This window comes from Streptomyces sp. NPDC000878, from assembly GCF_053599695.1.
On the sequence record NZ_JBSFMT010000036.1, the window covers coordinates 57,672 to 102,321 of the forward strand.

Consider the following 44,650-nt stretch of genomic DNA (forward strand, 5'->3'; position numbering starts at 1 on the left):
CGCCTGAGCGACGGCACCGAGCACCGGCAAGTCCCCTCATTCGTATCCGCGTACGACGTCCATGACGCGTACGCGTTCCCCAGGGAGATCACCAGCATGAGCAAGCGGAACAGCCAAGACGCCAAGAACGCGGCCCGTGAGCGGCTGCGCCAGGAGCGCGAGCGGCAGGCCAAGCGCGACAAGGTCAGGCGGCAGGTCATCGTGGCCGGCGCGGTCGTCGGCGTCCTCGCGATAGCCGGCGGCATCGGCTACGCGGTCGTCCAGAACAACAAGCCGGGTTACTGGGACGAGGCGAAGGACGCGAAGGTCGTCGCGCCGGCCAACACCACGGGCACGAACGGCACGACGGTGGTCCTCGGCAAGAGCACCGCCAAGAAGACCCTCAAGCTGTACGAGGACCCTCGCTGCCCGATCTGCGCCCAGTTCGAGCAGACGGTCGGCACGACCCTCAAGGCGGACTTCGACGCGGGCAAGTTCAAGATCCAGTACATCGGCGGCACGTTCCTCGACGGTGACACCGACAGCAACGGAAAGATCGAGATCGGCTCCCGCGGCGAGGGCTCCAAGAACGCGATGAGCGCCATGGGCGCCGCGCTGAACGTGAGCCCGGAGGCGTTCCTGGAGTACAAGACCGCGCTCTACTCGGCGAAGTACCACCCCGACGAGAGCGACGACAAGTTCAAGAGCGACGACTATCTGATCAAGGTGGCGAACACGGTCGCCGCGCTGAAGAACAACACGACGTTCCAGTCCGCCGTCAAGGACGGTAAGTACGACGCCTGGGCGCTGGCGATGTCCGAGACGTTCAACACCAACAAGGACGGCGTCAACGGCACCCCGAGCCTGGTGATGGACGGCAAGAAGCTCACGGCCCCGAACAGCCAGAACGCGCCCATGACGGTCGCCGACTTCAACACGGCGATCGAGGCGGCTCTGAAGGCCTGAACAGCGGGTTCCGGGCCGGCCGGAGCACCTGCCGTACGGTCCGCCGCCCGGCCCCGGTGGACGATCAGCCGAAGAGCGGGCGAACTTTAGTGATTTCGCCCGCTCTATTGGCCTACTGATCAGTAATCTCAGCGCCCGTGACGAGTCGAAGCAGTTCCTCCGAGTCCACGGGCGCCCGGGTCAACTCCCTCGCCCCGCGCCGCCGTACGGTCGTCAAGGCCGCGGCGGCCACCGCCGTGCTGGCCGGTCCGCTGGCCGCCGCGCCGCTCGCCCGTGCCGCCGAGGCGCCGGCCTTCCTGCACGGGGTCGCCTCCGGCGATCCGCTGCCGGACGGTGTCCTGCTCTGGACGCGGGTGACGCCCACCGCCGAGGCGATACCCGGCTCCGGGCTCGGCCCGGACACGGAGGTGAGCTGGACCGTCGCCCTCGACAAGGCGTTCACGAACATCGTCTCCAAGGGTTCGCTCACCGCGACGGCCGCCTCCGACCACACGGTCAAGGCGGACATCCGGGGCCTCGCGCCCGCCACGGACTACTGGTTCCGCTTCTCGGCCGACGGCACGGACTCCCCGGCCGCTCGCACCCGCACCGCGCCCGCAGCGGACGCCGCCGTGTCCAACCTCCGCTTCGGCGTGGTCTCCTGCGCCAACTGGGAGGCCGGCCACTTCTCCTCGTACCGCCATCTCGCGACCCGCGGCGACCTGGACGCCTGGCTGCATCTCGGCGACTACATCTACGAGTACGGCACCGGCGAGTACGGCACCCGCGACACCGTCGTACGCCCGCACGCCCCCACGCACGAGATCCTCACCCTGGCCGACTACCGCGTACGGCACGGGCGTTACAAGACCGACACCGACCTCCAGGCCCTGCACGCGGCAGCTCCCGTCGTCGCGATCTGGGACGACCACGAGTTCGCCAACGACGCCTGGGCGGGCGGCGCCGAGAACCACTCCGAGGGCACGGAGGGCGCCTGGGCGACCCGGCAGTCCGTCGCGAAACAGGCGTACTTCGAGTGGATGCCGGTCCGCCCGGCGATCGCGGGCACCACCTACCGCCGCCTCCGCTTCGGCAAGCTCGCCGACCTCTCCCTCCTCGATCTGCGCTCCTTCCGCTCCCAGCAGGTGGCCGTGGGCAACGGCTCGGTCGACGACCCGGAGCGTACGATCACCGGCCGGGCCCAACTGGACTGGCTGAAGGCAGGGCTGAAGGCCTCGGACACCACCTGGCGGCTGGTCGGGAACTCGGTGATGATCTCGCCGTTCGCCATCGGCTCCCTCACCGCCGACCTCCTGAAGCCGCTCGCCGAACTGCTCGGCCTGCCCAAGGAGGGCCTCGCCCTCAACACCGACCAGTGGGACGGCTACACGGACGACCGCCGTGAACTCCTCGCCCACCTGCGCTCCAACGCCATCCGCAACACCGTCTTCCTGACCGGCGACATCCACATGGCCTGGGCCAACGACGTGCCCGTGGACGCCGGCACCTACCCGCTGTCCCCGTCGGCCGCCACGGAGTTCGTCGTCACGTCGGTCACCTCCGACAACCTCGACGACCTCCTCAAGGTCCCCGAGGGCACCGTCACCGCGCTCGCCGCGCCGATCATCCGCGCGGCCAACCGGCACGTCCACTGGGTCGACACCGACCGCCACGGCTACGGCGTCCTGGACATCACGGCCGACCGCGCGCAGATGGACTACTACGTGCTCTCCGACCGTACGAAGACGAACGCGACCTCGACATGGTGGCGCTCGTACCGCACGCCCAGCGGCACCCAGAAGATGGAACGGACGTACGACCCGGTGTAGCCAGCCGGGGATCAGTGACCGTCGGCCCTACAGGCTGCCGAGGAAGCCGAGCGCCACCCGCCAGGTGGCCTCGGCCGCCTCCTCGTCGTAGTCCGGCAGATCGGGGTCGGTGTAGAGGTGACCGGCCCCGGCGTACCGGTAGATCTCCACGTCGGCGCCCGCCTTGCCCATCTGGAGATACCAGGAGCCCAGCCAGTCGTCGGTCTCGAAGGCGTCCGGCTCGGCCACGTGCAACTGGACCGGCAGCTCGTCCACCGACGCGGTCTCGGCGATGTCCGACGTGCCGTGCAGCAGCAACAGCCCGCGTGCCTTCTCGTCGCCGAGCGCCAGCGTCTGCGCGGTCGCGGCGCCGAAGGAGAACCCGGCGTACACCAGACCCCGCCCGGAATAGGGCGCGGCGGCCAGGATCGCCCGCTTGAGCAGCTCGTCCTTGCCTATGGCGTCCTTGCAGGCCCTGCCCTCCTCGACGCTCTCGAAGGTGCGCCCGTCGAAGAGGTCAGGGGTCCACACCTCGTGTCCGGCCGCCCGCAGCCGGTCGGCGGCGGCGCGCACGGCGGGACGGAGCCCATAGGTCGAGTGAAAGAGCATGACGTTCATGAGGACATCGTGCCAGCCACCACTGACAACAGCCCCAGCAGCCGAACCTCGCAGTGTGCGTGAGGACACCCGAAGTCACATGTTCATGACCCCCCATCTCCGGTTACGTTCTCCGGCATGGAGAACGTACTGCGCCCGCTGATCGTCGTCGGTGGCTCGGTCGTGCTCACGCTGCTCATCGGCTGGGTCACGGACCGCTTGCTACGGAAGGCGGACGGACGGCAGACCGAGACACCCTTGTGGGGACTGCTGCGCCAGGCCCGCGTGCCCTACCAGCTCGTCCTGTGCGCGGCACTGCTCCGAGGGTCGTACAACCAGGCCGACCTGCTCCAGGAGCACCATGAAGCCGTCGGCCAGGCCCTGACGCTGGTGCTGATCGGCGCGACGGCCTGGCTGATCGTGCGCATCGCGATGGCGATCGTGGACACCTCGTACTCGCGGTACGCGCGTGTCCACCGCGATCCGGCCCGGGTCCGCCGGGTCCGTACCCAGGTGTCGCTGATCCAGCGGGTGGTCGCCGCGATCGTGGGCGTCGTGGCGGTGGCGGCGATGCTGCTGACGTTCCCGGCGATGCGCGCGGCCGGCGCCTCACTGCTGGCGTCGGCCGGCATCCTGGGCATCGTCGCCGGTGTGGCGGCCCAGTCGACGCTGGCCAACATGTTCGCGGGGTTCCAGATCGCCTTCGGCGACATGGTCCGCCTGGGCGACACGGTCGTGGTGGACGGCGAGTGGGGCACGGTCGACGAGATCACGCTGACGTTCCTGAGCGTGCGCACCTGGGACGAGCGCCGCATCACGATGCCGGTGTCCTACTTCACGTCGAAGCCCTTCGAGAACTGGTCGCGGGGCGGCGCCCAGATGACCGGCATCGTCTACTGGCACCTCGACCACACCGCGCCCATGGAGGCGATGCGCGAGAAGCTCCGCGACCTCCTGCGCGAGTGCCCGGCCTGGGACGGCCGCGCCTGCGACCTGTGCGTCACGGACGCCACCCCGAGCACCATCGAGGTACGCGCGCTGGTGACCGCCAAGGACGCGGACGACGTCTGGAAGGTCCGGGTCCACGTCCGCGAGGGCATGATCCGCTGGCTGACCGAACACCACGCGTACGCCCTCCCCCGGGTCAACACGGCGGACGCGACGCTGCCCCCGGGCACGGAGGCCACCCGCCGGTCCCAGGACGGAGCACCTCGCAGGGCACACGAACCGCCGAGGACAGTCGGCCGGGGCTGAACCCACGGGCGGGTACGCAGGGGGTCGAGGGGACGAGAGAACTCAGAGAGAGCGGCGCATCGCACGATGTGCGATACCGGCCTCGAAGAACTCGTCCCCGTACCCCGCATACCCGAGCCGCTCATAGAACCCCGACGCCGAGGTCTGCGCATGCAGATCCACAGCACCGAGCCCCAGCCCCCGGGCGGCCTCCTCGATCTCCCGCACGAGCGCGACCCCGACGCCCAGCCCCCGCGCGTCCTTCCGCACCGCGAGCCGCCCCAGCGACCCCACGGACAGGTCGCCCCCGGTCCGCCCGACCGCCGCCTCCCCGTACAGCAACCGCCCCGTACCGAGCGCCACCCCGTCCTCCCGGACGGCCAGCACATGCAGCGCACCGGGGTCGAACTCGTCGTACTCCAGATCCTCCGGCACCCCCTGCTCGGCGACGAAGACCTCCTTGCGCACCGCGAAGCAGGCCTCTCGGTCGGCGGGATCCTCGACGACGCGCACCACGTACGCCGTCGGCAGGCTCATGCGTACGTCTCCTCGCGCACCCGCTCCAGAGCGTTGGCAAGGTCGTCCGGATAGACACTCTCGAACTCGGCCCATGTCCCGTCCCCGGGGTGCTCGAACCCGAGCCGGACGGCGTGCAGCCACTGCCGGGTCAGGCCGAGCCGCTTGGCGAGCGTCGGGTCCGCCCCGTACGTCAGGTCGCCGACGCAGGGGTGCCGGTGGGCGGCCATGTGGACGCGGATCTGGTGGGTGCGGCCGGTCTCCAGCTTCACGTCGAGCAGGGAGGCCGCGCGGAACGCCTCGATGAGGTCGTAGTGCGTGACGGACGGCTTGCCCTCGGCCGTGACCGCCCACTTGTAGTCGTGGTTCGGGTGCCGGCCGATGGGCGCGTCGATCGTGCCGCTCATCGGATCGGGGTGGCCCTGGACCAGCGTGTGGTAGCGCTTGTCGACCGTGCGCTCCTTGAACTGGCGCTTCAGCGACGTGTACGCGCGCTCCGACTTGGCCACCACCATCAGGCCCGAGGTGCCGACGTCGAGCCGGTGCACGATGCCCTGGCGCTCGGCGGCACCGGAGGTGGAGATGCGGTAGCCGGCGGCGGCGAGCCCGCCGATGACGGTCGTCCCGGTCCAGCCGGGCGAGGGGTGCGCGGCCACGCCGACGGGCTTGACGATCACGACGATGTCGTCGTCGTCGTGCACGATCTCCATGCCCTCGACCGGCTCGGCCACGACCTGGACGGGCGCGGGCGCCTGCGGCATCTCGACCTCGAGCCAGGCCCCGCCGTGGACCCGCTCGGACTTCCCGACCACCGATCCGTCGACCATGACCTTCCCCGCGGCGGCGAGTTCGGCCGCCTTGGTACGGGAGAAGCCGAACATGCGGGAGATGGCGGCGTCGACGCGCTCGCCCTCCAGGCCGTCGGGCACGGGCAGGTTACGGATCTCGGGAACGGTGCTCACCCGTCGAGTATGCCGGACGGGCCCGGCACCCCCGACCGGCCTGTGGACAAACCGGCGCCCGGGCCGTCAGTCCTTGTGGACGGTCCCGTCCGGGTCGAGCCCCTTGAAGGACAGCAGAACGATCAGGACGCCGCCGCAGACGATCGCCGAGTCGGCCAGGTTGAAGACCGCGAAGTGCTTGGGCGCGATGAAGTCGACGACCGCGCCCTCGAAGACGCCCGGCGAACGGAAGATCCGGTCGGTCAGATTGCCCAGCGCACCGCCGAGCAGCAGCCCGAGCGCGATCGCCCAGGGCAGGCTGTAGAGCTTGCGGGCCAGCCGGGCGATCACGACGATCACGGACGCCGCGATGACCGTGAAGATCACGGTGAAGGCCTCACCCATGCCGAAGGCGGCGCCCGCGTTGCGGATCGCCTCGAACTTCAGCCAGTCCCCGATGATCTCGATCGGCGCGTGGTGCTCCAGCTTGGCGACCACGATCATCTTGCTGACGAGATCCAGCGCGTACGCCAGCGCGGCGATCGTGAACAGCACGAAGATCCGGCGCTTGCCCCGGGGCCGCTCGTCCGGGCGCTGCGTCCCGGCGTCGTCGGAACCGGGCTGCTCCGGCTCGGCCCCCGCCGCGTCTGGGATGTCCGGCGTACCGATGATGCGCTCCGCCTCTGCCACGTGAGTCCCTCAACCTAGGTTCCTGACTGAGGACGAGGGTACGACACGCCTCCTGGGCCACAGCAGAGCACCGGGCGTTCCGCTGCCGGTCAGCAGCGCGGTCAGTAGCGCCGCTCCTGCTTCTGCTTGCACTCGACGCACAGCGTCGCGCGCGGGAAGGCCTGCATACGCGCCTTGCCGATCGGGTTGCCGCAGTTCTCGCACAGGCCGTAGGTGCCCGCGTCCAGCCGCTCCAGGGCCCGCTCGTCCTGGACGAGCATCTCGCGCGCGTTGGCCGCCAGCGCCATCTCCCCCTCCCGCGTGATGTTCTTCGTACCGGTGTCCGCCTGGTCGTCGCCGGCGCCGTCCCCCGAGTCCCGCATGAGACCCACGAGCGACTGCTCGGACCTCGTGATCTCGGAGCGCAGCCGCAGCACCTCGGACTGCAGCTCGGTGCGCGCCTCCGCCACCTCCTCCGGGGTCCATGGATCCTCACCGGGGCGTACGGCGAGTTCGCCGGGCTCCGCCGCCGCGGCGAGCCGTGCCTTCGGTACCGCGCTGGGCTTCTTCGCCGCCGTGGCCGTGCCAGGAGTCTTCTTCGCAACCACCGTCGTGGCTCCCGTCGTCTTCGCGGCCTCGGCCGCGCCCGCCTTGTTGGCCGTGCTCTTCGTGGAGGTGCGTTTGCCTGCGGCGCTTCTGGAGGCAACGGCTTTCGTTCCGACGGCCTTCTTGGCGACGCCCTTCTTGGCCGCCGCCTTCTTCGCCACCGCCTTGGTGGCAACCGTCTTCGTACCCGCCGTTTCCGTGGCCGCCCTCTTCTTGGCGGCCGTTTCCGAAGCCGCCGTCTTCTCGACCGACGTCTTCTTCGCGGCACTCCTCTTCACCGCGCTCTTCTTCGGAGCGGCCTCCTTGGGGACGGTCTCCTTGGGGACGGCTTCCTTCGCCCTGGCCCGCTTCGCCCCCGCGGCCGAGCCCCTCGCAACCCCTTCCGCCGCCCCTCCCCGGACGCTCTTCTTCGCGTTCACCCCCTTGCCGTTGCCGGAGGCTTCCGCGGTCGCGGATCCGGTGGATCTGCTGGACGCCGACTGCTGTACGGCGGTCTTTTTCGCCACCATGGCCGCGGCCCCTTCACATATTGTGATCTTGCTCGCGAATCGTGCTGGGACGATAAATCGACTTGAGTCCCGCGGCAACGGGGCACGCCGCCCGATTCGCCCACCCCGCCCGTCCCGCGGGGCAAGCCTGCAAGCGTTGTGCCCAGCTCCCCGCCGGGTAATCCGCCGAGCCGGGCGTCCCGGAATGCGGACACCCGACCCTCGCCATTCGGGTGACTCGGAAAACCGGTCGGCCGCTGTCCGTGGGTCGCCGTACACTGGGCGCAGCGAGAAGCGTGGATGGGGACGAGTAGCGGCGTACGCAGCCCAGAGCGACCCGGGGACGGTGGAAGCCCGGGGGCGAGCGCGACGCGAAGATCACCCCGGAGCCGCCGGAAGAAAGCCGCAGCAAGGCGAGCAGGACAGCCAAGGCCAGTAGACCCGGTTTCGCGACCCCAATGAGGGGGCTCATCGGTGGGCACGACGCACCGGGGAGCCAAGGAGGGTGGTACCGCGGGAGTACGCCGTACACGGCGTCCGGAGAATTCCGGCTCTCGTCCCTCCGACGGAAGGCAGAAAGTTCCGCCGGAGGAAGCTCGCTGATGACAACGCCGACGTACCGCCAGGTGCCCGCCCAGGTCGACCTGCCCGCCCTTGAGCACGCCGTGCTCGACTTCTGGCGCGAGCAGAAGATCTTCGCCAAGAGCCTTGAGCAGTCCGAGGGCCGCCCCGAATGGGTGTTCTACGAGGGCCCGCCCACCGCGAACGGCATGCCGGGCGCCCACCACATCGAGGCCCGCGTCTTCAAGGACGTGTTCCCGCGCTTCCGCACGATGCGCGGCTACCACGTGGCCCGCAAGGCCGGCTGGGACTGCCACGGCCTCCCGGTGGAGCTGGCGGTCGAGAAGGAGCTGGGCTTCTCCGGCAAGCAGGACATCGAGGCGTACGGGATCGCCGAGTTCAACGCCAAGTGCCGCGAGTCGGTGACCCGGCACACGGACGCCTTCGAGGCGCTCACGACCCGCATGGGGTACTGGACGGACCTCCAGGACCCCTACCGCACGATGGACCCCGAGTACATCGAGTCGGTCTGGTGGTCCCTGAAGGAGATCTTCAACAAGGGCCTGCTCACCCAGGACCACCGCGTCGCCCCCTGGTGCCCGCGCTGCGGCACGGGCCTGTCGGACCACGAGCTGGCGCAGGGCTACGAGACGGTCGTCGACCCCTCCGTGTACGTCCGTTTCCCGCTCACCTCCGGTCCGCTGGCCGGCGAGGCCGCACTCGTCGTCTGGACGACGACGCCCTGGACGCTGGTCTCCAACACGGCGGTCGCCGCGCACCCGGACGTCACCTACGTGGTGGCGACGAACGGTGAGGAGAAGCTGGTCGTCGCCGAGCCGCTGCTCACCAAGGCGCTCGGCGAGGAGTGGCAGCCCACCGGCCAGACCTTCACCGGTGCCGAGATGGAGCGCTGGTCCTATCAACGACCGTTCGAGCTGGTCGAGTTCCCGGCGGACGTGCCCACCCACTACGTGGTGAACGCGGAGTACGTGACGACCGAGGACGGTACGGGTCTGGTCCACCAGTCCCCCGCTTTCGGTGAGGAAGACCTCAAGGTCTGCCGCGCGTACGGCCTGCCGGTCGTGAACCCCGTCCGCCCGGACGGCACCTTCGAGGCGGACGTCCCCCTCGTAGGCGGTGTCTTCTTCAAGAAGGCGGACGAAAAGCTCACCGAGGACCTCCACGCGCGCGGGCTGCTCTTCAAGCACATCCCGTACGAGCACAGCTACCCGCACTGCTGGCGCTGCCACACCGCGCTCCTCTACTACGCGCAGCCGTCCTGGTACATCCGCACCACCGCCGTCAAGGACCGTCTCCTCCAGGAGAACGAGAAGACCAACTGGTACCCGGACACGGTCAAGCACGGCCGGTACGGCGACTGGCTGAACAACAACATCGACTGGGCGCTCTCCCGCAACCGCTACTGGGGCACCCCGCTCCCGATCTGGCGCTGCGAGGACGACCACCTCACGGTCGTCGGCTCCCGCGCGGAGCTGACGCAGCTCACGGGCACCGACCAGTCGGACCTGGACCCGCACCGCCCGTTCATCGACGAGGTCACGTTCACGTGCCCCCAGGACGGCTGCGGCACGACGGCGACCCGCGTCCCGGAGGTCATCGACGCCTGGTACGACTCGGGTTCGATGCCGTTCGCGCAGTGGGGATACCCGTACCGGAACAAGGAGCTGTTCGAGTCCCGCTACCCGGCGCAGTTCATCAGCGAGGCCATCGACCAGACCCGCGGCTGGTTCTACACACTGATGGCGGTCGGCACCCTGGTCTTCGACAAGTCGTCGTACGAGAACGTGGTCTGCCTCGGCCACATCCTCGCCGAGGACGGCCGCAAGATGTCCAAGCACCTGGGCAACACCCTGGAGCCGATCCCGCTGATGGACCGGCACGGCGCCGACGCCGTCCGCTGGTTCATGGCGGCCGGCGGCTCCCCCTGGGCGGCCCGCCGCGTCGGCCACGGCACCATCCAGGAGGTCGTCCGCAAGACGCTCCTCACCTACTGGAACACGGTCGCCTTCCAGGCCCTGTACGCCCGTACGTCCAACTGGGCGCCCAGCGCGGCGGACCCGGCCCCGGCCGACCGCCCGGTCCTCGACCGCTGGCTGCTGTCCGAACTCCATGCCCTCACCGACCAGGTGACCCAGTCCCTGGAGGCGTACGACACCCAGCGCGCCGGCAAGCTCCTGTCGGCGTTCGTCGACGACCTGTCCAACTGGTACGTACGCCGGTCCCGGCGCCGCTTCTGGCAGGGCGACAAGGCCGCGCTGCGCACCCTGCACGAGGTCGTCGAGACGGTCACGAAGCTGATGGCCCCGCTGACCCCGTTCATCACCGAGCGGGTCTGGCAGGACCTGGTGGTGCCGGTGACCCCGGGCACCCCCGAGTCCGTACACCTGACCTCCTGGCCTGAGGCGGACCTGTCCGCGATCGACCCGGAGCTGTCGCGGCAGATGGTGCTCGTACGGCGGCTGGTGGAGCTGGGCCGGGCCACGCGCGCGGAGTCGGGCGTGAAGACGCGTCAACCGCTGTCCCGCGCGTTGGTCGCGGCGACCGGCTTCGACACCCTGGACCGCGAACTGCACGCGCAGATCACGGAGGAGCTGAACGTGAGTTCCCTCGCGTCCCTCTCCGAGGTGGGCGGCAGCCTGGTCGACACGACCGCCAAGGCCAACTTCCGTGCCCTGGGCAAGCGGTTCGGCAAGCGCGTCCAGGACGTGGCGAAGGCCGTGGCGAACGCGGACGCGGCGGCGCTGTCCCTGGCCCTGCGCGAGGGCACGGCGTCGGTGGAGGTCGACGGCGAGACGGTCACCCTCGCCCCGGACGAGGTCATCATCACGGAGACCCCGCGCGAGGGCTGGTCGGTGGCGTCCGACTCGGGTGCGACGGTCGCCCTCGACCTGGAGATCACGGAGGAGCTGCGTCAGGCGGGCCTCGCCCGTGACGCGATCCGCCTGATCCAGGAGGCCCGCAAGAACAGCGGCCTCGACGTGGCCGACCGCATCGCGCTGCGCTGGACCTCCACGGACCCGGCGGTGACGGCGGCCCTGACCGAGCACTCGGCCCTGATCGCCGACGAGGTCCTCGCCACGGACTTCGCCGGAGGCGAGGCGGACGCCACGTACGGCGCCCCGTTCACGGACGAGGGCCTGTCCCTGACGTTCCGCCTGCGCAAGGCGTAACAGCACACAAGAAGGCCCGGTCCCGCCAGCAGCTTGGCGGGACCGGGCCTTCGGCGTATTAAATCCCCTGCAGTACAGCGCCCCGTAAGGGGCGCGGGGAACTGCGCGACCAGCCCCCACCGGCCCGCAGCAAACGAACCGCGGCAGAGCCACAATCGCGCGGAACGTTACCGTATCGCGATCAGATGACCACTTCGACGCCCTCGCCGGGTGCTTTACCTGACACCCGTTCGGATTCCAGGGCCTGTTGCAGGATGATCACGGCTGCGGCCTGGTCAATGACCGATCTGCCCTTTTTCGATTTCACACCCGAGGCACGCAGTCCCTGACTGGCCGTCACCGTCGTCATCCGCTCGTCCACCAGACGCACCGGGACGGGTGTGATCAGCCGGGCGAACTCCTGGGCGAAGCCACGGACCTTCACCGCGGCGGGGCCCTCGCTCCCCTTGAGGGAGCGAGGGAGGCCGACGACGACCTCGATGGGTTCGTACTCGTCGACGAGTTGCTTCAGCCTGCGGTGAGCTGCGGGAACGTCCCTACCCGGGACCGTCTCCACCGGGGTGGCGAGGATCCCGTCGGGGTCGCACGAGGCGACCCCGATCCGGGCGTCCCCGACATCGATCGCGAGTCGACGGCCGCGGCGCAGGGTGCTTCCGTCGTCGCTCACTTGGCCGTTTCCGCCACAAGGCGCTCGACGGCGTCGACGGCCTCGCCGATGGCGGCCGGGTTCTGGCCACCGCCCTGGGCGACGTCCGGCTTGCCGCCACCGCCACCGCCGAGGGTCTTGGCGGCCGTACGGACCAGGTCGCCGGCCTTGAGACCGCGCTCGCGGGCGGCCTCGTTGGTGGCGATGACCGTCAGCGGCTTGCCGTTCGCCGTGGTGAAGAGGGCGACGACGGCGGCCCGGCCGCCCTGGATACGACCACGCACGTCGAGGACCAGCTTGCGCAGGTCGTCGGCGCTCGTTCCGTCCGGCACCTGACCGGTGACCAGGGCGACACCCTTGACGTCCTTGGCGCCCTGGGCCAGCCCGGCGGCGGCCTGGAGGACCTTCTCGGCGCGGAACTTCTCGATCTCCTTCTCGGCGTCCTTCAGCTTGCCGAGCATGGCGGAGATCTTCTCCGGAAGCTCCTCCGCACGGCCCTTGACCAGCTCCTGGAGCTGGGCGACGACCGTGTGCTCCCGGGCGAGGAAGTTGTAGGCGTCCACGCCGACGAGGGCCTCGATGCGGCGCACGCCCGAGCCGATGGACGACTCGCCGAGCAGCTTGACCAGGCCGAGCTGGGAGGTGTTGTGGACGTGCGTGCCGCCGCACAGCTCCTTGGAGAAGTCGCCGATGGTCACGACGCGAACCCGCTCGCCGTACTTCTCGCCGAACTCGGCGATGGCGCCCTGCTTCTTGGCCTCGTCGAGGCTGAGGATCTCGGCGTGCACGTCCAGGTCGCGGGCGAGCACCTCGTTGATCTGCTGCTCGACGTCGGTCATCACGGCCGTCGGTACGGCGGACGGGGAGCCGAAGTCGAAACGGAACCGGCCGGGCTGGTTCTCGGAACCGGCCTGGGCGGCCGTCGGGCCGAGGGCGTCGCGCAGGGCCTGGTGGGTGAGGTGGGTGGCCGAGTGGGCGCGGGCGATGGCCGTACGGCGGCGCACGTCGATGGCGGCCTGGGCCTTGGCACCGACGGTCACCTCGCCGACCTGGACGACGCCCTTGTGGACGTACACGCCGGGAACGGGCTTCTGGCAGTCGCGGATCTCGATGACGGCACCGGTGTCGATCCTGATGCGCCCGGTGTCGCCGATCTGGCCGCCGCCCTCGGCGTAGAACGGGGTGCGGTCGAGGACGATCTCGACCTCGTCGCCCTCGGTGGCGGCGGGCGACGAGACACCGTCGACGAGGATGCCGACGACCGTCGACTCGCCCTCGGTGCGGTCGTACCCGACGAACTCGGTCTCCCCGGCGGCGTCGGCGATCTCGCGGTAGGCGCCCATGTCGGCGTGGCCGGTCTTCTTGGACTTGGCGTCGGCCTTGGCGCGCTCCCGCTGCTCCTTCATCAGGCGCCGGAAGCCGTCCTCATCCACGGAAAGGCCCTGTTCGGCGGCCATTTCGAGGGTGAGGTCGATCGGGAAGCCCCAGGTGTCGTGGAGCAGGAAGGCCTTGTCGCCGGACAGGACCTTGCCGCCGACGGCCTTGGTCTCCGTGACGGCGGTGTCGAGGATGTTGGTGCCGCCCTTGAGAGCCTTGAGGAAGGCGGCCTCTTCGGCCAGGGCCACGGTCTCGATGCGCTTGCGGTCGCTGACCAGCTCCGGGTACTGCTGGCCCATCATCGCGATCACGACGTCGATGAGGTCCTGCACAACCGGGCCGGTGGCGCCCAGCAGACGCATGTTGCGGATGGCGCGGCGCATGATGCGGCGCAGCACATAGCCGCGGCCCTCGTTGCCGGGCGAGACACCGTCGCCGATGAGCATCACGGACGTACGCATGTGGTCGGTGACCACGCGCAGGGAGACGTCGGAGCCGTGGGCGGCGCCGTACTCGACGCCCGTCAGCTCGGTGGCCTTCCTGATGACGGCCATGGAGGTGTCGATCTCGTACATGTTCTGCACGCCCTGCAGAATCATGGCGAGCCGCTCCATGCCGAGGCCCGTGTCGATGTTCTGGCTCGGCAGGTCGCCGAGGATCTCGAAGTCCTCCTTCGAGGTGCCCTCGCCCCGCTCGTACTGCATGAAGACGAGGTTCCAGATCTCCACGTACCGCTCGTCGTTGACGGCCGGGCCACCCTCGACGCCGAACTCGGGCCCGCGGTCGTAGTTGATCTCGGAACACGGACCGCACGGCCCGGGCACGCCCATGGACCAGTAGTTGTCCTTCTTGCCGAGACGCTGGATGCGCTCCTTCGGGACGCCGACGACCTCGTGCCAGATGCGCTCGGCCTCGTCGTCCTCCAGGTACACGGTGATCCAGAGCTTCTCCGGCTCCAGGCCGTAACCACCCTTGTCCTGGGGGCTGGTGAGCAGCTCCCAGGCGTACTTGATGGCGCCTTCCTTGAAGTAGTCGCCGAAGGAGAAGTTGCCGCACATCTGGAAGAACGTGCCGTGCCGCGTGGTCTTGCCGACCTCTTCGATGTCGGGTGTGCGCACGCACTTCTGCACACTCGTGGCGCGGGCGAACGGCGGCTTGACCTCGCCGAGGAAGTAGGGCTTGAAGGGCACCATGCCGGCGGGGACCAGGAGGAGAGTCGGGTCGTCCGCGATGAGCGACGCCGAAGGGACGACGGTGTGCCCGCGCTCCTCGAAGAAGCTCAGCCAGCGGCGACGAATTTCAGCCGACTCCATCAGTGGTCCTCATTCCGGTTGTACGAGTGCTTCTTGTCCAGCATCCCGTAGTGCTTCTCATCGTGCTTCAGGTTTTCCGGCCCGCGGTCGAGGGCGGCGAGCCGCCGCTGCGCGGGCAGGCCGTGGCCCGGGGGTTCGGCGATCCCGAGGGCCTCGCCCAGCTCGGCCTCGCGCTGGAGCATCCCGGCCCGTACGTCGAGGGCGAAGTCCTTGACCCGGTGTCCGGCCTCGATCGCCTTGTTGGCGGCCTGCGCGGCGAGGTGCTCGGGGGTCAGCTGCCGGAGCTTGCGGTTGACCTTGGTGGTGGCCCACACACCGGCCGCGGCACCCGCGGTGAACCAGAACGTACGGCGGAACATCGCGGGGTTCAGCCCTTCTGCCTGCGTCGCTTGGAGCCCTTCGGGGCCGGGACGGTACGGCCGACGACGACCGTGCGCCGGACCCGCTCGGGCGCGGGCGCCTCGTCGGTCCTGGTGCGGCTCATCGCCCGGCGTACGCCGTATCCGAACGCGGCGACCTTGACGAGCGGGCCGCCGAAGGTCGAGGCGACGGTGGTGGACAGCGCCGACGCGTTGGAGGTGACCTCCTGGACGTCGGTGGCGATGGCGTCGACACGGTCGATCTGCGTCTGCGCGGAGCGCACGGCCTGGGAGGCGTCGGCCAGCAGCGGCACGGCCTGTTCCGTCACCTCCGCCACCAGCTTGGTGGTCGCCCTGAGCGTCTGGGCCAGCCTCACCAGCGCCACGGCGAGGAAGGAGACCAGGATCGCCCAGAAGACGGCCACCAGGATCCCGGCAACCTCTCCACCGGTCACACCGCACCGCTCTCTGCGCTCGTAGATCGACTGTGTTCTGGGGTACGTCACATACGTTCCGGACACTTCGAAAGTCGCTCCGACCCTATCGCGCCGGAGGCGGCCCTCCGTACCCGGATGGGGCCTGTCGGGACGGGGGTTGTGCGCACTCTCGTACCACGGTTGTACGCGCGATCTCCGACCACGGTTGTACGCGAAGGCCCGCCGCTCCCCCGCCGGCGAGGGCGGGGAAACGACGGGCCGAAGGCGCGAAGCCGGTGCTGCCTGGTGCTACAGCCGCTGGATCAGCGGGCGTAGTACTCGACGACGAGCTGCTCGTCGCAGATCACCGGGATCTCCTTGCGGTTCGGCTCGCGGTCCAGGCGGAACGCCAGGGCGCCGAGGTTCACCTGGAGGTAGCGCGGGGTCTCACCGTCGGGGGCGAAGCCACCGGCGCGGGAGACCTCGAACAGCGTCTTGCTGCGGCTGCGCTCGCGGACCATCACGACGTCGTCGGGACGGACACGGAACGAGGGCTTGTCGACCTTCTGGCCGTTGACCTCGATGTGGCCGTGGACGACCATCTGGCGGGCCTGGTAGATCGTGCGGGCGATGCCCGAACGCAGGACCAGCGCGTCGAGGCGACGCTCCAGCTCGATGATCAGGGCCTCACCGGTCTTGCCCTGGACCTTGGAGGCACGCTCGTAGGCGCGGACGAGCTGGCGCTCGGACACGTCGTACTGCGCGCGCAGACGCTGCTTCTCCAGCAGACGGACCTTGTAGTCCGAGTTCTGCTTGCGGCCACGACCGTGCTCACCCGGCGGGTAGGGACGGGCCTCGAAGTACTTGACGGCCTTCGGGGTCAGCGCGATGCCGAGGGCACGCGACTTCTTGACCTTGGGGCGGGACTGGTTCGCCACTTCTTTTCCTTTTCCTTTTCGGCTGCCTCAGGGTTACGGGAGGTCGCATCCGCAGCCGGGGATTCCCGTCTCGTCCACTCGTCGACGAGTGGAGTTGCCGGGCAGCCGTTCCCCTAGTTCTGGGCACATACGTGCAGCACACGAACGGCCCACCGACCGGTCCCGGAACCCCGGGTGGTGGTGGGCTGCCCGCGACACCTACGAAGGTGCGCGACGCTCCTGGATCAGAAGATCCGGCTGGTTGTCCCGCCTGAGGCGCCGACCGAAGCCGGACACGGGACTCAGCACTGCGCAGGATTCTACAGCGTGCTCAGGACCGCTTGCGACCGAGGTGTTTCCTCGTCCACTCGACGGCGTCCGCATACCGGGCCTCGGCTCCGTGCCGGGTCGGTTCGTAGTACCGCCGGTCCTTCAGTTCCTCCGGGGCGTACTGCTGCTCGGCGATGCCTTCCGGCAGGTCGTGCGGGTAGACGTACCCCTGGGCATGCCCCAGCTTGGCCGCGCCCTTGTAGTGCCCGTCGCGCAGATGCATCGGCACGGGTCCCGCATGGCCCTTGCGTACGTCCTCCATGGCGGCGCCGATCGCCATGGTCGCGGCGTTGGACTTGGGGGCCAGGGCGAGGGCGATGGTGGCGTGGCTCAGGGTGAGCGCGGCCTCCGGGAAGCCGATCATGGCGACGGCCTGTGCGGCGGCGACGGCTATCGGGAGGGCGTTGGGGTCGGCGAGGCCGATGTCCTCGCTGGCGGAGATCATCAGGCGGCGGGCGATGAAGCGGGGGTCCTCGCCGGCCTCGATCATGCGCGCGAGGTAGTGCAGGGCCGCGTCGACGTCCGAGCCCCGGATGGACTTGATGAGGGCGCTGGCCACGTCGTAGTGCTGGTCGCCGTCCCGGTCGTACTTCACGGCCGCGCGGTCGACGGTCTCCTCCAGGGTCTGGAGGGTGATCTCCGCGTCGCCCTTGTCCAGGGCAGCCCCGGCGGCGGCCTCCAGGGCGGTCAGCGCGCGGCGGGCGTCGCCACCGGCGATGCGCAGCAGGTGGTTCTCGGAGTCCTCAGGGAGCGTGACCGCGCCCTTGAGACCGCGCTCGTCGCTCAGCGCCCGGCGGAGCAGGCTGCGCAGGTCGTCGTCCGTGAGGGGTTCGAGGGTGAGGAGGAGGGAGCGGGAGAGGAGGGGGGAGATCACCGAGAAGTACGGATTCTCGGTGGTCGCCGCGATCAGGGTCACCCAGCGGTTCTCGACGGCGGGGAGCAGAGAGTCCTGCTGGGCCTTGCTGAAGCGGTGGATCTCGTCGAGGAAGAGGACGGTCTCCTTGCCGAAGCCACCGGTGGCCCGGCGGGCGCCGTCGATGACCGCGCGGACCTCCTTGACGCCCGCAGTGATCGCCGACAGTTCGACGAAGCGCTTGTTGGTGGCCTTCGAGACGACGTACGCGAGCGTCGTCTTTCCGGTGCCCGGCGGCCCCCAGAGGATCACGGACGAGGGCCCGGCCGGTCCGCCGTCGCTCTCACCGACGAGCCTGCGCAGCGGCGAGCCCGGCTTCAGCAGGTGCTGCTGGCCGACGACCTCGTCGAGGACGCGCGGGCGCATCCGCACGGCCAGGGGGCTGCTGGACGGGTCCTTCTCCTGGCGTGCTTCGGCTGCGGCGGTGAACAGATCGGGCTCCACGTCCAAAACCCTATGTCACGCCACTGACAGTGGGACCGGCACTGTCAGCTGGTCCAGAAGTCCCACCAGCGGGTCAGGACCAGCATCCCGATGATGCCGATGTGCAGGACCGGCACGACCCAGGTGAACTCGCCGAAGAAGCTCTTGAGGAACTTCGGCGCGGGAATGAAGCCGTTCCTGACGTTGAACGAGGTCACGTACCAGAACATGATGATCGTCGCGACCCAGGCCAGGGAGCACCACAGGCACAGCGCGTTGATCCGGTACAGGGACTGGAACTGCAGCCAGGTGCAGAACCCGACACCGAAGAGGGTGCCCGCGTTGAAGGTGAGCCAGTACCAGCGGGGGAAGCGGGCGCGACCGAGGAGGCTCATGCCTACGCAGATGACGATGCCGTAGGCGACAAGGCCGAGCATCGGATTCGGAAACCCGAAGGCGGCGGCCTGCTTGCTCTCCATCACGCTGCCGCAGGACACCACGGGGTTGAGGCTGCACCCGGGGGTGAACGTCTTGCCCTCGACCTTGGCTTCGAGCAGCTTGAACTTGTCGATCGTGATGACCCACGCCGCGAGCAGTCCGGCCGCGCCGGTGAGCAACAGCATCACGGCGAACGCGCGGCTGGCGCCCACCGAGCGCGAAGCCTCGGCAGGGGGCTCGGGCTGGTCGGTGGAGACGCCGTCCTTCATCATCGTCTTGGTCATCACGCCGTTCCGTTGCTTCGAGGGGGGCTGGCGGGCACGGTCATTGTGCCGCACGCGGGCGCGTGTCCACCGTTCAGTGGACATAAGGAGGCACCCTTGGTCGTCCCGGAGAGTTCGGGGACTGCGCAAGCGGTACGGGGGCGTGACCGCCGTCGACGGCATCGATCTCGGCATCCGCCAGAGCGAGGTGTTCGGCCTGCTGGGGCCCAATGGCGCGGGCAGGAGCACCACCGTGGAGATCCTCCAGGGCAACCGGTCCAGGGACGCGGGCGAGGCTCTGGTACTGGGCGCGGATCCGGCGAAGGGCACGCGCGCGTGGCGCTCACGTATCGGAATCGTCCGGCAGGACGAATCGGCACCCGCCGAGTTGACGGTCGGCGAAACCGTACGTTGTTTCGCCGGCTACTACCCGGCGCTGCGGGATCCCGACCAGGTGATCGGTCCGGTCGGACTGGAGCAGAAGGCGGGCAGCCGGATCAAGGAGCTGTCGGGCGGCCGGCGGAGCCGTCTCGACGTGGCGCTCGCTGTGATCGGCGGCCCGGAACTGTTGCTCCTGGACGAGCCGACGACGCAGGCTTTTCCTCGCCCCCGCCGCCCCTACCCGTCCCATCCTCGGGGGCTGCCGCCCCCGAACCCCCGCTACGGCCCTGAACGGGCCTTGTCCTCAAACGCCGGACGGGCTGGGGTGCCTGAGGTCGGCATTCGAGGACAAGCGCGCTCAGCCCACCACTTTTCCCCGCCCACCCGGCCTGCCACTTCCGCAGTACGGGCAGTGCCTCTTCAACGCCGGCCGTGGCATTTCAGCCCGTGCGGCGCTTGAGGACGAGCGCGTCCAGCGCGAGCTTTCCCCACCCACCCTCACCGCCACCCCCACCCAGCCCGTCCGGCGTTTGAGGACGAGCGCGTTTTAGCGCGAACGGGGGGTCTGGGGGCGCAGCCCCCAGGGATGGGAATGGGTAAGGGCGACGGGGGCGAAGGGAAACCGCCCTCAGCCCAGCCTCGACTCCAGTTCCGCCACGATCTCGTTCACGCCGATCGCCGTCTGATCCCCGGACTCCATGTCCTTCAGCTGGACCACCCCCTCCGCGAGGTCCCGCTCACCGGCAACGATCGTGTAACGCGCCCCACTCCGGTTCGCGTTCTTCATCGCCCCCTTAAGACCCTTCGCCCCGTACGAGAAGTCCGCCGCGACCCCCACCTTCCGCAGCTCCGTGACCTTCGCGAACAGCACCCGGCGAGCCTCCTCCCCCAACGGCACCGCGAACACACTCGTCGCGGACGGGAGTTCGAGCTCCACACCCTCCGCCTCCAGGGCAAGGACCGTACGGTCTACGCCCAGCGCCCAGCCCACCGACGGAAGAGCCGGACCGCCGATCATCTCGGACAGACCGTCGTACCGCCCCCCGCCGCCCACCGCGGACTGCGAGCCCAGTCCGTCGTGGACGAACTCGAAGGTCGTACGGGTGTAGTAGTCCAGGCCGCGAACCAGCTTGGCGTCGTCCTCGAAGGCGACGCCCGCCGCCGTGATCAGCTCCCGGACCTCCTCGTGGTACGCCTTGCACGCATCGCACAGATAGTCCCGCAGCAACGGCGCCCCCACCAACTGCTTCTGGACGTCGTCCCGCTTGTCGTCCAGCACCCGCAGCGGGTTGATGTCGGCCCGGCGCAGTGTCTCCTCGTCCAGGTCGAGGCCCCGGAGGAAGTCCTGGAGCGCCGCCCGGTATACGGGACGGCACTCCTTGTCGCCCAGGCTGTTCAGCAGGATGCGGAAGTTCCTCAGGCCCAGCGACCGGTACGCCTGGTCCGCCAGGATGATCAGCTCGGCGTCCAGCGCCGGGTCCTCCGCACCGATCGCCTCCGCGCCCACCTGCGAGAAGTGGCGGTAACGGCCCTTCTGGGGGCGCTCGTAGCGGTAGTACGAGCCCGAGTACCAGAGCTTGACCGGGAGGTTGCCCAGCTTGTGGAGGTTGGCCTCAAGGGCCGCGCGCAGGACCGACGCCGTGCCCTCGGGGCGTAGGGCGAGCATGTCGCCGCCCTTGGTCTCGAAGGCGTACATCTCCTTCGTCACGATGTCCGTCGATTCGCCGACGCCCCGGGCGAACAACTCGACGTTCTCGAAGCCCGGCGTCTCGATGTAGCCGTAGCCGGAGTTGCGCAGCGGCGCCGCGATCGCTTCCCGTACCGCCAGGTACTTCGCGCTCTCCGGCGGGATCAGGTCGTAGGTGCCCTTGGGGGCCTTGAAGGTGCTCACGGGAGGTCTCTCGTCACATTCCTCGTCGGTGAGGGGGGTTCGGGCCCTCGCCGCGATCTTGAAGGCCGGCCGCCACCTGCCGCAGATACGGGTTGGTGGCGCGTTCCTGGCCGATGGTCGTCTGGGCGCCGTGGCCGGACAGCACCACGGTCGAGTCGTCGAGCGGCAGGCACACGCGGGCCAGCGAGTCGAGCATCTCGGCCATGTCACCGCCGGGCAGGTCGGTGCGTCCGATGGAGCCGGCGAAGAGCAGGTCGCCCGAGAAGAACACGGACGGGATGTCCGTCGTCTCCGGCATCCTGAACGTCACCGACCCCTTGGTATGGCCCGGTGCGTGCGCCACGCTCAGCTCAAGTCCCGCCAGTTCCAGCCGCGCGCCGTCCGTCAGCTCCTTGACGTCGTCCGGTTCCCCGATGGTCAGTTCGCCCAGCAGCGGCATCCCGATGGAACGGCCGAGCGCCTTCTCCGGGTCGCTCATCATGTAACGGTCGTCGGGGTGGATCCACGCCGGGACACCGTGCGCACCGCACACCGGGACGACCGAGGCGACATGGTCGAGGTGGCCATGGGTGAGGACGACGGCGACGGGCTTGAGCCGATGCTTCTTCAGCGTCTCCTCGACTCCCTCGGCGGCCTGATGGCCCGGGTCGATGATCACGCACTCCTCACCGGCGGCGGGAGCGACGAGATAACAGTTCGTCCCCCAGGCGCCGGCCGGGAACCCGGCAATGAGCACGATCGTCCTTCGATATGTGGCGTACGTGGTCGTACGGGGTGGGTGGCAGTGCCCCAGAGCCTACCGGCGCTGCCGTTTCCTCAGCGAACCCATATACGGTACGGGGCACACGCAGGCGATCGGCACACAAGACGCACGCGTCCCAGTTGACGTACGAGACGCATGAGGAGAAAACCCGGTGGTCACCCAGGAACAGCGGCGGCGTCAGCTCGCCCGGGAGAAGTTCTTGCGGCAGCAGCAGCGGCGTACGGCCGCGCGACGCAAGGCGAACGTGCGCAACTCGGTGATCGCGTCGGTCCTCGGCGTGATCGTCGTGGGAAGCGTGTTGTCGTATGCGACCGGGGTCTTCAAGAACGACGACAGCAAGTCGAACGCGAGCGCGGAGGTCACCCCGAGCGCGACGCCCAGCAAGGCCGCGGACCCCTGTGAGAAGGCTGCCGAGGGGGCGGTGAAGTCGCTGAGCTGGAAGAAGGAGCCGGCGATGACCATCGACAAGTCGGCGAAGTACGAGATGACGCTCGCGACGACCTGTGGCGACATCGGTATCGCCCTGAAGACGTCGGCGGCCCCGCACACCGTCAACTCGTTCAACTTCCTGGCGAGCGAGGGCTACTTCGACCACACCAAGTGCCACCGGCTCACCACGAACGGCATCTACGTGCTGCAGTGCGGTGACCCGAAGGGCACCGGTATGGGCGGCCCCGGCTACACCATTCCGGACGAGAACCTGAAGGACAAAACCCTCAAGAACAACATCTACCCGGCGGGCACGATCGCCATGGCCAACACGGGTCAGGCGCACACCGGCGGCAGCCAGTTCTTCCTGGTCTACCAGGACAGTCAGCTCCCGCCCAGCTACACACCGTTCGGCACGGTTTCCGCGTCGGGCATGAAGGTCCTGAAGAAGATCGCCGCGGCCGGTGAGGCCACGGGACAGGGCGACGGCGCACCGAATGCGACCGTTGTGATCAACAAGGCGACCGTAACGAAATCCTGACCGCCAACTGCGAAACTTCGGTCGCGCGGGATGCGGACAGCATCCCTGCCGGTCGCCTATGTTGGCCGTGACGAAACTGTGGACGATGCCCGGGGGTGCAGAGCCCTCCGCAGGCATCATGTGGAGGAGGCGCTGTGAGCAGCGACCCGTGGGGCCGCGTCGACGAGACGGGGACCGTGTACGTGCGTACGGCCGACGGCGAGCAGGTCGTCGGTTCCTGGCAGGCCGGCTCCCCCGAGGAGGCGCTGGCCTACTTCGAGCGCAAGTACGAGGGCCTGGTTGTCGAGATCGGCCTCCTCGAAAAGCGAGTCAAGACCACCGACCTGTCCGCGAAGGACGCCCAGGTGGCCATCGACCACATCCGCGAGCAGGTGGACGCCCACCACGCGGTCGGCGATCTGGCCGCGCTGAAGGTCCGGCTGGACAAACTCGTCGAGACCGTCGAGACCCGGCGCGAGGAGCGCAAGCAGCAGCGCGCCAAGCAGTCCGACGAGGCGCGGCACGCCAAGGAGGCGCTGGTCGTCGAGGCGGAGGAGCTGGCGCAGTCCGACCAGTGGCGGTCGGCCGGTGAGCGGCTGCGCGCGCTGGTGGACACCTGGAAGGGGCTGCCGCGGCTCGACCGGAAGTCGGACGACGAGCTGTGGCACCGCTTCTCCCACGCCCGCTCGGCGTTCTCCAAGCGCCGCAAGGCGCACTTCGCGTCCCTTGACGCGCAGCGCGAGGACGCCCGCAAGGCCAAGGAGAAGCTGGTCGCGGAGGCCGAGGCGCTGTCCGCGTCGACCGACTGGGGTCCGACGGCGGCGCGCTACCGCGAGCTGATGACGGACTGGAAGGCCGCGGGCCGCGCCCAGCGCGAGCACGAGGACGACCTGTGGAACCGCTTCCGCGGTGCCCAGGACGTGTTCTTCGCGGCGCGCAGCTCGGTCTTCGCCGAGCGGGACGCGGAGCAGACCGAGAACCTCAAGCTCAAGGAGGGGCTGGCCGAGGAGGCCGAGAAGCTCCTGCCGATCACGGACCTGAAGGCGGCGCGGGCCGCCTTCCGTTCGATCAACGAGCGCTGGGAGGCCATCGGTCACGTGCCGCGCGACGCCCGCCCGAAGGTCGAGGGCCGGATGCACACGGTCGAGCGGGCTCTTCAGGAGTCCGAGGAGACCGAGTGGCGTCGGACGAACCCGGAGGCACGCGCGCGTGCCGAGGGTCTGACCGGTCAGCTCCAGGCGGCCGTGGACAAGCTCACCGGCCAGATCGAGACGGCCCACGCCCAGGGCAACAACGCCAGGGCCGACAAGCTCCAGAAGGAGCTCGAGGGCCGTCAGGCGCTGCTGGACCAGGCGCTCAAGGGGCTGCAGGAGTTCGGCGGCTAGTTCGCCGGTTCTTTCACGCTGCTACGCAGAGGGGCTCCCGTACGAGATGTACGGGAGCCCCTCTGCGTGTTCTCCGACTACCTGCGGGTCGAGGTCACCCGGTACACGTCGTAGACGCCCTCGACGCCCCTGACGGCCTTCAGGACGTGTCCCAGGTGCTTGGGGTCGCCCATCTCGAAGGTGAAGCGGGAGGTGGCCACCCGGTCCCTCGACGTCTGGACGGCCGCCGACAGGATGTTGACGTGCTGGTCGGACAGGATGCGGGTGACGTCCGAGAGGAGGCGGGAGCGGTCCAGGGCCTCGACCTGGATGGCGACCAGGAAGACCGAGGACTGGGTGGGCGCCCACTCGACCTCGAGGATGCGCTCTGGCTCGCGGGACAGTGACTCAATGTTCACGCAGTCATTGCGGTGAACCGATACGCCGCTACCGCGCGTGACGAATCCGATGATCGGATCGCCGGGTACGGGCGTACAGCAGCGGGCGAGCTTCACCCAGACGTCGTCGACGCCCTTGACCACGACACCCGGGTCGTTGTTGCTGCGCCGCTTGCGGCCCCGGCCGCGCGGGGACGGAACGGCCTCGTCGATCTCCTCGGTGGCCGCCTCCTCGCCACCGAGCGCCTGGACGAGCTTCTGCACGACGCTCTGCGCGGCCACATGACCCTCGCCGATCGCCGCGTACAGGGACGAGATGTCGGGGTAGCGCATCTCGTGCGCGAGGGTGACGAGGGAGTCGCCGGTGAGGATGCGCTGGATCGGCAGGTTCTGTTTACGCATCGCGCGGGCGATGGCGTCCTTGCCCTGTTCGATCGCCTCGTCACGCCGCTCCTTGGAGAACCAGGCGCGGATCTTGTTGCGGGCACGCGGCGACTTGACGAAGCCGAGCCAGTCGCGGGAAGGGCCGGCGCCGGGTGCCTTGGAGGTGAAGACCTCGACCAGGTCGCCGTTGTCCAGGGTGGATTCGAGCGGTACGAGGCGGCCGTTGACCCGTGCCCCTATGGTCCGGTGGCCGACCTCGGTGTGGACCGCGTACGAGAAGTCGACCGGGGTCGCGCCCGCCGGCAGCGCTATCACGTCGCCCTTGGGCGTGAAGACGAAGACCTCGTTGCGCGACAGGTCGAAGCGCAGGGACTCCAGGAACTCCCCGGGGTCCTCGGTCTCCTTCTGCCAGTCGAGGAGCTGGCGCAGCCACGCCATGTCGTTGAGGTGGTCGTCCTTGCCGGTGGTCCTCGGCTGGTCCGAGCGGACCTTGGAGGCGCCGGCGACGGCCTCCTGCTTGTACTTCCAGTGCGCGGCGATGCCGTACTCGGCACGGCGGTGCATGTCGAACGTACGGATCTGGAGTTCGACCGGCTTGCCGTTGGGTCCGATGACCGTCGTGTGCAGCGACTGGTACATGTTGAACTTGGGCATCGCGATGTAGTCCTTGAACCGGCCGGGGACCGGGTTCCAGCGCGCGTGCACGGTGCCGAGGGCGGCGTAACAGTCCCGGACCGTGTCGACAAGTACCCGAATACCCACGAGGTCGTAGATCTCCGCGAAGTCGCGGCCTCGTACGATCATCTTCTGGTAGACGCTGTAGTAGTGCTTCGGGCGCCCGGTGACGGTGGCCTTGATCCGGGCGGCGCGCAGATCGCTCTGCACCTCGTCGGTCACTATGGCCAGGTACTCGTCACGCTTCGGTGCCCTCTCGGCCACCAGCCGGACGATCTCGTCGTACATCTTGGGGTAGAGGATCGCGAAGGCGAGGTCCTCCAGTTCCCACTTGATGGTGTTCATGCCCAGGCGATGGGCGAGCGGCGCGTAGATCTCCAGCGTCTCGCGCGCCTTCTTCTCCTGCTTCTCGCGCTTGAGGTAGCGCATGGTGCGCATGTTGTGCAGCCGGTCGGCGAGCTTGATGACCAGGACGCGCGGGTCCTTGGCCATGGCCACGACCATCTTGCGCACGGTCTCGGCCTGCGCGGCCTCGCCGAACTTGACCTTGTCCAGCTTGGTGACGCCGTCGACGAGGAGCGCGACGGAGTCGCCGAAGTCGCGGCGCAGCTGGTCCAGGCCGTACTCGGTGTCCTCGACCGTGTCGTGCAGCAGGCCCGCCATCAGGGTCGCCGGGTCCATGCCAAGCTCAGCGAGGATCGTGGTGACGGCCAGCGGGTGGGTGATGTACGGGTCGCCGCTCTTGCGCTTCTGGCCACGGTGCCAGCGCTCGGCGACCTGGTAGGCCTTCTCGATCTGGCGAAGGGTCGCCGTCTCGATCTTCGGATCGTTGCCGCGCACCGCCCGGAGCAGCGGCTCAAGGACCGGGTTGTACGGATTGGAGCGCTGTACGCCGAGCCGGGCCAGCCGGGCGCGTACGCGGTTGGGGGAGGCAGAGCGGGCAGGCTGGCCGGAGGCCGGGCGGACAGCGGGCGCGGGGGCCGGGGTGGGAGCGGGCTCGGGCGTGGCCGGCTTGGGGCGCGAAGGCTCGGCCGCACGTTCGACGGGTGCGGACTGGGCGTGCTCGACCGGCCCGTGCGCGTCGTTGTTCGCGGTCCGCGCGGGCGTGGCCGCGGGCTCCGAGACGGGCTCGGGCTTGGCGGCGGTCAGGGGCTGGGCCTCGTCTGCCAAGAGGACTCCTCGTGCGCGATCCGGGTCCCCAGGTCAGGCTCCGGAGACCCCATGGTAGCGATCCCGGGCCCCGGCATCGCCTCCAGGCCGCTGAGACGGCCTTCTACAGGAGAAACACGAGAGGCGGGCACCGGATTCCTCGGGTGCCCGCCTCTCCGTCGCTCCATGTGTCCGCAGGCCCGCTTCGGCCGGACCTGGCGGCATCAGGGCCGATGTCCCGCTCGCGGCGGCGGGCACAGAACCGGCGGTGCCGCCGATCCGGCCCCGGCTCCGCAGCCGGCCCTGGTGAGCTGCCTCAGACTATGATCAACGCCTCCAGCAGCGCTCCCGACAGCACGGGTTCGAGCCGCTGTCTGCCGCCGAGGAACCCCAGCTCCATGAGGATCGCCAGACCGGCGACCTCCGCGCCCGCCCGCCGGATCAGCTGGAGCGAGGCCTCGGCGGTGCCGCCCGTGGCCAGGACGTCGTCGACGACCAGGACACGGTCGCCCGCGCTCAGGTCCTCGGCGTGCACCTCGATCTCGGCGGAGCCGTACTCCAGGTCGTACGCCTGGCTGAGGGTGGCTCCGGGGAGCTTGCCCGCCTTGCGTACGGGGATGAAGCCCAGGCCCGCCCGGACCGCGACCGGGGCGCCCAGGATGAAGCCGCGGGCCTCCAGACCGACGATCTTCGTGGCGCCGCTGCGCACGGCGATGTCCGCCAGAGCGTCGGTGAGCGCCGCGAAGGCCGTGGGGTCCGCCAGGAGCGGGGTGATGTCCTTGAACATCACGCCCGGCTCCGGGTAGTCCGCCACATCGCGGATACGGCTGAGCAGCAGCTCCTTGACCTCGGTCATCGGCGCTTGCCCGAGGGCCGGCCGCGACCGCGGTTGCGGGACGCGGGCTGGTTGCGCGGGCCGACGACCGCCGGAGCGGCGTCGTCGTCCTCGTCGTACGGCTGCTCGTCGCTGACCTGGGCCGCCGCCGGGGTCTCGCCCTGGGCGCGCTTGGCGAGGACGCGCTTCCTCAGGGCCTTCATCTGCGGCTCGCGCTCCTTGAGGTCGGCGACGAGCGGCGTGGCGATGAAGATCGACGAGTACGCACCGGCCGCGAGGCCGACGAACAGCGACAGCGAGATGTCGTTGAGCATGCCCGCGCCGAGCACACCGCCACCGATGAACAGCAGGCCGGCGACCGGGAGGAGCGCGACCACCGTGGTGTTGATGGAACGCACCAGGGTGCCGTTGATCGACCGGTCGGCGATCTCGCTGTACGTCCAGCGGGTCTGCTTGGTGATGTCCTTCGTCTGCTCCTTGAGGCTGTCGAAGACGACGACCGTGTCGTAGAGCGAGTAACCGAGGATCGTGAGCAGGCCGATCACCGTGCCCGGCGTGACCTCGAAGCCGACGAGGGCATAGATGCCGACCGTGATGGTGATGTCGTGGATCAGCGCCACGAGTGCCGCCGCGGCCATGCGCCACTCGAAGGCGATCGCCAGATAGATCACGACGAGGACCATGAAGATCGCCAGGCCCTGCCAGGCCTTGTTGGCGACCTGGTCACCCCAGCTGGGGCCCACCAGGTCGGCGTTGATCTTCTCGGAGTCGACCTTCAGGTCCTTGGCGAGCGCCTGCTTGATCTCGTCCGACTTGGCGGTGTCGATGCCGGAGATCTGGATGCGCAGGCCGCCGTTGCCGAGCTTCTGGACGATCGCGTCGTGGCCGGAGGCCTCTTCCGCGAAGGTCTCGGCGGAACTCACCGACGTGCTGGTCTTCTCGGTGGTGAAGACGGCGCCGCCCTCGAACTCGATGCCCATGTTCAGGCCGCGCACCGACAGGCCGAGGATGGCCGTGATGGTGATCAGGATCGAGATGCCGTACCAGATGAAACGCTTGCCGACGAAGTCGTAGCCGATCTCGCCGCGGTGGAGCCGGGCGCCGAGGGTGCCGAGTTTCGACATCTCACGCCTCCTTCATGTCGACGGGCGCGGACGGACGACGGGTGCGACGGAGCGGCGGTTTGGCGCCCAGGCGCTGCGGGTCGAGGCCGGACCAGCTGTGACCCTCCGCGAAGAACTTCTTGCGGGCGAGGATCGTCATCAGCGGCTTGGTGAAGAAGAACACGACGACGACGTCGAGCAGGGTGGTCAGACCGAGCGTGAACGCGAAGCCCTGGACCTTGCCGACGGTGACGATGAACAGCACCGCGGCGGCGAGGAAGGACACGAAGTCGGAGACGAGGATGGTGCGCCGGGCGCGCGGCCAGGCACGCTCGACGGCGGGCCGCAGCGAACGGCCCTCGCGGATCTCGTCCCGGATGCGTTCGAAGAACACGATGAACGAGTCCGCGGTGATCCCGATCGCGACGATCGCACCACAGACGGCCGGCAGGTTCAGCGCGAAGCCGATGGCCGGACCGAGCAGCGCCATGATCACGTATGTGAGGGCCGCGGAGATCAGGAGGGAGGCGATGGCGACGATCGACAGACCCCGGTAGTAGACCACCAGGTAGATGATGACCAGGGCCAGGCCGATGGCACCCGCGATCAGACCGGCGTGCAGCTGCTCGCCGCCGAGCGCGGCGGTGACCGTGGTGACGCTCGACTCCTGGAACGTGAGCGGGAGCGCGCCGTACGACAGCATGTTGGCCAGGTCCTGGGCCTCGGTCTGGTCGAAGCTGCCGGAGATCTGCGCGGAGCCACCCGTGATCGACGTGCTCACGTACGGGTTGGAGACGACCTCACCGTCGAGGACGATGCCGAACTCGTTCTGCGGGGCCTGGTTCTGGGAGAGGCGGCCGGTGACGTCCGCGAACTGCTTGCTCCCCTTGGACGTGAAGTCCATGGTGACCTGCCAGCCCGAGGCACCCTGCGTGTCGAAGACGGCCTGGGCCTTCTCGACCTCGGTGCCGGACACCTCGGCCGGGCCGAGGACGAACTTCTGCCACTGGCCCTGCGAGTCCTTGCCGCAGGCCACCGTGGGCTCGGAGGGCTTGACGCCGTCACCGGTGACGGCACGGACCTTCGCCTTGGTGCAGTCGAGCGCCTCGTACTTCGCCTGGAGCGCCGCGGTCGCCGCGTCGGCGGTGGCGCTCGCCGACGGCGACGCGCTGGCGGCCGGGGTCGACGAGGTGCTCGGCGTCGGGCTCGCGTCGGCCTTCAGGGCGTCGGTGACCGGGCGGCCCTGCGAGGTCGCGCTGGCCGACGGGCTGGACGACGTGCTGGGCGAGGCGGACGACGTCGAGGTCGCCTTGTCGCCCGTCTCCGAGGCCGACGGCGAGGGGCTGCCTGACGTGCTCGTGCTCGGCGTGGGGGTGGCCGTCGCGGCGCCGCCCTGGACCTCCAGGGCCAGAACCGGACGGAAGTAGAGCTTGGCGGTGGTGCCGACCTGCTCCCGGGCCTGCTCGGAGTTCGTGCCCTTGGGGATGTTGACAATGATGTTGTCGGATCCCTGGGTCTGAACCTCGGCCTCGGAGACGCCAAGACCGTTGACACGGCGGTTCATGATGTCGACCGCGGTGTCCATGTTGGTCTTGTTGATCGCGTTCGGCTGGCCCGGCTCGTTCTTCGCCGTGAGCGTGATGCTCGTACCACCGGCCAGGTCGATACCGAGACGCGGAGTCGTGTGCCCGGAGGCGAACATGCCCCCGGTGAGCGCCACGATGGCGATCAGGATGAGGGCCAGCGAGCGTCCTGGCTTGCTCTGGGAGCTTGCGCTCCGGCCCTTCTTAGGTGCTGCCACCTTCTCGTACTCCCTCTCGGGCCACCCCGCGCCGGGTCAGCGCGGCCGGTGGCCATGACATGGTGTCGGGACTCCCTGCGAGAACCCGCCGTGCCGGGGGTACGAGACGCGAACGGATCGCGCCGCGCTCCTCCCCCGGAACGCGGCTACTTCGCGTCGGTCTCGCCGTCGGTCTTCTTCGGCTCTTCTTCCGCCTTCGCCTCGGCGGCCTCGGTCTTGTCGGCCGGCTCGTCGGCCGCATCCTTCTTGCCGAGGTCGATGGGCTTGTCGTCGGAAGCGGCGGAAGCGTCGTCGGAGGGCTCGTCGGTCTCGGTGAGGGAGGAGGCGTCGTCCGGGACGACGGATTCGTCGGTCTTCAGGTCGTGCTCGATGCCGTGGACGATGCGGTTGTACTCGTCGTCGCTGAGGACGGCGCCGATGGAGTTCTTCGCGAAGAGAAGCTCCACACCCGGGCCCGCGTCGAGGAGAACCGTCTCCTCGTTGACTTCCTTGACCGTCGCGTACATGCCCCCGATCGTGCGGACACCGGTACCGGGCTGCATGTCGTTACGCATCTGCGCGGCGGCCTGCTGCTTGCGCTTGGCCGAGCGGGTCATCAGGAACATGGCCCCGATGAGCACGATGAACGGGAGGAGGGTCACGATATTCACGGGACGGAATTTCCTTCGCACTACCGCGTCGGTGAGCGGCCTGGTGGATGGGGGTGTGGTCGGCGCCACCTACAAAGCTACAAAGGCGGCATCGGCGGAGTCTAAGCGAGTCCGCACGCCAGGAACAACGCTCAGCATCGCACCACGGTTCCTGACCCTGCCAGCACCCTCGCCGTCACGCCCCGAACAGGTCCTGTTGTCCGGTTCCCCCCGTTGTGGAACGGGGTGGAGTGAGGCCGAGATGCGCCCACGCGGCCGGGGTCGCGACACGTCCGCGCGGTGTACGGGCCAGCAGTCCCTCCCGTACGAGGAAGGGCTCGGCGACCTCCTCGACGGTCTCGCGCTCCTCCCCCACCGCTACAGCGAGCGTGGAGAGCCCGACCGGGCCGCCGCCGAACAGCTTCAGCAGCGCTTCGAGGACACCGCGGTCGAGGCGGTCGAGGCCCCGGGCGTCGACCTCGTAGACCTTCAGGGCCGCCTGCGCGATGTCGCGCGTGATCACGCCGTCGGCCTTCACCTGGGCGTAGTCCCGGACGCGGCGCAGCAGGCGGTTGGCGATACGGGGGGTGCCACGCGAGCGGCCGGCGATCTCGGCGGCGCCCTCCGCGTCGATCTCTACGTCGAGCAGGTTCGCCGAGCGGTGGATGACACGCTCCAGCTCGGCGGGTTCGTAGAACTCCATGTGCGCGGTGAAGCCGAAGCGATCGCGCAGCGGGGGCGGCAGCAGTCCCGCGCGCGTGGTGGCGCCGACCAGGGTGAACGGGGGCAGTTCGAGGGGGATGGCGGTGGCGCCGGGGCCCTTGCCGACGATCACGTCGACACGGAAGTCCTCCATCGCCATGTAGAGCATCTCCTCGGCGGGCCGGGACATGCGGTGGATCTCGTCGAGGAAGAGGACCTCTCCCTCCTGGAGCGAGGAGAGGATCGCGGCGAGGTCGCCGGCGTGCTGGATGGCGGGGCCGCTGGTGATGCGGATGGGGGCGCCCATCTCGGCCGCGATGATCATCGAGAGGGTGGTCTTGCCGAGGCCGGGGGCACCGGAGAGCAGCACATGGTCGGCGGTGGCACCACGCGCGCGTGCGGCGCGCAGGACGAGGTCGAGCTGCTCGCGGACCTTCTCCTGGCCGATGAACTCGTCCAGGTCCTTGGGGCGCAGGGCGGCCTCGACGGCCTGGTCCTCACCGTCGGCGACAGAGCCCACCAGCCGCTCGGGGGCGGTCTCGTCGGTCGTGTCGTCCCAGTTCATGCGTGTGCCTCGCGGTCGCGGTCGGTCGGTCGGGTGAGTCGTGTGGGTCGTACGGCGGTGGGGGCGCCCTCGGTCAGCGGGCTCTGTTGAGGGTCTGGAGGGCCGCCTTCAGCAACTGGCCGACCTGGGGCGTGCCTTCGGCGGCCTCGGCCTGGGGGGCCACGGCGGCCACCGCCTCCTCGGCCTCGCGGGTCGCGTACCCGAGGCCGATCAGGGCCGCGTGCAGCTGGTCGCGCCAGCCGCTGGTGACCGGGGAGCCGATGGCGGGGCCGGTGCCGAGGGGGGCGCCGAGACGGTCCTTCAGCTCCAGGAGCAGCTTCTGGGCGCCCCTCTTGCCGATGCCGGGCACGGCGATCAGCGCCTTCTCGTCCGCCGTGGACACCGCGCGGCGCAGGGCATCCGGTGAGTGGACGGCCAGCATGGCCTGCGCGAGACGCGGGCCGACGCCGCTCGCGGTCTGGAGCAGCTCGAAGGTCTGCCGCTCGTCGTCGTCCACGAAGCCGTACAGGGTCAGGGAGTCCTCGCGGACGACCAGGGAGGTGGCCAGCTTGGTCTGCTGTCCCATCCGGAGTCCGGACAGGGTGTTGGGCGTGCACTGGACGGCGAGGCCGATCCCGCCCACCTCGACGACCGCGGAGTCGGGGGCGAGGGCGGCGACCGGGCCGCTGACGAAGGCGATCATGCGGGGCGGCCTTTCGGGGCGGGTGCTGTTGTCGACACGGGCGCTTTGGCCTGCGCCTGGTGGAGGGCGACGGCCTGCTGGAGCCGGTTCTGCGCGACGGCCTGTTGGAGGCGGTTCTGGGCGGGTGCGCGCCAGATGTGGCAGATGGCGAGCGCGAGGGCGTCGGCGGCGTCGGCGGGTTTGGGGGGCGCGTCGAGCCGGAGCAGCCGGGTCACCATGGCGCCGACCTGGGCCTTGTCCGCGCGTCCGCTGCCGGTGACGGCGGCCTTGACCTCGCTGGGGGTGTGCAGGGCGACGGGGATGCCGCGCCGGGCGGCGCACAGCATCGCCACGGCGCTGGCCTGGGCCGTGCCCATCACCGTACGGACGTTGTGCTGGCTGAACACCCGCTCCACGGCGACGAATTCGGGCCGGTGTTCGTCCAGCCACTGCTCGATGCCCTGCTCGATCGCGACTAGCCGGAGGCCGAGTTCGGCATCGGCCGGGGTGCGTACGACGCCGACGCCGATCATCGTCAACGGGCGCCCTGGGACGCCCTCGACGACACCGACCCCGCATCGGGTCAGTCCCGGGTCAACTCCGAGTACGCGCACCCGCCCCACCCCTCTGTCCGGTCGCGGTCCGTCGACGGTGATCTTTGACTGCCGCCAGGCTATCCGCTGCCACTGACAACAGCGGCGGGCCGGTAGGACGTGTCCCACCGGCCCGCCGGAACCGCTCGCCCATGACAGGCTCTGGCGGCAGCGCTACGCGTCGACCTTCTCCATGACCTCGTCGCTGACGTCGAAGTTGGCGAAGACGTTCTGCACGTCGTCGCTGTCCTCCAGGGCGTCGATCAGCTTGAAGATCTTCCTGGCGCCCTCCTCGTCCAGCTCGACCTGCATGGTCGGGACGAAGTTGGCGTCGGCGGAGTCGTAGTCGATGCCGCCCTCCTGGAGCGCGGTGCGCACCGCGACCAGGTCCGTGGCCTCGGAGATGACCTCGAAGGACTCACCGAGGTCGTTGACCTCCTCGGCGCCGGCGTCCAGCACGGCACCCAGGACGTCGTCCTCGGTCAGCTCACCCTTGGGCACGACGATGACGCCCTTGCGGTTGAACAGGTACGAGACGGAGCCGGGGTCGGCCATGTTGCCGCCGTTGCGGGTCATGGCGACGCGGACGTCCGAGGCGGCGCGGTTGCGGTTGTCGGTGAGGCACTCGATGAGCACCGCAACACCGTTGGGGCCGTAACCCTCGTACATGATCGTCTCGTAGTCGGCGCCACCGGCTTCGAGACCGGCGCCGCGCTTGACCGCGGAGTCGATGTTCTTGTTCGGGACCGAGCTCTTCTTGGCCTTCTGGATGGCGTCGAACAGCGTGGGGTTGCCGGCCGGGTCGGCGCCGCCCGTGCGGGCGGCGACCTCGATGTTCTTGATCATCTTCGCGAAGAGCTTGCCGCGCTTGGCGTCGATCACGGCCTTCTTGTGCTTCGTCGTAGCCCATTTAGAGTGGCCGGACATCTGCCTGTCTCCTTCGCGTAACCCATCTCTGTACGAACCCCAGAGATCCTACAAGGACTCCGCTGTACGGTCCGCGCCCGCCGTGCGTGCCATGTCGGCCCGCACGATGTCGACGAACAGGGAGTGCACGCGGTGGTCGCCGGTCAGTTCCGGGTGGAACGACGTGGCGAGCGCGTTGCCCTGGCGTACGGCGACGATGTGACCGGCGTGCTCGGCGAGCACCTCGGCCTCGGCGCCCACGGACTCGACCCAGGGGGCACGGATGAAGACGCCCTCTACAGGATCGCCCTCGACACCCTTCACGTCGACCGCCGCTTCGAAGGACTCGTTCTGGCGTCCGAAGGCGTTGCGGCGCACGATCATGTCGATACCGCCGACGGTCTCCTGGCCCGAGCGCGGGTCGAGGATCTTGTCGGCGAGCATGATCATGCCGGCGCAGGTGCCGTATACGGGCATACCGGCCCGCACGCGCGCGCGGAGGGGCTCCATCACGCCGAACAGGACGGCCAGCTTGGAGATGGTGGTGGACTCGCCGCCGGGGATGATCAGGCCGTCCACCTCGGCGAGTTCCTCTGGGCGCCGCACCGGCCTGGCCAGGGCGTCCGCCTCGGCCAGGGCGATGAGGTGCTCCTGTACGTCGCCCTGGAGGGCCAGGACACCGATGACGGGGGTGTCGTACATGGGTGTTACCAGCCCCGGTTCGCGTAGCGCTCGGTCTCGGGGAGGGTGTCGCAGTTGATGCCGACCATGGCCTCGCCGAGGTTGCGGGACGCGTCCGCGATGATCTTCGGGTCGTCGTAGAAGGTGGTCGCCTTCACGATGGCGGCGGCGCGCTTGGCCGGGTCGCCGGACTTGAAGATGCCGGAACCGACGAAGACACCCTCGGCGCCGAGCTGACGCATCAGCGCGGCGTCGGCCGGGGTGGCCACTCCACCGGCGGAGAACAGCACCACCGGGAGCTTGCCCAGCTCGGCGACCTCCTTGACGATCTCGTACGGGGCGCGCAGCTCCTTGGCGGCGGCGTACAGCTCGTTGTTGTCGTAGCCGCGCAGGCGGGCGATCTCGTTCTTGATCTGCCGCAGGTGGCGGACGGCCTCGACGACGTTGCCGGTGCCGGCCTCGCCCTTCGAGCGGATCATCGCGGCACCCTCGGCTATGCGACGCAGGGCCTCTCCGAGGTTGGTGGCGCCACAGACGAACGGTGTGGTGAAGGCCCACTTGTCGGAGTGGTTGACCTCGTCGGCGGGGGTCAGCACCTCGGACTCGTCGATGTAGTCGACGCCGAGGGACTGGAGCACCTGGGCCTCGACGAAGTGGCCGATGCGGGACTTCGCCATGACCGGGATGGACACGGCCTCGATGATGCCCTCGATCATGTCCGGGTCGGACATCCGGGCCACGCCGCCGTCCTTGCGGATGTCCGCGGGGACGCGCTCCAGGGCCATGACGGCGACGGCGCCGGCGTCCTCGGCGATCTTCGCCTGCTCGGCGTTGACCACGTCCATGATCACACCGCCCTTGAGCTGCTCGGCCATGCCGCGCTTCACGCGCGCGGTGCCGGTTTCGGGCGTCTGGACGGAGTTGGAGAGCGTGCTGGACACGGTTCGACCTCACTCGGTGGAAGAAGAGGGTTACGGCAACACTGAGGAAACGGGAGAGGAGCAGGCCACAGCAAGGGCCAATGGGGAGCCGGTGGATCGTTTTCGCCCCATCCCGTTCCTGAGGGCTACGCCCCCAGACCCCCGCAACGGCCCTGAACGGGCCTAGTCCTCAATCGCCGGACAGGCTGACATCCCAGCCCGTCCGGCGTTTGAGGACGAGCGCGTTCAGCGCGATAGGGGGGTCTGGGGGCGCAGCCCCCAGGGGATGGGAACGGGTAAGGGCGGCGGGGGCGAGAAAAAGCCCCTTACGCCGGCGCACGCTGCGCCAGTGCCGGTGGCGGCTCGTCGTCCATCTCGAAGGCATTCGGGAACGGCGCATGCCCCGCCAGCCGGAACCACCGCACCTTCCGATGCCGCCGCAACGCCCGCGCCGCCCGCACCGCGTCATTGTGGAACCGCCGAGCCATCGGCACCCTGCGCACCGCCTCGGTCAGCTCACGCGCCGCCGCCTCACCGCCGGGGGCCTCCCGTACCGCCTCGACCTGCAGCGCCTCCGCGAAGACGGCCCGCAACGCCTGACTCAGGTCGCTCTCGGCAACCTCACGCTGCTCCTCCTCGGCCTGCCGAGCGGCATGCGCCGCCTCGTACAGCACGATCGACGCGGCCGGATCGAGAACGCCCGACGTCGCCAACTCCTGGGCGACGGAAGCCCGGCGCAGCAGCTGCGCGTCGAGGCCCGCGCGCGTGGCGTCGATGCGGACGTGCAGCCGGTCGAGCCGCCCGGCGCTCCAGCTCAGGTAGAGGCCGATCACGACGAGCCCGACGAGGATCCAGATGAGGGTTGCGGTCACGGGCGGCAACGCTACATGGGCGCTCCGCTGGTTCCGCGGCTACTCACCTGGCCGTCCACTGGGGGCTGCCGCCCCCAGACCCCCGCTTCGGCCTGAACGGCCTCGTCCTCAAACGCCGGACGGGCTGAGTGGTGCCCGCCAGGCCGACAGGACCGGCCGACGACCACTCCCCTCGCTCAGTCCCGCCCCAGCCCCAACCGCGCCAGAAACCCCGTAGCCGTCCGCTCGTCCGCCGCCACCGCTGTCGTACCGTCCGTCACCGTCTCGTACACGGACAGAATGTCCGCGCCGACCGTCGACCAGTCGAACCGCCGTACATGGGCGCTGCCCCGCTCCCGCAGCTCGGCCCGGCGGACGGGGTCGCCCAGCAGGCGTACGGCCGCCTCGGCCAGGGCGTCCGCGTCCTCGTTCGTGAACAGTTCGCCCGCCGCGCCCTGGTCCAGGACCTGGACGAACGCGTCGAGGTCCGAGGCCAGCACCGGGGCCCCCGCCGACAGCGCCTCGACCAGGATGATCCCGAAGCTCTCGCCGCCGGTGTTGGGAGCGACGTACACGTCCACGCTGCGCAGCAGCCGTGCCTTGTCCTCGTCGCTGACCATGCCCAGGAACTCGACGCGCGGGCGCAGCTCCGGCGGCAGGCCCTCCAGCGCCTCCTCCTCGTCGCCGCGGCCCGCGACCAGCAGCCTCGTCGCAGGGCGGGCGGCGAGGATCTTCGGGAGCGCCTTCATCAGGACCGGCAGGCCCTTGCGGGGTTCGTTGATGCGGCCGATGAAGCCGATCGTGTCGCCCTGCCACTCGGACTTCGGCTTGGCCCGGGCGAAGGAGTCGACGTCGACACCGTTCGGGATGACGACCGCGTCGCCGCCCAGGTGTTCCACCAGCGTGCGCCGGGCGTACTCACTCACCGCGATCCGGGCGCTGATCTTCTCCAGGGCGGCCTGCAGCATCGAGTACGCGGCGATCATGGCCCGGGAGCGCGGGTTCGAGGTGTGGAAGGTGGCCACGATGGGGCCCTGCGCCGCCCAGCAGGCCAGCAGGCCCAGCGAGGGCGAGGCCGGCTCGTGGATGTGGAGCACGTCGAACTCGCCGTCGTGCAGCCAGCGGCGTACACGGGCGGCGCTCAGGAAGCCGAAGTTCAGGCGGGCCACCGAGCCGTTGTACGGCACCGGGACCGCGCGGCCGGCCGAGACGACGTACGGCGGGAGCGGGGTGTCGTCGTCGGCGGGGGCAAGGACGGAGACGTCGTGGCCCAGGCGGATGAAGTAGTCGGCCAGATCTCGGATGTGGAACTGGACGCCGCCCGGTACGTCCCAGGAGTACGGGCAGACGATGCCGATCTTCACGGGGTCCCCTTCTCGGGATCCTTCTCGGGAGCCTTCGCGGGGTCGAGATCCGCGAGCCACAGCCGCTGAAGCATGTGCCAGTCCTCCGGGTGGTCGGCGATTCCCGTGGCGAAGGCATCGGCCAGCGCCTGTGTCATGACAGACGTCTTCTCGGCCTTCGTACCTGTCTCGGGTACCTCGATCGGGGGATGAACACGTCCGCGCATGACCGGCGATTCGTCGTACCACAGGGTCACAGGGAGGAGGAGTGCTCCCGTCTGCTGGGCCAGCAGGGCCGGACCGGCCGGCATCCGGGCCGTGTCGCCGAAGAACTTCACCTCGACGCCCGAGGCGGACAGGTCCCGGTCGGCGACCAGGCAGACCAGGCCGCCGTCCCGCAGCCGCCGCGCCAGGGTGCCGAACGTGGTGCCGCCGCTGTGCGGCAGGACCTCCATGCCCAGGCCCTCGCGATACGCGACGAAACGGTCGTACAGCGACTCCGGATTCAGGCGCTCGGCGACCGTCGTGAAGGGTGTCTCCAGCTTGGTGGTGACCCAGGCGCCGGCCAGGTCCCAGTTGCCCAGGTGCGGAAGCGCCAGGATCACGCCCCGGTCCGAGGCGATCCCGTCGGTCAGGTGGTGGATGCCCTGTGCCTCGAAGCCCGCCTTCACCCGCTCCGGGCTCCACGCGGGGAGGCGGAAGGACTCCATCCAGTAGCGCAGGTACGAACGCATGCCCGCGCGGGACAGCTCCGCGAGGCGCTGCGGTGTCGCGTCGGGCACCACGCGCGCGTAGTTCGACTCGAGCCGTCGTACGCGCTCTCCGCGCCGCTTCCAGGCGAGGTCGGCGATGGTCCGGCCGAGCCGGACGGCGACCGGCTCCGGGAGCTTCTTGACGGCGCTCCAGCCCAACGCGTACGCGCCGTCCGCCAGCCGCCCCCGCAGGTCGCTCACGACGAGGCCTCACTGCTCTGGGCGGCGTTCTCGCTCGCGTCCGCCGCGTCCGCCTCCGCGGACTCCCGGCGAACCGTGACAACACGCTGGATCAGCGTGACCAGGCTGCCCACGGCGACGATCCACAGGGCGATCGGCAGCAGGTACTGGATGCCGGGCACCCCGAAGGCGTGCAGGCCCGCGAGACCGGCCGCGACCAGCGAGATCACCAGCCGCTCGGCACGCTCCACCAGACCGTTGACGGCGACCGGCAGGCCGATCGACTCCCCGCGCGCCTTGGTGTACGAGACCACCTGGCCGCTCGTCAGACAGAAGATCGAGACCGCGCACAGGACGTTGTCGTCACCGCCCCCCGCGTACCAGAGGGCGAATCCGCCGAAGATCGCCCCGTCGGCCACCCGGTCGAGGGTGGAGTCCAGGAAGGCCCCCCAGCGGCTGGAACGGCCCAGCTGGCGGGCCATGTTGCCGTCGACGAGGTCGGAGAACACGAACAGCGTGATGACGATCGTGCCCCAGAACAGCTCTCCCCTGGGGTAGAAGACCAGCGCGCCCGCGATCACTCCGGCGGTACCGAGGAGCGTCACCGTGTCGGGGCTGACGCCCCGGCGGATGAGAAACGCGGCGAACGGTGTGAGGACACGCGTGAAGAATGCACGCGCGTACTTGTTCAGCATGGCCTTCCCGAGGGTCGGTTTCGCCGCGCGGCCCCTACTGGCCACCGGCTGGCCCATCGTAGCCACGCGCGCGCATGTGCGACGGTCGGGCACCCGCGCACCCGTGTCACGGCCTGACGGCATCCGGGTCACGGCAGGATGTCGGCGTCCCGGATCACCCCACGCCACGGGTCCCGCCCGCGCGATCGCGTCCGCCGTATGGACGCACCGTGACGCGAGTGCAAAGCTCGAAAGCACCGCGGGCGTCATCGGAGCCGCCACCGCACGCGGATCCGGCACGTCCGCGCCCACAGTGACCTCACCGTGCACGGGAGGCAGGACCATGGGCGACAAGGCGAACGCACACCCCGGAGCCGCCGGCAGGGCTACAGCGGCCGACCACCCCGCGTCCGTACGGAATGTGGTGCTGGTCGGCCACTCCGGATCGGGCAAGACGACTCTGGTGGAGGCTCTCGCGCTGACCGCGGGGGCCGTCAACCGGGCGGGCCGGGTGGAGGACGGCGGCACCGTCTCCGACTACGACGAGATCGAGCACCGGCAGCAGCGCTCGGTGCAGCTCTCCCTGGTACCCGTCGAATGGGGCGGATACAAGATCAATATTCTGGACACCCCCGGATACGCCGACTTCGTCGGGGAACTCAGGGCCGGTCTGCGAGCGGCGGACGCGGCCCTTTTCGTCGTCTCGGCCTCGGACGGGGTCGACGGCTCGACCCGGATGGTGTGGGAGGAGTGCGCGGCCGTCGGCATGCCGCGGGCCATCGTCGTCACGCATCTGGAGTCCGCGCGCGCGGACTTCGACGACATGACGCGGATCTGCGCGGAGGCCTTCGGCGCGGACGACCCCGACGCCGTACTGCCGCTCTACCTGCCGCTGCACGGCGCACCGGGGCCGGACGGGCACGCGCCCGTGACCGGGCTGACCGGGCTGCTGTCGCAGAAGCTGTTCGACTACTCCTCCGGGGAGCGCAAGGAGTCCGAACCGGGCCCCGACCAGCTCCCGGCCATCGAGGAGGCCCGCAATCGGCTCATCGAGGGGATCATCGCCGAGAGCGAGGACGAGACCCTCATGGACCGCTATCTGGGCGGCGAGGAGATCGACCTCAAGACCCTGGTCGACGACCTGGAACGGGCCGTCGCGCGCGGGACCTTCTTCCCCGTGCTCGCCGCCGCCCCCGCCGCCGACGGCGCCCGGCAGGGCCTCGGCACGGTCGAACTGCTGGAACTGGTCACCGGGGGCTTCCCGACCCCGCTGGAACGCGAGGCACCCGGGGTCACCACCGTCGACGGCCGCCCGCGCGAGCTGAAGCTCTGCGATCCCGACGGCCCGCTGGTCGCGGAGGTCGTGAAGACGGCCAGCGACCCCTACGTGGGCCGGGTCTCCCTCGTCCGCGTCTTCTCCGGCACCCTGCGGCCCGACGCGACGGTCCACGTCTCCGGGCACGGCCTCACCGACCGCGGCCACGAGGGCCGTGCCCTCCACGAAGCCGACGAACGCATCGGCGCCCTGTCCGCGCCCTTCGGCAAGCAGCAGCGCACCCTCTCGCACTGCATCGCCGGCGACCTGGCCTGCGTGGCGAAGCTGAGCCGGGCGGAGACCGGCGACACCCTCTCCGCGAAGGACGACCCGCTCCTGATGGAACCGTGGGAGATGCCCGACCCCCTGCTGCCGCTCGCCATCCAGGCGCACAGCAAGGCCGACGAGGACAAGCTCTCCCAAGGGCTCGGCCGGCTCGTCGCCGAGGACCCCACCATGCGGCTCGAACAGAACCAGGACACCCACCAGGTGGTCCTGTGGTGCCTGGGCGAGGCCCACGCGGACGTCGCCCTGGAACGGCTGCGCAACCGCTACGGCGTCCAGGTGGACGTCGTACCGCACAAGGTCTCCCTACGGGAGACGTTCGCCGGCCGGTCGGCGGGGCGCGGACGCCATGTGAAGCAGTCCGGCGGGCACGGGCAGTTCGCGATCTGCGCGATCGAGGTGGAGCCCCTGCCGGGCGGCTCGGGCATCGAGTTCGTCGACAAGGTCGTCGGCGGCGCCGTGCCCAGGCAGTTCATCCCGTCCGTCGAGAAGGGCGTCCGCGCCCAGGCCGCCAAGGGGGTCGCCGCCGGCCATCCGCTCATCGACATTCGGATCACCCTGCTCGACGGCAAGGCCCACTCCGTGGACTCCTCCGACGCCGCCTTCCAGACCGCCGGCGCGCTCGCGCTGCGCGAGGCCGCCGCCGACGCGCAGATCCATCTCCTCGAACCCGTGGCCGAGGTGACGGTGCTCGTCGGCGACGACTACGTGGGCTCCGTGATGAGCGACCTGTCCGGACGGCGCGGCCGGGTCGTCGGCACCGAGCAGACCCCCGGCGGCCGGACCCTCGTACGCGCCGAGGTGCCCGAGATCGAGATCGGCCGGTACGCCGTCGATCTGCGCTCCCTCTCGCACGGCACCGCCCGCTTCGACCGCAAGTACGCACGGCACGAACCGATGCCGCCGCAGATCGCCGAAAGGGTCCGTGAACAGGTCCAGGACACCGCGTAGTTGGTGCCCGGCACCCGACAAGTGGCCCTCACGGAACGCTCTCCTCCACATCGGCGGACGGCTTTGGCCGTCCGCCGCCCCAATTGTCGGTGGCTGCGGATACGCTGATCACCTGATCAAGCTGTGACTCGATCAACGTGATGACCTGTTCAACAGGTGTGCGGAGCAAGGAAGTCGGGAAAGGCCGCAGAAGCGGGTACGGCGGCGAGGGGGCGGCACAGTGGCGGACGACGGTTTCGATTTCAGCCCAGGGGCACAGGTGCCCCTGTCGGGCTCCGCGGGCCAGACGGCGGCGACCTTCGCGCTGGCCTCGGCGGCCTACCGGGAGGACGACGAGGTCACGAAGATCCTCGATGCCGACAACGAGTGGCACAAGTCCACGGTCAAGGCACCCCGGGGCGCCTGGGCCAAGATCTTCCGGCCCAAACTCGGCGAGGCGTTCTCCCGGGCCGTGATCGACCGCATGCTGGGCGCCGGCCGCAAGCCGCTCATCCAGTCCTTCGGCATCGAACCGCAGGTCATCGTCGAGCACGCCCTCGCGGCCCACCGCATCCGGCGCGACCGCGACAACTGGCTCTCCGCGGTGATGGTGCTGTGCGGCGTGCTCTTCCTGCCCGGACTCCTGCTGTGGCTGGCGGTCTTCGCCGGCCGGGCGAACATCGCCAAACGCGAGGACAAGCGGGCCTCCGCCCTCGCCACCACCCTCCTCGTCGCCGTCGGCGCCTTCGCCGTGATCTTCCTGATCAAGATGCCGTTCACCGGCTTCTGGGCCTGGTACGCACGCGCGTGCGTCGTCCTCCCGGTCGTCGGCTGGCTCTGGGCCAAGCAGATCTGCGAGCGCACCGCGAAGGACCTGCGCGACCGCTGGGCCGCCCTGCTCTCCGGCGGCGGCGTCGGCGCCAAGATCCCCGAGGCGGTCCCCGGCAGCCCCGGCGAGACCGCCGCCGAACACCTCCGCAAGGAACTGGCCAGGCTCAGCGCCGAACAGCAGTCCAACTCCGTCTTCTACGCCGGCCACAAGGGCATACTCGGCATGGGCACCCGGTGGGGCACCTGGCAGCTCGCCGAGAACCTGGTCCCCCGCGACGCGGCCAAGGAGATCCACCCCTTCCGCAGCTGGGACGTCATACGCGCGATCCACGACCAGCTGCGCATGCTGGAACGCGGCCCCCTCAACACCGGCGGATTCCCGAAACCGACCCTTAAGCACTGGATCGTCTCGCCCGTCGGCGCGGGCGCGAAAGAGGTCTCCCGGCCCAGCGGCACGGACGTCGACGCCTACATGATCAAGAACCACGCGATACAGGACATCTGCAACAAGCAGCAGTTCGGCGACGGCCAGCGACACTACCTCGGGGTCCAGTGGACGCTGTGGAGCGGGCAGTTGGTCATCACGATGCTCATCACGGTGACCGTGCTGCACGAGACACTGCGCATCGAGCTGACCGGACACGCGCTCGGCCCGGTGCACTCCCTCTTCAGCAGCAAGCCCGCGGCCAAGGAGAAGGAAGTACAGAAGTCGGTACGGTTCTGGGAGACCCGGAAGGTGAAACTGCCGCTGGTCGACGCGGACGAGGTCGTACGGCTCACCGCGCGCGCACCGCTCACCTGGTACCCGCCGCTGCTGAACTGGCTGGGCGGCTCACTGGGCCTGCCGGAGCCGTTCGGCCTGCGGCACTCCTGGGCGGAGCAGCCGTGGCCGCACCGCTTCATGGCCGACGACGTGCTGCGGACGGCGACGCCGGTACTGCGGGTCGTGCACACGGCGGCGATCAGGGTTCTCGAAGAGAACGGCGTGGACACCGAGAAGTTCGGCAACCGCTCGTCGTTCCTCAGCGGGCTGGTGCAGGACCCGACGCCCCGCAAGGCCGACCTCTACGACGCGTGACGTGGGGGGGGGGGGGGGCGGGCGCCCCCCCCCCCCCCCCCAACACCCCCGCCCGCCCCCCAGGGACAGAGACACCGCCCAAACCTCAAGAACGCCCCGGGCCCCCGCGCCACACACAAGGGACACCCCCCC

39 protein-coding genes (1 of these 39 running past the window's edge) are annotated in these 44,650 nt (G+C 69.6%); 10 read left to right on the plus strand and 29 right to left on the minus strand.

Annotation, left to right across the window (positions count from 1 at the left end):
* The 3 genes from ACWDR4_RS28240 to ACWDR4_RS28250 form a co-directional block, all read left to right on the plus strand.
* Positions 1-7: the end of a hypothetical protein gene (locus ACWDR4_RS28240; RefSeq protein WP_450412904.1), read on the plus strand. 677 nt of this gene lie to the left of the window's left edge; only the last 7 of its 684 coding nucleotides appear in the window; the start codon falls outside the window, past its left edge; it ends in the stop codon at positions 5-7.
* Positions 8-96: 89 nt separating this feature from the next.
* Positions 97-945 carry a thioredoxin domain-containing protein gene (locus tag ACWDR4_RS28245; RefSeq protein WP_450412905.1) on the plus strand — a complete coding sequence of 283 codons (849 nt, stop codon included), beginning with the start codon at positions 97-99 and terminating at the stop codon, positions 943-945.
* 137 nt (positions 946-1,082) lie between these two features.
* Complete coding sequence (locus tag ACWDR4_RS28250; RefSeq protein WP_450412906.1) at positions 1,083-2,753, plus strand: alkaline phosphatase D family protein; 1,671 nt, start codon at positions 1,083-1,085, stop codon at positions 2,751-2,753.
* Positions 2,754-2,780: 27 nt separating this feature from the next.
* Here ACWDR4_RS28250 and ACWDR4_RS28255 read toward each other — a convergent pair whose 3' ends face one another.
* On the minus strand, positions 2,781-3,350 hold the full coding sequence (locus tag ACWDR4_RS28255; protein ID WP_450412907.1) for a dienelactone hydrolase family protein: 570 nt from the start codon (positions 3,348-3,350) through the stop codon (positions 2,781-2,783).
* 117 nt (positions 3,351-3,467) lie between these two features.
* On the opposite strand from ACWDR4_RS28255, the gene ACWDR4_RS28260 reads away from it, so the two are divergent.
* A complete protein-coding gene (locus ACWDR4_RS28260) occupies positions 3,468-4,583 on the plus strand; it encodes a mechanosensitive ion channel family protein (RefSeq protein WP_450412908.1) in 1,116 nt (371 codons plus the stop codon).
* 42 nt (positions 4,584-4,625) lie between these two features.
* Here ACWDR4_RS28260 and ACWDR4_RS28265 read toward each other — a convergent pair whose 3' ends face one another.
* From ACWDR4_RS28265 to ACWDR4_RS28280, 4 genes are all read right to left on the minus strand, one after another.
* Entirely contained in the window at positions 4,626-5,099 is a 474-nt protein-coding gene (locus ACWDR4_RS28265; RefSeq protein WP_450412909.1) for a GNAT family N-acetyltransferase, read from the minus strand.
* On the minus strand, positions 5,096-6,040 hold the full coding sequence (locus tag ACWDR4_RS28270; RefSeq protein ID WP_450412910.1) for an RluA family pseudouridine synthase: 945 nt from the start codon (positions 6,038-6,040) through the stop codon (positions 5,096-5,098). Before ACWDR4_RS28270 ends, ACWDR4_RS28265 begins: the two co-directional genes overlap by 4 nt.
* A 66-nt stretch (positions 6,041-6,106) precedes the next feature.
* Positions 6,107-6,709, minus strand: coding sequence for a signal peptidase II (gene lspA / locus ACWDR4_RS28275; RefSeq protein ID WP_450412911.1), 603 nt, complete (start codon positions 6,707-6,709; stop codon positions 6,107-6,109).
* A gap of 101 nt (positions 6,710-6,810) precedes the next feature.
* Positions 6,811-7,803, minus strand: coding sequence for a TraR/DksA C4-type zinc finger protein (locus tag ACWDR4_RS28280; protein WP_450412912.1), 993 nt, complete (start codon positions 7,801-7,803; stop codon positions 6,811-6,813).
* Between the two features lie 581 nt (positions 7,804-8,384).
* Between ACWDR4_RS28280 and ileS the strand changes: the two genes are divergently transcribed.
* Complete coding sequence (gene ileS, locus ACWDR4_RS28285) at positions 8,385-11,534, plus strand: isoleucine--tRNA ligase (RefSeq protein WP_450412913.1); 3,150 nt, start codon at positions 8,385-8,387, stop codon at positions 11,532-11,534.
* A 181-nt stretch (positions 11,535-11,715) separates the two neighbouring features.
* Here ileS and ruvX read toward each other — a convergent pair whose 3' ends face one another.
* The 7 genes from ruvX to ACWDR4_RS28320 all read right to left on the minus strand — a co-directional run bounded on the left by ruvX (position 11,716) and on the right by ACWDR4_RS28320 (position 18,950).
* The gene (gene ruvX, locus ACWDR4_RS28290; protein WP_450412939.1) at positions 11,716-12,180 is read right to left on the minus strand and encodes a Holliday junction resolvase RuvX; all 465 of its coding nucleotides are present in this window, start codon (positions 12,178-12,180) and stop codon (positions 11,716-11,718) included.
* A gap of 17 nt (positions 12,181-12,197) precedes the next feature.
* Positions 12,198-14,870 carry an alanine--tRNA ligase gene (gene alaS / locus ACWDR4_RS28295; RefSeq protein ID WP_450412914.1) on the minus strand — a complete coding sequence of 891 codons (2,673 nt, stop codon included), beginning with the start codon at positions 14,868-14,870 and terminating at the stop codon, positions 12,198-12,200.
* The gene (locus ACWDR4_RS28300) at positions 14,870-15,229 is read right to left on the minus strand and encodes a hypothetical protein (protein WP_450412915.1); all 360 of its coding nucleotides are present in this window, start codon (positions 15,227-15,229) and stop codon (positions 14,870-14,872) included. The genes alaS and ACWDR4_RS28300 overlap by 1 nt, the downstream gene beginning before the upstream one ends.
* Positions 15,230-15,237: 8 nt before the next feature.
* On the minus strand, positions 15,238-15,684 hold the full coding sequence (locus tag ACWDR4_RS28305; protein ID WP_450412940.1) for a DUF948 domain-containing protein: 447 nt from the start codon (positions 15,682-15,684) through the stop codon (positions 15,238-15,240).
* A gap of 284 nt (positions 15,685-15,968) precedes the next feature.
* The gene (gene rpsD / locus ACWDR4_RS28310) at positions 15,969-16,583 is read right to left on the minus strand and encodes a 30S ribosomal protein S4 (protein WP_153291663.1); all 615 of its coding nucleotides are present in this window, start codon (positions 16,581-16,583) and stop codon (positions 15,969-15,971) included.
* A 310-nt stretch (positions 16,584-16,893) separates the two neighbouring features.
* A complete protein-coding gene (locus ACWDR4_RS28315) occupies positions 16,894-18,249 on the minus strand; it encodes a replication-associated recombination protein A (protein WP_450412916.1) in 1,356 nt (451 codons plus the stop codon).
* A gap of 44 nt (positions 18,250-18,293) precedes the next feature.
* Positions 18,294-18,950: a vitamin K epoxide reductase family protein gene (locus ACWDR4_RS28320; RefSeq protein ID WP_450412917.1), complete on the minus strand. Its 657-nt coding sequence runs from the start codon at positions 18,948-18,950 to the stop codon at positions 18,294-18,296.
* Positions 18,951-19,092: 142 nt separating this feature from the next.
* On the opposite strand from ACWDR4_RS28320, the gene ACWDR4_RS28325 reads away from it, so the two are divergent.
* Entirely contained in the window at positions 19,093-19,770 is a 678-nt protein-coding gene (locus ACWDR4_RS28325; RefSeq protein ID WP_450412918.1) for an ATP-binding cassette domain-containing protein, read from the plus strand.
* Positions 19,771-19,938: 168 nt separating this feature from the next.
* On the opposite strand, the gene hisS is transcribed toward ACWDR4_RS28325, so the two are convergent.
* Together hisS and ACWDR4_RS28335 are read right to left on the minus strand one after the other, a co-directional pair.
* A complete protein-coding gene (gene hisS / locus ACWDR4_RS28330) occupies positions 19,939-21,201 on the minus strand; it encodes a histidine--tRNA ligase (protein ID WP_450412919.1) in 1,263 nt (420 codons plus the stop codon).
* A gap of 13 nt (positions 21,202-21,214) precedes the next feature.
* Positions 21,215-21,937: an MBL fold metallo-hydrolase gene (locus ACWDR4_RS28335; protein WP_450412920.1), complete on the minus strand. Its 723-nt coding sequence runs from the start codon at positions 21,935-21,937 to the stop codon at positions 21,215-21,217.
* 178 nt (positions 21,938-22,115) lie between these two features.
* Here ACWDR4_RS28335 and ACWDR4_RS28340 point away from each other — a divergent pair, with 178 nt between their 5' ends.
* Both ACWDR4_RS28340 and ACWDR4_RS28345 read left to right on the plus strand, forming a co-directional pair.
* Positions 22,116-22,934, plus strand: coding sequence for a peptidylprolyl isomerase (locus ACWDR4_RS28340; protein ID WP_450412921.1), 819 nt, complete (start codon positions 22,116-22,118; stop codon positions 22,932-22,934).
* 134 nt (positions 22,935-23,068) lie between these two features.
* Positions 23,069-24,298, plus strand: a complete 1,230-nt coding sequence (locus tag ACWDR4_RS28345; protein WP_450412922.1) for a DUF349 domain-containing protein — start codon at positions 23,069-23,071, stop codon at positions 24,296-24,298.
* Positions 24,299-24,375: 77 nt separating this feature from the next.
* Here ACWDR4_RS28345 and ACWDR4_RS28350 read toward each other — a convergent pair whose 3' ends face one another.
* The 15 genes from ACWDR4_RS28350 to pgsA all read right to left on the minus strand — a co-directional run bounded on the left by ACWDR4_RS28350 (position 24,376) and on the right by pgsA (position 40,157).
* Complete coding sequence (locus ACWDR4_RS28350) at positions 24,376-26,904, minus strand: RelA/SpoT family protein (protein WP_450412923.1); 2,529 nt, start codon at positions 26,902-26,904, stop codon at positions 24,376-24,378.
* Between the two features lie 295 nt (positions 26,905-27,199).
* Positions 27,200-27,739 (minus strand): adenine phosphoribosyltransferase, encoded by a 540-nt coding sequence (locus tag ACWDR4_RS28355; protein WP_450412924.1) that lies wholly within the window; start codon positions 27,737-27,739, stop codon positions 27,200-27,202.
* The gene (gene secF / locus ACWDR4_RS28360; RefSeq protein ID WP_450412925.1) at positions 27,736-28,842 is read right to left on the minus strand and encodes a protein translocase subunit SecF; all 1,107 of its coding nucleotides are present in this window, start codon (positions 28,840-28,842) and stop codon (positions 27,736-27,738) included. The genes ACWDR4_RS28355 and secF overlap by 4 nt, the downstream gene beginning before the upstream one ends.
* 1 nt (position 28,843) lies before the next feature.
* On the minus strand, positions 28,844-30,622 hold the full coding sequence (secD, locus tag ACWDR4_RS28365) for a protein translocase subunit SecD (protein WP_450412926.1): 1,779 nt from the start codon (positions 30,620-30,622) through the stop codon (positions 28,844-28,846).
* A gap of 146 nt (positions 30,623-30,768) precedes the next feature.
* Positions 30,769-31,272: a preprotein translocase subunit YajC gene (gene yajC / locus ACWDR4_RS28370; RefSeq protein WP_450412927.1), complete on the minus strand. Its 504-nt coding sequence runs from the start codon at positions 31,270-31,272 to the stop codon at positions 30,769-30,771.
* A 175-nt stretch (positions 31,273-31,447) separates the two neighbouring features.
* Positions 31,448-32,518, minus strand: a complete 1,071-nt coding sequence (gene ruvB, locus ACWDR4_RS28375) for a Holliday junction branch migration DNA helicase RuvB (protein WP_450412928.1) — start codon at positions 32,516-32,518, stop codon at positions 31,448-31,450.
* 73 nt (positions 32,519-32,591) lie between these two features.
* Positions 32,592-33,200: a Holliday junction branch migration protein RuvA gene (gene ruvA, locus ACWDR4_RS28380; protein WP_450412929.1), complete on the minus strand. Its 609-nt coding sequence runs from the start codon at positions 33,198-33,200 to the stop codon at positions 32,592-32,594.
* Complete coding sequence (ruvC, locus tag ACWDR4_RS28385; protein ID WP_450412930.1) at positions 33,197-33,793, minus strand: crossover junction endodeoxyribonuclease RuvC; 597 nt, start codon at positions 33,791-33,793, stop codon at positions 33,197-33,199. Before ruvC ends, ruvA begins: the two co-directional genes overlap by 4 nt.
* A gap of 153 nt (positions 33,794-33,946) precedes the next feature.
* Positions 33,947-34,699 (minus strand): YebC/PmpR family DNA-binding transcriptional regulator, encoded by a 753-nt coding sequence (locus ACWDR4_RS28390; RefSeq protein WP_369037666.1) that lies wholly within the window; start codon positions 34,697-34,699, stop codon positions 33,947-33,949.
* A gap of 48 nt (positions 34,700-34,747) precedes the next feature.
* A complete protein-coding gene (gene pdxT / locus ACWDR4_RS28395; RefSeq protein WP_450412931.1) occupies positions 34,748-35,380 on the minus strand; it encodes a pyridoxal 5'-phosphate synthase glutaminase subunit PdxT in 633 nt (210 codons plus the stop codon).
* A 5-nt stretch (positions 35,381-35,385) separates the two neighbouring features.
* On the minus strand, positions 35,386-36,234 hold the full coding sequence (pdxS, locus tag ACWDR4_RS28400) for a pyridoxal 5'-phosphate synthase lyase subunit PdxS (RefSeq protein WP_450412941.1): 849 nt from the start codon (positions 36,232-36,234) through the stop codon (positions 35,386-35,388).
* Between the two features lie 371 nt (positions 36,235-36,605).
* Positions 36,606-37,151, minus strand: coding sequence for a hypothetical protein (locus ACWDR4_RS28405; RefSeq protein ID WP_450412932.1), 546 nt, complete (start codon positions 37,149-37,151; stop codon positions 36,606-36,608).
* A 176-nt stretch (positions 37,152-37,327) separates the two neighbouring features.
* Positions 37,328-38,494, minus strand: a complete 1,167-nt coding sequence (locus ACWDR4_RS28410) for a glycosyltransferase family 4 protein (protein WP_450412933.1) — start codon at positions 38,492-38,494, stop codon at positions 37,328-37,330.
* The gene (locus tag ACWDR4_RS28415; protein WP_450412934.1) at positions 38,491-39,426 is read right to left on the minus strand and encodes a phosphatidylinositol mannoside acyltransferase; all 936 of its coding nucleotides are present in this window, start codon (positions 39,424-39,426) and stop codon (positions 38,491-38,493) included. The genes ACWDR4_RS28410 and ACWDR4_RS28415 overlap by 4 nt, the downstream gene beginning before the upstream one ends.
* The gene (pgsA, locus tag ACWDR4_RS28420) at positions 39,423-40,157 is read right to left on the minus strand and encodes a phosphatidylinositol phosphate synthase (protein ID WP_450412942.1); all 735 of its coding nucleotides are present in this window, start codon (positions 40,155-40,157) and stop codon (positions 39,423-39,425) included. Before pgsA ends, ACWDR4_RS28415 begins: the two co-directional genes overlap by 4 nt.
* 265 nt (positions 40,158-40,422) lie before the next feature.
* Here pgsA and ACWDR4_RS28425 point away from each other — a divergent pair, with 265 nt between their 5' ends.
* Positions 40,423-42,630, plus strand: coding sequence for an elongation factor G-like protein EF-G2 (locus tag ACWDR4_RS28425; protein ID WP_450412935.1), 2,208 nt, complete (start codon positions 40,423-40,425; stop codon positions 42,628-42,630).
* Between the two features lie 220 nt (positions 42,631-42,850).
* Positions 42,851-44,518 carry a hypothetical protein gene (locus ACWDR4_RS28430; protein WP_450412936.1) on the plus strand — a complete coding sequence of 556 codons (1,668 nt, stop codon included), beginning with the start codon at positions 42,851-42,853 and terminating at the stop codon, positions 44,516-44,518.
* Positions 44,519-44,650 lie beyond the last annotated feature (132 nt).

Bases quoted from the DNA above. Each gene is read 5' to 3' on its own strand.
- ACWDR4_RS28245 (WP_450412905.1), top strand. From the start codon at position 97: ATGAGCAAGCGGAACAGCCAAGACGCCAAGAACGCGGCCCGTGAGCGG.
- ACWDR4_RS28255 (WP_450412907.1), bottom strand. From the start codon at position 3,350: ATGAACGTCATGCTCTTTCACTCGACCTATGGGCTCCGTCCCGCCGTG.
- ACWDR4_RS28260 (WP_450412908.1), top strand. From the start codon at position 3,468: ATGGAGAACGTACTGCGCCCGCTGATCGTCGTCGGTGGCTCGGTCGTG.
- ACWDR4_RS28265 (WP_450412909.1), bottom strand. From the start codon at position 5,099: ATGAGCCTGCCGACGGCGTACGTGGTGCGCGTCGTCGAGGATCCCGCC.
- ACWDR4_RS28280 (WP_450412912.1), bottom strand. From the start codon at position 7,803: ATGGTGGCGAAAAAGACCGCCGTACAGCAGTCGGCGTCCAGCAGATCC.
- ileS (WP_450412913.1), top strand. From the start codon at position 8,385: ATGACAACGCCGACGTACCGCCAGGTGCCCGCCCAGGTCGACCTGCCC.
- alaS (WP_450412914.1), bottom strand. From the start codon at position 14,870: ATGGAGTCGGCTGAAATTCGTCGCCGCTGGCTGAGCTTCTTCGAGGAG.
- ACWDR4_RS28300 (WP_450412915.1), bottom strand. From the start codon at position 15,229: ATGTTCCGCCGTACGTTCTGGTTCACCGCGGGTGCCGCGGCCGGTGTG.
- ACWDR4_RS28320 (WP_450412917.1), bottom strand. From the start codon at position 18,950: ATGACCAAGACGATGATGAAGGACGGCGTCTCCACCGACCAGCCCGAG.
- ACWDR4_RS28355 (WP_450412924.1), bottom strand. From the start codon at position 27,739: ATGACCGAGGTCAAGGAGCTGCTGCTCAGCCGTATCCGCGATGTGGCG.
- secF (WP_450412925.1), bottom strand. From the start codon at position 28,842: ATGTCGAAACTCGGCACCCTCGGCGCCCGGCTCCACCGCGGCGAGATC.
- ruvB (WP_450412928.1), bottom strand. From the start codon at position 32,518: ATGAACTGGGACGACACGACCGACGAGACCGCCCCCGAGCGGCTGGTG.
- ruvA (WP_450412929.1), bottom strand. From the start codon at position 33,200: ATGATCGCCTTCGTCAGCGGCCCGGTCGCCGCCCTCGCCCCCGACTCC.
- ACWDR4_RS28390 (WP_369037666.1), bottom strand. From the start codon at position 34,699: ATGTCCGGCCACTCTAAATGGGCTACGACGAAGCACAAGAAGGCCGTG.
- pdxT (WP_450412931.1), bottom strand. From the start codon at position 35,380: ATGTACGACACCCCCGTCATCGGTGTCCTGGCCCTCCAGGGCGACGTA.
- pdxS (WP_450412941.1), bottom strand. From the start codon at position 36,234: ATGGCCGAGCAGCTCAAGGGCGGTGTGATCATGGACGTGGTCAACGCC.
- pgsA (WP_450412942.1), bottom strand. From the start codon at position 40,157: ATGGGCCAGCCGGTGGCCAGTAGGGGCCGCGCGGCGAAACCGACCCTC.
- ACWDR4_RS28425 (WP_450412935.1), top strand. From the start codon at position 40,423: ATGGGCGACAAGGCGAACGCACACCCCGGAGCCGCCGGCAGGGCTACA.